This is a genomic window from Oleiagrimonas sp. MCCC 1A03011, assembly GCF_003267965.1.
Taxonomy (GTDB): Bacteria; Pseudomonadota; Gammaproteobacteria; order Xanthomonadales; family Rhodanobacteraceae; genus Oleiagrimonas; species Oleiagrimonas citrea.
This window is the reverse complement of sequence record NZ_MSPY01000001.1, coordinates 620,193-675,499: the sequence shown is the minus strand read 5'-3', so window position 1 is coordinate 675,499 and position 55,307 is coordinate 620,193. Positions and strand designations below refer to the sequence as shown.

Annotated in this window: 53 protein-coding genes and 1 other RNA gene (1 of these 54 only partly in view); 34 read left to right on the top strand and 20 right to left on the bottom strand. The window is 65.0% G+C overall.

The features are described from left to right. The first annotated feature begins 28 nt into the window (after positions 1-28). Entirely contained in the window at positions 29-1,648 is a 1,620-nt protein-coding gene (locus BTJ49_RS03100; protein WP_113063865.1) for an alpha-glucosidase family protein, read from the top strand. A gap of 10 nt (positions 1,649-1,658) precedes the next feature. Here the strand turns inward: BTJ49_RS03100 and rpiA are convergent, their stop codons facing one another. The 7 genes from rpiA to BTJ49_RS03065 form a co-directional block, all read right to left on the bottom strand. After that, a complete protein-coding gene (rpiA, locus tag BTJ49_RS03095; RefSeq protein WP_113063864.1) occupies positions 1,659-2,300 on the bottom strand; it encodes a ribose-5-phosphate isomerase RpiA in 642 nt (213 codons plus the stop codon). Positions 2,301-2,365: 65 nt separating this feature from the next. Next, on the bottom strand, positions 2,366-2,821 hold the full coding sequence (locus tag BTJ49_RS03090) for an EVE domain-containing protein (protein ID WP_113063863.1): 456 nt from the start codon (positions 2,819-2,821) through the stop codon (positions 2,366-2,368). Further along, complete coding sequence (locus BTJ49_RS03085; RefSeq protein WP_240601702.1) at positions 2,818-3,429, bottom strand: 5-formyltetrahydrofolate cyclo-ligase; 612 nt, start codon at positions 3,427-3,429, stop codon at positions 2,818-2,820. The genes BTJ49_RS03090 and BTJ49_RS03085 overlap by 4 nt, the downstream gene beginning before the upstream one ends. Positions 3,430-3,511: 82 nt before the next feature. Continuing rightward, positions 3,512-3,699, bottom strand: a non-coding RNA gene (ssrS, locus tag BTJ49_RS03080) — 6S RNA. 59 nt (positions 3,700-3,758) lie between these two features. Further along, entirely contained in the window at positions 3,759-4,064 is a 306-nt protein-coding gene (locus BTJ49_RS03075; protein WP_113063861.1) for a cell division protein ZapA, read from the bottom strand. Between the two features lie 30 nt (positions 4,065-4,094). Then, complete coding sequence (locus BTJ49_RS03070; RefSeq protein ID WP_113063860.1) at positions 4,095-4,319, bottom strand: TIGR02449 family protein; 225 nt, start codon at positions 4,317-4,319, stop codon at positions 4,095-4,097. 72 nt (positions 4,320-4,391) lie between these two features. After that, positions 4,392-9,017: an EAL domain-containing protein gene (locus BTJ49_RS03065; protein WP_168184644.1), complete on the bottom strand. Its 4,626-nt coding sequence runs from the start codon at positions 9,015-9,017 to the stop codon at positions 4,392-4,394. A gap of 186 nt (positions 9,018-9,203) precedes the next feature. Here BTJ49_RS03065 and BTJ49_RS03060 point away from each other — a divergent pair, with 186 nt between their 5' ends. Both BTJ49_RS03060 and BTJ49_RS03055 read left to right on the top strand, forming a co-directional pair. Further along, positions 9,204-9,767: a UPF0149 family protein gene (locus BTJ49_RS03060; RefSeq protein ID WP_113063858.1), complete on the top strand. Its 564-nt coding sequence runs from the start codon at positions 9,204-9,206 to the stop codon at positions 9,765-9,767. 1 nt (position 9,768) lies between these two features. Next, on the top strand, positions 9,769-11,121 hold the full coding sequence (locus tag BTJ49_RS03055) for an aminopeptidase P N-terminal domain-containing protein (protein WP_113063857.1): 1,353 nt from the start codon (positions 9,769-9,771) through the stop codon (positions 11,119-11,121). A 37-nt stretch (positions 11,122-11,158) separates the two neighbouring features. Here the strand turns inward: BTJ49_RS03055 and pepQ are convergent, their stop codons facing one another. The 4 genes from pepQ to hemW all read right to left on the bottom strand — a co-directional run bounded on the left by pepQ (position 11,159) and on the right by hemW (position 16,374). Then, positions 11,159-12,484: a Xaa-Pro dipeptidase gene (gene pepQ, locus BTJ49_RS03050; protein WP_113063856.1), complete on the bottom strand. Its 1,326-nt coding sequence runs from the start codon at positions 12,482-12,484 to the stop codon at positions 11,159-11,161. A gap of 75 nt (positions 12,485-12,559) precedes the next feature. After that, on the bottom strand, positions 12,560-12,913 hold the full coding sequence (locus BTJ49_RS03045) for a PilZ domain-containing protein (RefSeq protein ID WP_113063855.1): 354 nt from the start codon (positions 12,911-12,913) through the stop codon (positions 12,560-12,562). After that, on the bottom strand, positions 12,910-15,156 hold the full coding sequence (locus BTJ49_RS03040; RefSeq protein WP_168184643.1) for a DUF1631 family protein: 2,247 nt from the start codon (positions 15,154-15,156) through the stop codon (positions 12,910-12,912). The genes BTJ49_RS03045 and BTJ49_RS03040 overlap by 4 nt, the downstream gene beginning before the upstream one ends. 63 nt (positions 15,157-15,219) lie before the next feature. Continuing rightward, positions 15,220-16,374, bottom strand: coding sequence for a radical SAM family heme chaperone HemW (gene hemW / locus BTJ49_RS03035; protein WP_113063853.1), 1,155 nt, complete (start codon positions 16,372-16,374; stop codon positions 15,220-15,222). Between the two features lie 121 nt (positions 16,375-16,495). On the opposite strand from hemW, the gene BTJ49_RS03030 reads away from it, so the two are divergent. After that, on the top strand, positions 16,496-17,263 hold the full coding sequence (locus BTJ49_RS03030; RefSeq protein ID WP_113064029.1) for an MBL fold metallo-hydrolase: 768 nt from the start codon (positions 16,496-16,498) through the stop codon (positions 17,261-17,263). Here BTJ49_RS03030 and rdgB read toward each other — a convergent pair. Then, the gene (gene rdgB, locus BTJ49_RS03025) at positions 17,260-17,856 is read right to left on the bottom strand and encodes an RdgB/HAM1 family non-canonical purine NTP pyrophosphatase (protein ID WP_113063852.1); all 597 of its coding nucleotides are present in this window, start codon (positions 17,854-17,856) and stop codon (positions 17,260-17,262) included. The two genes, BTJ49_RS03030 and rdgB, sit on opposite strands and share 4 nt — an antisense overlap. A gap of 12 nt (positions 17,857-17,868) precedes the next feature. Beyond that, the gene (gene rph / locus BTJ49_RS03020) at positions 17,869-18,597 is read right to left on the bottom strand and encodes a ribonuclease PH (protein ID WP_113063851.1); all 729 of its coding nucleotides are present in this window, start codon (positions 18,595-18,597) and stop codon (positions 17,869-17,871) included. 134 nt (positions 18,598-18,731) lie between these two features. Between rph and BTJ49_RS03015 the strand changes: the two genes are divergently transcribed. From BTJ49_RS03015 to BTJ49_RS02980, 8 genes are all read left to right on the top strand, one after another. Then, complete coding sequence (locus BTJ49_RS03015) at positions 18,732-19,592, top strand: YicC/YloC family endoribonuclease (RefSeq protein ID WP_113063850.1); 861 nt, start codon at positions 18,732-18,734, stop codon at positions 19,590-19,592. Further along, positions 19,589-20,230, top strand: a complete 642-nt coding sequence (gene gmk / locus BTJ49_RS03010) for a guanylate kinase (RefSeq protein WP_113063849.1) — start codon at positions 19,589-19,591, stop codon at positions 20,228-20,230. Before BTJ49_RS03015 ends, gmk begins: the two co-directional genes overlap by 4 nt. A 134-nt stretch (positions 20,231-20,364) precedes the next feature. Beyond that, positions 20,365-21,207 carry an ABC transporter ATP-binding protein gene (locus tag BTJ49_RS03005; protein WP_113063848.1) on the top strand — a complete coding sequence of 281 codons (843 nt, stop codon included), beginning with the start codon at positions 20,365-20,367 and terminating at the stop codon, positions 21,205-21,207. Further along, the gene (gene mlaE / locus BTJ49_RS03000; protein WP_113063847.1) at positions 21,204-21,977 is read left to right on the top strand and encodes a lipid asymmetry maintenance ABC transporter permease subunit MlaE; all 774 of its coding nucleotides are present in this window, start codon (positions 21,204-21,206) and stop codon (positions 21,975-21,977) included. The genes BTJ49_RS03005 and mlaE overlap by 4 nt, the downstream gene beginning before the upstream one ends. Positions 21,978-22,047: 70 nt before the next feature. Then, complete coding sequence (mlaD, locus tag BTJ49_RS02995; RefSeq protein WP_113063846.1) at positions 22,048-22,530, top strand: outer membrane lipid asymmetry maintenance protein MlaD; 483 nt, start codon at positions 22,048-22,050, stop codon at positions 22,528-22,530. 48 nt (positions 22,531-22,578) lie between these two features. Further along, positions 22,579-23,247 carry an ABC transporter substrate-binding protein gene (locus BTJ49_RS02990; protein WP_240151720.1) on the top strand — a complete coding sequence of 223 codons (669 nt, stop codon included), beginning with the start codon at positions 22,579-22,581 and terminating at the stop codon, positions 23,245-23,247. Positions 23,248-23,252: 5 nt separating this feature from the next. Beyond that, positions 23,253-23,558 carry an STAS domain-containing protein gene (locus BTJ49_RS02985; RefSeq protein WP_113063845.1) on the top strand — a complete coding sequence of 102 codons (306 nt, stop codon included), beginning with the start codon at positions 23,253-23,255 and terminating at the stop codon, positions 23,556-23,558. Positions 23,559-23,580: 22 nt separating this feature from the next. Continuing rightward, positions 23,581-24,081: a GNAT family N-acetyltransferase gene (locus tag BTJ49_RS02980; protein WP_113063844.1), complete on the top strand. Its 501-nt coding sequence runs from the start codon at positions 23,581-23,583 to the stop codon at positions 24,079-24,081. Between the two features lie 48 nt (positions 24,082-24,129). On the opposite strand, the gene BTJ49_RS02975 is transcribed toward BTJ49_RS02980, so the two are convergent. Then, a complete protein-coding gene (locus BTJ49_RS02975; protein WP_113063843.1) occupies positions 24,130-25,014 on the bottom strand; it encodes a VacJ family lipoprotein in 885 nt (294 codons plus the stop codon). 185 nt (positions 25,015-25,199) lie between these two features. Here BTJ49_RS02975 and rpoZ point away from each other — a divergent pair, with 185 nt between their 5' ends. The 7 genes from rpoZ to BTJ49_RS02940 all read left to right on the top strand — a co-directional run bounded on the left by rpoZ (position 25,200) and on the right by BTJ49_RS02940 (position 33,366). Next, entirely contained in the window at positions 25,200-25,493 is a 294-nt protein-coding gene (gene rpoZ, locus BTJ49_RS02970) for a DNA-directed RNA polymerase subunit omega (RefSeq protein WP_113063842.1), read from the top strand. Positions 25,494-25,607: 114 nt separating this feature from the next. Beyond that, the gene (locus BTJ49_RS02965) at positions 25,608-27,770 is read left to right on the top strand and encodes a bifunctional (p)ppGpp synthetase/guanosine-3',5'-bis(diphosphate) 3'-pyrophosphohydrolase (RefSeq protein WP_113064027.1); all 2,163 of its coding nucleotides are present in this window, start codon (positions 25,608-25,610) and stop codon (positions 27,768-27,770) included. Between the two features lie 67 nt (positions 27,771-27,837). After that, entirely contained in the window at positions 27,838-28,221 is a 384-nt protein-coding gene (locus BTJ49_RS02960) for a RidA family protein (protein ID WP_113063841.1), read from the top strand. Positions 28,222-28,313: 92 nt separating this feature from the next. Continuing rightward, on the top strand, positions 28,314-30,410 hold the full coding sequence (recG, locus tag BTJ49_RS02955) for an ATP-dependent DNA helicase RecG (RefSeq protein WP_113063840.1): 2,097 nt from the start codon (positions 28,314-28,316) through the stop codon (positions 30,408-30,410). 82 nt (positions 30,411-30,492) lie between these two features. Continuing rightward, entirely contained in the window at positions 30,493-31,434 is a 942-nt protein-coding gene (locus BTJ49_RS02950) for a nucleoside hydrolase (protein WP_113063839.1), read from the top strand. 97 nt (positions 31,435-31,531) lie between these two features. Further along, entirely contained in the window at positions 31,532-31,774 is a 243-nt protein-coding gene (locus tag BTJ49_RS02945) for a type B 50S ribosomal protein L31 (RefSeq protein WP_113063838.1), read from the top strand. Between the two features lie 299 nt (positions 31,775-32,073). Further along, positions 32,074-33,366 (top strand): citrate synthase, encoded by a 1,293-nt coding sequence (locus BTJ49_RS02940; protein ID WP_113064026.1) that lies wholly within the window; start codon positions 32,074-32,076, stop codon positions 33,364-33,366. 111 nt (positions 33,367-33,477) lie between these two features. On the opposite strand, the gene BTJ49_RS02935 is transcribed toward BTJ49_RS02940, so the two are convergent. Together BTJ49_RS02935 and BTJ49_RS02930 are read right to left on the bottom strand one after the other, a co-directional pair. Then, positions 33,478-34,161, bottom strand: coding sequence for a hypothetical protein (locus BTJ49_RS02935; RefSeq protein WP_113063837.1), 684 nt, complete (start codon positions 34,159-34,161; stop codon positions 33,478-33,480). Positions 34,162-34,259: 98 nt separating this feature from the next. Next, positions 34,260-36,788: a penicillin-binding protein 1A gene (locus BTJ49_RS02930; RefSeq protein WP_113063836.1), complete on the bottom strand. Its 2,529-nt coding sequence runs from the start codon at positions 36,786-36,788 to the stop codon at positions 34,260-34,262. A 429-nt stretch (positions 36,789-37,217) separates the two neighbouring features. On the opposite strand from BTJ49_RS02930, the gene BTJ49_RS02925 reads away from it, so the two are divergent. From BTJ49_RS02925 to BTJ49_RS02870, 12 genes are all read left to right on the top strand, one after another. Then, positions 37,218-38,276, top strand: a complete 1,059-nt coding sequence (locus BTJ49_RS02925) for a pilus assembly protein PilM (protein ID WP_113063835.1) — start codon at positions 37,218-37,220, stop codon at positions 38,274-38,276. After that, a complete protein-coding gene (locus tag BTJ49_RS02920; protein ID WP_113063834.1) occupies positions 38,276-38,893 on the top strand; it encodes a PilN domain-containing protein in 618 nt (205 codons plus the stop codon). Before BTJ49_RS02925 ends, BTJ49_RS02920 begins: the two co-directional genes overlap by 1 nt. Beyond that, positions 38,890-39,543 carry a type 4a pilus biogenesis protein PilO gene (gene pilO, locus BTJ49_RS02915; protein WP_113063833.1) on the top strand — a complete coding sequence of 218 codons (654 nt, stop codon included), beginning with the start codon at positions 38,890-38,892 and terminating at the stop codon, positions 39,541-39,543. Before BTJ49_RS02920 ends, pilO begins: the two co-directional genes overlap by 4 nt. Beyond that, entirely contained in the window at positions 39,540-40,064 is a 525-nt protein-coding gene (locus BTJ49_RS02910) for a pilus assembly protein PilP (protein ID WP_240151721.1), read from the top strand. Before pilO ends, BTJ49_RS02910 begins: the two co-directional genes overlap by 4 nt. A gap of 22 nt (positions 40,065-40,086) precedes the next feature. Next, the gene (pilQ, locus tag BTJ49_RS02905) at positions 40,087-42,294 is read left to right on the top strand and encodes a type IV pilus secretin PilQ (RefSeq protein WP_240601701.1); all 2,208 of its coding nucleotides are present in this window, start codon (positions 40,087-40,089) and stop codon (positions 42,292-42,294) included. A 168-nt stretch (positions 42,295-42,462) separates the two neighbouring features. Continuing rightward, positions 42,463-43,458, top strand: a complete 996-nt coding sequence (locus tag BTJ49_RS02900; RefSeq protein WP_113063831.1) for a MoxR family ATPase — start codon at positions 42,463-42,465, stop codon at positions 43,456-43,458. Then, positions 43,455-44,411, top strand: a complete 957-nt coding sequence (locus BTJ49_RS02895) for a DUF58 domain-containing protein (RefSeq protein WP_240601700.1) — start codon at positions 43,455-43,457, stop codon at positions 44,409-44,411. Before BTJ49_RS02900 ends, BTJ49_RS02895 begins: the two co-directional genes overlap by 4 nt. After that, on the top strand, positions 44,408-44,878 hold the full coding sequence (locus BTJ49_RS02890; protein WP_168184642.1) for a DUF4381 domain-containing protein: 471 nt from the start codon (positions 44,408-44,410) through the stop codon (positions 44,876-44,878). The genes BTJ49_RS02895 and BTJ49_RS02890 overlap by 4 nt, the downstream gene beginning before the upstream one ends. Next, positions 44,875-45,861, top strand: coding sequence for a VWA domain-containing protein (locus BTJ49_RS02885; RefSeq protein WP_113063828.1), 987 nt, complete (start codon positions 44,875-44,877; stop codon positions 45,859-45,861). Before BTJ49_RS02890 ends, BTJ49_RS02885 begins: the two co-directional genes overlap by 4 nt. Beyond that, entirely contained in the window at positions 45,858-47,816 is a 1,959-nt protein-coding gene (locus BTJ49_RS02880) for a VWA domain-containing protein (RefSeq protein ID WP_113063827.1), read from the top strand. Before BTJ49_RS02885 ends, BTJ49_RS02880 begins: the two co-directional genes overlap by 4 nt. A 23-nt stretch (positions 47,817-47,839) precedes the next feature. Then, positions 47,840-49,564, top strand: a complete 1,725-nt coding sequence (locus tag BTJ49_RS02875; protein WP_113063826.1) for a BatD family protein — start codon at positions 47,840-47,842, stop codon at positions 49,562-49,564. Positions 49,565-49,624: 60 nt separating this feature from the next. Continuing rightward, positions 49,625-50,965, top strand: a complete 1,341-nt coding sequence (locus BTJ49_RS02870) for a dicarboxylate/amino acid:cation symporter (RefSeq protein ID WP_205300827.1) — start codon at positions 49,625-49,627, stop codon at positions 50,963-50,965. Here BTJ49_RS02870 and BTJ49_RS02865 read toward each other — a convergent pair. Beyond that, the gene (locus BTJ49_RS02865; protein ID WP_113063825.1) at positions 50,962-51,477 is read right to left on the bottom strand and encodes an O-acetyl-ADP-ribose deacetylase; all 516 of its coding nucleotides are present in this window, start codon (positions 51,475-51,477) and stop codon (positions 50,962-50,964) included. The two genes, BTJ49_RS02870 and BTJ49_RS02865, sit on opposite strands and share 4 nt — an antisense overlap. A 98-nt stretch (positions 51,478-51,575) precedes the next feature. Here BTJ49_RS02865 and BTJ49_RS02860 point away from each other — a divergent pair, with 98 nt between their 5' ends. Then, positions 51,576-52,043, top strand: a complete 468-nt coding sequence (locus BTJ49_RS02860; protein WP_240151722.1) for a MarR family transcriptional regulator — start codon at positions 51,576-51,578, stop codon at positions 52,041-52,043. Between the two features lie 35 nt (positions 52,044-52,078). Here the strand turns inward: BTJ49_RS02860 and mscL are convergent, their stop codons facing one another. Continuing rightward, positions 52,079-52,483 (bottom strand): large-conductance mechanosensitive channel protein MscL, encoded by a 405-nt coding sequence (mscL, locus tag BTJ49_RS02855; protein WP_113063823.1) that lies wholly within the window; start codon positions 52,481-52,483, stop codon positions 52,079-52,081. Between the two features lie 70 nt (positions 52,484-52,553). Next, entirely contained in the window at positions 52,554-53,240 is a 687-nt protein-coding gene (locus BTJ49_RS02850; RefSeq protein ID WP_113063822.1) for a fumarylacetoacetate hydrolase family protein, read from the bottom strand. A gap of 135 nt (positions 53,241-53,375) precedes the next feature. Here BTJ49_RS02850 and BTJ49_RS02845 point away from each other — a divergent pair, with 135 nt between their 5' ends. After that, complete coding sequence (locus BTJ49_RS02845) at positions 53,376-54,617, top strand: efflux RND transporter periplasmic adaptor subunit (protein WP_113063821.1); 1,242 nt, start codon at positions 53,376-53,378, stop codon at positions 54,615-54,617. Positions 54,618-54,643: 26 nt separating this feature from the next. Here the strand turns inward: BTJ49_RS02845 and BTJ49_RS15700 are convergent, their stop codons facing one another. Next, the gene (locus BTJ49_RS15700) at positions 54,644-54,811 is read right to left on the bottom strand and encodes a hypothetical protein (RefSeq protein ID WP_168184641.1); all 168 of its coding nucleotides are present in this window, start codon (positions 54,809-54,811) and stop codon (positions 54,644-54,646) included. Between BTJ49_RS15700 and BTJ49_RS02840 the strand changes: the two genes are divergently transcribed. Further along, positions 54,810-55,307 carry the 5' portion of an ABC transporter ATP-binding protein gene (locus BTJ49_RS02840; protein ID WP_113063820.1) on the top strand. Its footprint extends 189 nt past the window's final position, so only the first 498 of its 687 coding nucleotides appear in the window; the start codon lies at positions 54,810-54,812; the stop codon falls past the right edge of the window. The genes BTJ49_RS15700 and BTJ49_RS02840 overlap by 2 nt on opposite strands.

Below are 55,307 nucleotides of genomic sequence, written 5' to 3'. Positions count from 1 at the left end.
CGGGGGGAACAGCGTCCGGGGTTTTTCCATGAATGCACTTCCATGGTGGCGCGGAGCCGTCATCTATCAGATCTATCCACGCAGTTTTCTGGACACCAACGGCGATGGGGTCGGCGATCTGCCAGGCATCGTCGAGCGCCTGGATTACGTGGCGGGACTGGGTGTGGACGCGATCTGGATCGCGCCGTTCTTCACGTCTCCGATGGCCGATTTCGGCTATGACATCGCCGACTACCGCGATGTCGACCCGATGTTCGGCACGCTGGCCGATTTCGACTGCCTGCTGGCCGAGGCGCACAAGCGCGGCCTGAAGGTGATGATCGACCAGGTGCTCAGTCACACGTCGATCGAGCACGCCTGGTTCCGCGAGAGCCGGCAGAGCCGCGACAACGACAAGGCCGACTGGTACGTGTGGGCGGACGCCAAGCCCGACGGCACCGCGCCGAACAACTGGATGTCGATCTTCGGCGGGCCGGCCTGGCACTGGGAACCGCGTCGCGGGCAGTACTACCTGCACAATTTCCTGGCGGACCAGCCGGATCTGAATTTCCACAATCCGAAGGTGCGCGACGCGGTGCTCGACAACGTGCGCTTCTGGCTGGATCGCGGCGTCGACGGCTTCCGACTGGACTCCATCAACTTCTGCTATCACGACGCGCAACTGCGCGACAATCCGGCCAAGCCGCAGGATCAGCGCGTCGGTCGCGGATTCCGGCCGGACAATCCGTACGCTTTCCAGTACCACTACTACAACAACACACAGCCGGAGAATCTGGCGTTCCTGGACCGCCTGCGCGCGTTGCTGGACGAGTATCCGGATTCGACAGCCCTGGGCGAGATCTCCTCGGAGGATTCGCTGGCCACGCTGGGCGAGTACACCAACGGCAAGCGCCTGCACATGGGCTACAGCTTCGAGCTGCTGACCGAGGACTTCAACGCCGCGCACATCCGTGAGACGGTGCGCAATCTCGAATCGCACATGCCCGATGGCTGGCCGTGCTGGGCCATCTCCAACCACGACGTCGAGCGCGTGGTCACGCGCTGGGGCGGCGTCGATGCACCGCCGCATCTGGCCAACCAGCTGACCGCACTGGTGTGCTCGCTGCGCGGCTCGGTGTGCGTCTACCAGGGCGAGGAGCTGGGACTGAGCGAGGCCGACGTGCCCTACGAGCAGCTGCAGGACCCGTACGGCATCACTTTCTGGCCCAACTTCAAGGGGCGCGACGGCTGCCGCACGCCGATGCCTTGGGGCGAAGGTGAGCACGGTGACTTCAGCGCTGGCACGCCGTGGCTGCCGGTGCCGGATACGCACCGCGCGCTGGCGGTCTCCCGGCAGGAAGGCGATGCCGACTCCATGCTGCACGGCTTCCGCGCCTTCATGGCCTGGCGGCACACGCAACCGGCCTTGCGTTGGGGCGACATCCGCATGCTCGACAGCGCTGAGCCACTGCTTGCGTTCACGCGCAGTTTCGAGGGCGAGACGGTGCTGGCCTGCTTCAACCTGTCGGATCAGCCGTTGGACGTCGACGCGCCGGTGGATACGCCGCTCGAAGCGATGAACGCGGCGCGTCTGGTGCAGGGCGAGATCGCGGACGGCCGCCTGCGGCTGCCGTCCTACGGTGTGCTGTTCGCGCGCGTGAAGGGTTGATCCGCGCGGATCAGAGCTTGCGGTCGCCGACCAGCACCACGTCGGCGCCGCGCCGCGCGAACAGGCCTACGCTGACCACGCCGGCGATCTGGTTCAGCTCGGCTTCCAGCGCGACTGGATCGGTGATGCGCCAGCCGTGCACGTCGAGGATCCAGTTGCCGTTGTCGGTGACGGTGTCGTCGCGCCATACGGGATGGCCGTCGAGCTTGCTGATCTGGCGGGCAACATGGCTGCGCGCCATCGGGATCACCTCGATCGGCAGCGGGAAGTTGCCGAGCACGTCGACCTGCTTGCTGGAATCGATGATGCACACGAACTGACGCGAAGCTGCGGCGACGATCTTCTCGCGTGTCAGCGCCGCGCCGCCGCCCTTGATGAGGCGCTTGTGCGGATCGCATTCGTCGGCGCCGTCCACGTACAGGTCCAGCGGACCGACAGCATTCAGGTCGAATACCTCGATGCCGTGTTTCTTCAGTTGTTCGGTGGACTGTTCCGAACTGGACACGGCGCCGCGGATGCGGTCCTTGATGTCGGCCAGGGCGTCGATGAAGAAGGCCACGGTCGATCCGGTGCCGACGCCGACGACGCTGTCGTCTTCGACATAGGCAATGGCGGCTTCGCCGGCGAGACGTTTTTCGTTGGATGAAGTCATGGCGCGTCGTTCAGGTCAGGAGAATGCGGCGTGGCCGCGGAATGCCGGATCGGGATGGCCGGCGCTCATTTTTCCAGGCTCAGGATGTGCTTCCAGTGCGCGGCATCCACCGGCATCACCGACAGACGGTTGCCCTTGCGCACCAGCGGCATGCCTTCCAGTGCCGGATCGTCCTTCAGTTCGGCCAGCGAGATGGTGCGCTTGAGGCGTTTCACGAAGGCGATGTCGACCAGGATCCAGCGCGGGTTGTCGCGCGAGCTCTTGGCATCGAAGTAGTGGTTCTTGGGATCGAACTGGGTCGGATCCGGATACGGTTTGCTGGCGACCTTGGCGATGCCGACGATGCCCGGCACGTCGCAGTTGGAATGGTAGAAGAACACCTTGTCGCCGACGCGCATGTCATCGCGCATGAAGTTGCGCGCCTGGTAGTTGCGCACGCCGTCCCAGGGTTCGCTGCCCTTGCGCTCGAGATCGTCCAGCGAGAACGTCTCGGGTTCGGATTTCATCAGCCAGTAGTTCATGATGCTCCGTCGTGGTCGTTGCAGTCGATGAGTGCTTGATCGGTGGCGACGACGTCCAGACGCACGTCCCATTCGGCCGGCTTGATCGCCTCACACTGCTGGAAAGCGTAGCCGATCCCGATCAGCAGCGGGCGAGTCGGCCGCTTTTGATTGCGCAGGAAAGCGAAGTGGGTGTCGTAGAAGCCGCCGCCATAGCCGATGCGGTGGCCATGTCCGTCAAAGGCCAGCAGGGGCACCAGCACGGCGTCCAGTTCGCGTCCTTCGAGCAGGCCGTCCCGGTTTGTCGGCTCCGGGATACCGAAACGGTTGGGTTCGACATCGTCGCCCAGCTTCCAGGGGGCGAAGTCCATGTGCCGGCCGGCCTCGATCCGCGGCAGATACAGCTGCTGCCCACGCAGGGCCGCTGCGGCCAGCACAAGGTTGAGCGGCAGCTCGCCGTCACTCGCCCAGTAGCCAGCCACGCGTTGCGCGTTCAGGAACATGGGCAGGGCATCCAGTTGCCGCCGCAGACCCTGCGCGGCGCTCATCCGCGCTTGCGGGCCGAGGGCGCGGCGCTGCTCGGTCATCTTGCGGCGAAGCGATGTGCGCGTGTCGTCCAGGTCGGTCACGGAAAATCCTGCCAGGCGCGTGGTGCGATCGGATGGCCGCATACAGAAACGACCCCGACGGGGCCGTTCTGCGGAATGAGGGGTGTTCTCCACAATGCCGATGCGCTTCGAACGACCTTGATCCGAAAGGATCAGGTGGGAGGGCGCAGATGGCGTTTCAGGCTTTCCGTACGCGACGGACATGCTCACCGGCCACCTTGTTGCCGACCCAGGTCGAAAGTTAGGAACAAGGCAAATGTAACGAAACGCTGTCGTACACCGCAGGGAACACCTTGGCGCTTATTCTAGCGCGCCTGTGCGAAAGCGTCAGCGGTTCAGTGCGGAAAGATTCAGTTACGTGACCCGGAAGCCCGTTCCAATGCGCCTTCCAGTTTGCGACGCAGAGTCTCGATGCCCTCGCCGAACACGCGTTGCTCGGATTCTTGACGCTGGCGGGTTTCCAGCAGTTCATGCGTGACGCTGAGCGCGGTCAATACGGCCAGGCGGTCGAAGCCCGGGCTGCGCGCGTTGGCGCGGAATTCGCGCATCTTGCTATCCAGGTAGCTGGCTGCGGCCAGCAGTCCCGGACGTTCTTCCGGCTCGCAGGCGACCAGGAATTCGCGGTCGTTGAGACGGATCGTGATCGGCTCGGACATGTGGTTAGGATCTCATGGATGCAGCAGGTTTCAACCCGAGCTTTCCAGCGACTTCAGTCGCTGGATCATGGCTTCGACGCGACTTCGCGCCTGTTCGTTTCGTGCCAGCAGGCCGGCGCGCTCGGTGGCGAGCTGTTCCTGGCTGTGACGCAGGCTGCGGTTCTCCTCGTCCATGCGCTGGACGGTCTGGAGTAGCTGATCGAGTGTCTCGTTCAGCGCAGCGAGTTCGGCTTTGAGTGGATCGGTCTGGTTCATACGGATTCGCGTGAACGAGCGGTCTTAGATGCTTTTTCGCATCTCGCGGGGTGGGTGTGCAAGTGTGACGTGCTACGTAGTGCCCGAGGAAGTCGGACGCAAGGCCTGTCGGCGACGCTCGTGTTCTTCGCAGAATGTGAGGCAGGAAGTGGCTTCCAGAGGCGGCGAGAGCCAGTTGCCCTGCATCAGATCGCAGTCGTGCGCGCTCAGGTATTCGGCCTGTTCGGCGGTTTCCACGCCCTCGGCCACGACTTGTAGTCCCAGGGAGTGCGCCATGGTGATGATGGTGGCGGTGATGGCCTCGTCGTCCGGATCCGTGGTGATGTCGCCGACAAAGGCCTGATCGATCTTCAGCACAGTCAGTGGCAGGCGCTTGAGGTAGGCCAGCGAGGAATAGCCGGTGCCGAAGTCGTCGATGGCCAGGCTGACGCCGATGGCGCGCAGTTCGCCGAGTGTGCGCATGGACTGCTCGACGTTGGCCATGACGGTGCTCTCGGTCAGCTCCAGTTCCAGGCACTCCGGCGGCACGCCGTGTTCCTGCAGCGTGTGCTGCAGACGCTTGGCCAGTCCGCTGCGCTGCAGCTGAACCATCGACAGGTTCACCGCCATGGTCAGCTTGTCCTGCCCGGCGTCGCGCCAGGCGCGAAGATCCTGGCAGGCGCGTTCGAGGACAAACTGGCCGATCTTCATGATCATGCCGGTTTCCTCGGCCAGCGGAATGAAGATCCCGGGACCGACATCGCCGAGTTCGGCGCTGCGCCAGCGCACAAGGGCCTCGAAGCCGATCAGTTCGTGATCGTCCAGTGCCATCTTCGGCTGGTACACCACGCGCATCTCGTCGCGTTCCAGCGCGCGCCGCAGCGCGCCGGCCATGGTGGCGCGCAGGCGGGCGTCGGCGTCCATGGCGTCGTTGTAGATCATCCACGTGTTGCGGCCGTGTTCCTTGGCCTGGTACATCGCGGTGTCAGCGTGCTTGAGCAGTTCGTTGGGCACTTCGCCGTGATCGGGGTACAGCGAGATGCCGATGGAGGGCGAGATCAGCACTTCCTGGTGCGGGTCCAGCACCAGGGCCTCGTTGAAGGCGCTGATGATCTTGTGCGCCACGCCGATGACCTCACCGGAGCCGCCGACGTCCTCGAGCACCAGGGTGAATTCGTCGCCGCCGACGCGGGCCACGGTGTCCTGCTCGCGCACGCACTGACGCAGGCGTGCGCCGGCAGCTTTCAGCAGGCGGTCGCCGGTGGTGTGGCCCATCGAGTCGTTGATGTGCTTGAAACGGTCCAGGTCGACGTACAGCACCGCCAGGCGCTGGCCGCCGCGCCGGGCGCGCAGGATCGAGTCGCCCAGGCGCTCGCCCAGCAGCGTGCGGTTGGGCAGGCCGGTGAGCATGTCGTAGTTGGCCAGGTAGCGCAGTTCCTGCTCGGCGCGCTTGCGGTCGGTGATGTCGGTCATCACGCAGACATAGTGCGTGCGCGTACCGTGTGCGTTGCAGACTTCGCGCAGTTCGACCCAGCACAGGAAGTCGCTGCCGTTCTTGCGGCGTTGCCACAGCTCGCCGCGCCAGTGTCCGTGGCTCTGCAGCTCGCGGCGCATGTGCGTATAGACGCTGTCCGGCTGCTGGTTGCAGTTGAGCAGGGAAGTGTCGCGCCCGCGTACTTCGGCGTCGCTGTAGCCGCTCATGCGGGTGAAGGCGGCGTTCACGGAGCTGAACTTGAAGTCGAGGTCGGCCACGGTCACCGCTTCGCTCATGCTGCGGATGACCTCGGCGGCGATGCGCCGATCGCGATCCTCGCTGCGCATACGGGTGATGTTGCGAACGGTGCCGGATATGCGCGTGGGCTTGCCGTCGGTGTCCTGCTCGACGATCTTGCCGCGCCCCAGCACCCAGATCCATTCGCCCTGGGTGGTCTTAAGGCGGTATTCCGATTCGAAGTGGTCGGTTTCGCCGCCCAGGCAGGCCGCGATCTCCTTGCGGATGTGTCCCAGGTCCTGCGGGTGCAGCACATAGTTGCACCAGTCGTCGAAATCGATTTCGGTCGGCGTGCCTTTGCCGAGCAGTTGTTCGGCGCCGAGGCGATACATGCGGCCGTTGACGAGGTCCAGGTCCCAGAATTCGTCGCCGGAACCCCACAGGGCCATGCTCAGGCGGTCCTCGCGTTCCTGCAATTGGTTCTGGTGATGACGCTCGCGCATGCGACGTGCGCGGAAAGCCAGGTACACGGCCAGCAAAAGCATCACGCCGAGCGCGATGTACAGGGCGTACATGCCGCGCGAGGCCCACCACGGCGGGATCACGATCAGCGCGACGCTGTGCGACGTAGCGCTGAAGCGGCCATCGTGATTGCTGCCCCGGACCTCGAATCGGTAGCGGCCCGCGGGTAGATTGGTGTAGGTAGCGCTGTGCCGGGTGCCGTCGTCGATCCAGTCCTTGTCGAAGCCGAGCAGACGGTGCTGGAAGCGGTTCTGCTGCGGCGCGGCGAAGTCCATGGCCGCGAATTCGAAGCGGATGGCGCGCGCGGACTGCTGCATGCGCACGCGGCCGTCGATAGGCAGGACCGATTGGTTGTTGGCGCCGATCTGGATGCTGGTAAGGTTGACCGTCGGTTGGAAGGTGCCCGGTTTGACGCGCTCGGGCCGCACTTTGTCGAAGCCGTTGACGCCGCCGAAGACCAGTTCGCCGTCGCGCATCTTCAGACAGGCGCCCGAGTTGTATTCCATGCCCTGCAGGCCGTCCTGGATGCTGAAGGCGGTGATCTTGCCGCTGGACGGTTCCATCCGCACGACACCGCGGTTCGTACTCATCCACAGAGCATGCTCGTTGTCTTCGCGCAGGCAATAGATGGTGCTGTCCGGCAGACCGTCCCGGCTCGTGATGCGGTGGAAGTGCGCACCGTTGTCGTCGAGCGAGACCAGTCGATCGAGGCCCGACTGGGTGCCGACCCACAGCACGCCGCCGCTGTCGATGAACAGGCTCATCACCACGTGGCTGCTCAGACTTTCCTCGACGCCGGGCTCTTCCTGGAACGTGCGCATGCGGTCCTTGCGTGGATCGTAGACGCTGAGCCCGGTGCTGGTGCCGATCCAGATGCGCCCTTGGGCATCCTGCGCCAGGGCCAGGATGATGCCGGCGGCCAGGCTCTCCGGGTCGTCTTTGCGATGTACCAGATGCTGGACGCGCTGGCCGTCGCGATAGCGGTATACGCCGCTGCCGTCGTACATGCCGATCCAGAGCGACCCGCTGCGGTCCCGTAGCAGGCTGCGACTGGGCCTAGGGTCGCCTTTCGAGGTCAGTGTGGGGTCGAGCAGGTGCGCGGAACGCTGGGCCATGTCCAGGACCATCACGCCGCGGTTGCTCGAGATCCAGAAGCGCGAACCGCTTCGTGCCAGCGCGAAGACCGTGATCGAAGAGGGCTCGCTCTTGGGCAGGGCGCGGAGAAGAATCGGTGTCAGGCTGTCGAAGCTGTCCGATTTCGGGTCATAGATGCTGAGGCCCGCGCTGGCCAGTCCCAGCCAGATCTTGCCGTTCTCGTCCTCGTACAGCGCGCGTACGTTGTTGGAAACGAAATCGTGGCTTGTGGGCGAGCGTTCGTCGCGAATGTAGTGGAAGGGCGCGCCATCCGGGTCGAAATAGGCGGCGCCGTGGGTCACTCCACCGGTCCAGATCAGCCCGGAACGATCCACGTAGAACTGCTGCACGTTGTCGTCCGGAAGGCTTCCCTTGATGCCGGGGTGCGGACGCAGCAGTTCGGGATGCTTTTCATCGGCATCGAGACGCAGGAGCCCGACGGATTCGACGGCGGCCCAGATGCGGCCGGCGTGGTCCTCGGTCAATGCATTGACGGTTGTGTTGTCGGGCGCCTGCGATTCCGGTTGCGGCCAGATTCGCCGTGTTGCGCCGCTGTCGGGTTGCAGGAGATACACACCGCTGCCAGCGCCCAGCAGCAAGCGGCCATTGCGGCGGCACAGTACCGTGCGTGCGTCGCCGCGGTCGATGCGCACCACACGGGTATGTTCGGCGTCGCGGCCCAGCACGATCAGTTCACGGTCGTGCAAGCCGTAGAAAGGACCGTCGGGACCGCATTCGGTCAGCGTGGTCTTGCTGTTCAGCGTGCTCGATTGCAGCGTTTTCCAGAGCACGCGGGCGTGTTTCAGCGATGGATCGACGGAAACGATAGCGTCGCGTTCGGCGACCAGAAGACGCTTGCCGCCGCCTCCTGCAAGTGAGGTGATGCCGTTGAGTCGTTGCGACCAGTGTCCGGGAATGGGCAGCACACGGTTGTGGTCGGGATCGAACAGGACCAGTCCGCCGACCTTGCTGGCGACCCACAGGTGCCCGTCGCCATCACTGGCGAGTGCGCTGATGACGTTGTCGGGCAGGCTGTCTGTGCGATTGGCGTCGTGATGGAAGCGCTTCAGCTGGTAGCCGTCATAGCGGTGCAATCCGCCCTGCGTGCCCAGCCAGATGTACCCCTTGTCGCCCTGCAGGATCGCACCGACGGTATTTTGCGCCATGCCCTGGGCGGCGCCGATGTGGCCGAAATAGTAAGTGCGCACATGCGCGCTGGCGGAGGGAGCGTCCAGACTGGCCAGAAGCGCACCGAAACAGATGACGATCTGCAGTGCGGTACGCACAGCGCTGCGCGTAAGCGTGCCTGCCGCAGCATGACGATGCGCTGCGCGTTGGCGCAGAGCATGCATGCAGCGGCGCACTGCCGAGCGACCTGCCAAGCTTCCGGACATCGTGTCACCTGTGCAGATGGATTTCAGCGGGACGTGTATGCACCCGCCCCCGCAGGTGAGGTTCCCCCCGCAGCAGTGTAGGCAATCGCCGTTATGGGTGCCAGAATGAATTGGCACCAAATTTCAGCAACCGGCTCTACAGGCATGAATGTGACGCACGCCGAACTCGAAACCGAACTCGCGCGGGCCCGTGTTGGCGTCGACGCCAGCGAATTGCACGGCTCGCTCACGGGCTTTCTCTGTGGCGGCGGAACGATCGAGTCCGGTCGCGTACTGCAGGCGCTGGAGCTGGATGTCGAGGAGGAGGGTGCGCGCGGCCAGCTCGATGCGCATCTGCAGGCACTGTGCCGCGATTGCCGCGCCGCGCTGGACGATGCCCAGATGGGATTCGAACCGCTGCAGCCAGACGCCGAGCGGCCGCTCACCGAGCGGGCGCAGGCATTGGTGTCATGGTGTCGGGGGTTCCTCGGTGGGTTCGGACTGGCTTCGGCGCAGCGCAAACAGGATCTTTCCGACGACGGCAACGAGATTCTGCGCGATTTCGGCGTCATTGCCGGGTCCGAGCTGGCGGTCGATGGCGACGAAGACGATGAACGCTCGCTGATGGAAGTGAGCGAGTTCGTACGCGTGGGCGCACTGGTGCTGCACGCGGAAGTCGCCGGCAAGCGTGCATCGGGCGGCGCCCATCCGGGCAAGCGTGTGCACTGACATGGACGCACGGACCCAGCGCACGCCGCGCAAGGTGACCGCTGCAACCATCGCTGCCAAGGAATTCGCACGCCGGCGTCGTCAATTGATGCGCCTGGCTGGCGATGATGCGGCCCTGCTGATTGCCGCCGCTCCCGAGCGCATGCGCAGCGCCGATGCAGCCTGGCCCTATCGGCAGGATTCGGATTTCCACTATCTGACCGGTTTCCCCGAGCCGCACGCGGTGCTGGCGTTGCTGCCCGGTCGCGACGTGGCGGAAACCATCCTGTTCTGCCGCGAGCGCGATGCCGATCGCGAGCGTCTCGACGGTCCGCGACTGGGCACCGAGGGGGCGGTCGAGGCCTGCGGCGTCGACGACGCATTTCCCATCGACGATATCGACGACATCCTTCCGGGCATGCTGGAAGGGCGTGCCCGCGTGTACTGCCATTTCGGCCAGGAGCCGGAGTTCGATGCGCGCCTGCTTGCATGGATGCGGCGCTTGCGCGCGCTGCGCGGCGGTGGCGTCGTGCCGAAGGAATTCCTGGCGCTGGGCTATCTGCTGCATGACATGCGGCTGTACAAGTCGACGGCGGAGATCAAGCTGATGCGGCGCGCCGCGAAGGTGTCGGTCGCCGCGCACCTGGCCGCCATGCGCGGCGTGCAGGCGGGGATGGCCGAGTACGAGGTGGAAGCCGAGTTGCTGCGCACGATGCGCGCGCAGGGTGCGGTCTCGGCCTACATGCCGAGCGTGGCCGGCGGCGCCAACGCCTGCATCATGCACTACAACGCCAACCGCTCGCCGCTGCGCGACGGCGACCTGTTGCTGATCGATGCCGGTGCTGAGGTTGATTGCTATGCCGCCGATATCACCCGCACGTTCCCGGTTGGCGGCCGTTTCACGCGCGATCAGCGCGCGCTGTATGAAGTCGTGCTGGCGGCGCAGGAGGCCGCGATCGAGCAGGTGCGTCCGGGGCAGCCGTTCAGTGCGGCGCATGATGCCGCCGTGACGGTCATCGTCGAGGGGCTGCGTGCACTGAAGTTGCTGCGCGGAAGCGTGGCTTCGATTCTCGAGGAAGGCAGCTACCGACGCTATTTTCCGCACAAGACCGGTCACTGGCTCGGTCTCGACGTGCACGATGTCGGCGACTACCGCATCGACGGCGAACCGCGCATGCTGGAACCGGGCATGGTGGTGACGGTGGAACCGGGCCTGTACATCCCGCCCGACGCCGACGGTCCGGCTGCGCGCTGGGCCGGTACCGGCATCCGCATCGAGGACGATGTGCTGGTCGGCCGCGACGGGCCGCAGGTGCTCACCGAGGGCGTGCCCAAGCAGGTCGAGGCGATCGAGGCGCTGATGGCCGGCCGCTGATCGACGGCCGGCCCGTTCATCGATTCCGTTTCAGGACTCAGTCCAGGGCGGCGAAGGCGTCGCGCGTCATGTTTTCCGGATCGCCGCTGGTGCAAATGACGTCGTCCTCGATGCGGATGCCGCCGTAGGGGCGCAGGGCATCGATGCGGTTCCAGTTGACGTGCTTGCCCTCCGGGCGTTCCTTCAGGCGCGCCAGCAGCATGTCGATGAAGTACAGCCCCGGCTCGATGGTGACGACCATGTCGGTTTCCAGCGAGCGCGTCATGCGCAGGAACGGATGGCTGTCGGGCTGGGCGACGGTGTCGCCCTTGTCGTTCTTCATGAAGCCGCCGACGTCGTGCACCTGCAGGCCGATGCTGTGGCCCAGGCCATGCGGGAAGAAGGTCGCGCTGACGCCGCTCTCGACCATGGCCTCGGGACTCATGTCGACGATGTTCTGGTCCTTCAGCACGCCGGCCAGCAACTGGTGCGCTTCCAGGTGCAGTTCGCGGTAGTCGCGTCCGGCGCGCACGCCGTCGCACAGTTGTCGCTGCGCCTTGTCGACCGCGTCGATCAGCGCCTGGAAATCCTCGGCCTCGGGGGCGGCGTAGGTGCGGGTGATGTCGCTGGCGTACCCGCCGCTGCTGGCACCGGCATCGATCAGGAACGACAGGTTGCGCGCCGGCGGCGTCATGTCGAAGTGCATGTAGTGCAGCACCGCGCTGTGCTCGTTGAGGCCGACGATGCTGTGGTACGGCAGCTCGGCGTCGGTCTGGCCCACGGCATGCAGATAGGCCATGTGGATGCCGAACTCGCTCTCGCCGGCGCGGAAGGCGGCGGCGGCGGCGCGATGACCGCGTGCGCCGAGGGTACTGGCCTCGCGCATGCGGATCAGTTCGTACGGCGTCTTGTAGGCGCGGTGGTAGTCCAGATACTGGATCACCGCTTCGGGTGCGTCGGGAATGAAATCCTCGATACTATCGCGCGACTGGCCGAGGATGGCGCACTTCGCGGGGTCCTGCGGCAGGTGCTGGCGCGCGTCCTCCCATTTGCGGATCAGGCGGATGTCGAAGTGTTCCACCCAGTAACCGTTCGGGTCTTCGGGCGTCAGGTGCCAGAAATCCTGCGGCTGCAGGTAGATCAGCACCGGTTTCTCGCCCGGTGTGTAGACGATCCAGCTACCCGGCGCATTCAGTAGCGGCACCCACTGCTTGAATGCGGGGTGCACAGCGAACGGGTAGTCCATGTCGTCCAGGTGCTTGGGAATGGGGTGCCCGGCGGGGATGACCAGGTGCTCGCGGCCGACGGCCTCCAGCGCCGCGTCGGCGCGCTGGCGCAGGGTGGCGATGTGCAGCGGGTAGGCTTGGGCGAGTGCGTCGTTCATGGGTGTGCGTCCGTCTGAATCAGACGCCCATGGTGCCTTGGACGGCAGGGCAAAGCCAAACCGCGTGCGGGCCGGTCAGACGAATTCGCCGCCGGGCGCTTCGATCCATTTGCGCAGCTTGAGTGCGTCGGACTCGCTGATGGCGATGATGCGGAAGCCGGTCCAGTACTGGCCGGGTACATTGGCGGCTTCGCTCCACTGTTCGTGCACGCCGAATTCCAGTGTGTGCTCGCCCTGGCCGCGCGAAGGCAAGGTGAGACGAAGCTGGTAGATGGCGTCCGCGCGCAGGGGCTTGTTGCTGATCAGCATCAGGCCGCTGCTGGAGATGTTGCCGATATGACCCAGACGCTCGTCGCTGATCGCGTTGTCGACGGTGATGGAGGTGCCGACGCGGCGGCGCGGCGCGCGGCGTTGCTCGGATGCATTCATGCGCTCTGCTCCGCGGTGTTCCGGGCGAACTGGCGCAGTCCCTTGACGATGACGCTCCAGGCGCGATCCAGCAGGGACTCGTTGCGTTCGGTCGGAATCCGTACCTTGCCCGCGGCCATCATGGCCGCCAGTTCGCCGAGATTGCCGACGTCCTCGCGCACACCACGCTGGTTGACCACCAGGCAGTGCCCGGTGACCGGCGAGAACCAGGCCAGCTTGCGCCGCAGCACACTCTGGTCGGGGCGGATGAACTCGAGCCAGGCGCCATATTGTTGCTGACGCAGGGTGGCAAGCGCTTCCTGGGCAGCCGGGTCCTGCTGATCCTGCGCCGGTTCGCTCTCGGGTTTCTCGGTCTCGCCGCTGCCCAGCCGCTGACGCTGCTTCAGGCGCATCGCCAGTTCGGTTCGAGTCAGTTCCGGCGCCGGTTCGTCGGCAGACGGCTTGGTGACGACGTGGCGCGCGATCTGTTCGGCTTCCTCGCCGTGGATGCCGACCTGGCTGAGGCCCTCGGTGATTTCCTCGCGTAGCTCGGAGTCGTCCTGTTCGGTGCGCTGCCGCAGGAGCTTGTCGGTGACTTCCAGGCGCTGGCGGAAAGCCTTGCTGCGTTCGCCCCAGCGCAGCATGGACAGCGCCAGGACGTCGGTCCAGGCCTGTTCCATCATGGTGCGCAGCAAGCCGCTGGCGTTGCTGCTCTGCAAGCGTTCGGCGACCAGTTCGCTGGCGCGGTTTCGCGCCAGCAGCAGCCGCTCGCGGCCCTGCGCGGCTTCGAGGTGGCGGCGTTCGCTGATCTCGGCGCGGCGTCGCAGCACCGAAAGCTGGCTGTCGAGATCCTTGCGCAGGTCGTCCAGCAGTTGCACGTCGCCGTCGAATTCCTCGGCGGTGCGCTCGACCACATCCTGCAGCTTGCGCGCCAGCACCGGATCGGCGGATTCGCCGGCGCCGTCGAGCCACTGCGTGGCTGTATCCAGCACCGAGCCGAGCAATTGCCGCGCCGGATGGTCCTGCTTGGAGAAGAATTCCGGATCGGACAGCGCCACGCGCAGCATCGGTACCTGCATGCGCGTCATCAGCGTGGCGGCGTGGCCGTCGATGGGCATGTCGCGGCCGAGATGGTCGAACAGCATCGTCATCAGATCGATGGTGTCGGTCTGGTCGGCATCGAAGGCCAGTGGTTGTCCGTCGGGGCTGAGTGCGCGCAACTGCGCCTGCAGATCCTGGCGCAGATGCTTCATGCTGCGCACGTGGCGCGCACCGTTTTCCAGCACGGTGGTGTCGGACTGCTGCTGCAGTCGGGCCAGCGCGTCCTGAAGCTGCTCCGGCGTGCTGGCGGGGCCCGAAGGGGGCGTGCTCTCTGCGTTCAGCCCGAGCGCGTTGCGGCGTTGCGCGAGCAGATTGCGCAACACTGTGAAGGCGATGGTGGACTCGGTCTTCTCGTTTCGTCCGTGGTGATCCGGCGAGGCTTGCGGTGCCGCTGCATTCGGTGCCGAATCTTCATCGCGTACGGTGTCGTCGGGTTTGGCTGTCTTGTCGCTCTTGTTCTGCGCGCCGTGCATGCGACGTGCCAGCAGTGCGCTCAGGTCCGGCAACAGGCCCTGGGCAGCCATCAACGTGTTCAACGCCTCGAACAGTCGCGGTGCCTCGCGCAGCAGGTGGCGGCTGAAGAGCTTGTGCAGGTGCTGGCGATGCGCCGGCGGCAGGTCCAGTTCGTTGCTGGCGTACTGCCAGGCCGCGCAGATCGCGCGCGGACCGACCGGCAGTGCGTCGGATTCGATCACGGGCATGCCGACCAGAGCGGCGAAGCGGTAGCCCAGCTCCAGCAAGGGAATGCCCGAACGGATCTCCACGCGGGCTTCGGCGGTGCCGAGGATCGACTCCTCTTCCTGATCGTCGACGTCGACGAGAGAGAGTCCGAGCCCTGCGCGCGGATCGTGGTTTGGTTGGGCGTCATCCAGATGGAAGCGCTCGAAGCCACTGCGCAGGCGGCTCAGGAAGCGGGGGGCGAAATCGGCACGGCCACGTCGCACCTCACGCTGCGAGGCCAGGCAGATTTCCTGTTCGGTATTGTTGTTGGCCTGGTCGGCGAAGCGGAACATCTGCTCGTCGAATTCGTCCAGGATCTGGGTCAGCATCGGATGCAGCGCGGCTTCGCACAGATCGTGCACGCGCGCCAGAAGACGCCGGGCGCGCGGTGCCAGCGTCGTGCCGATGCCTGGTTCCTTTTGGTGGTCGCCTGGATGTTCCATGCTGCCCCCGGCCTCCGATGCCCGGATTGTACGCCATCCCGGCGGCGTGATGCCTGTCATGGATTACATGAACAGCGCCACCACGTCGTTGAGGAAGCGCTGGCCCTGTGCGGTGGTGCGCAATTGCGACAGGTCGTCCGTCAGCCACCCGCGCTGGATCGCCTCGTCGAGGGTGTCGCGGATGCGAGACAGCGGAAGTCCCGTGCGTGCGTTGAACGCTTGCATCGGTGTGCCGTCGATCAGGCGCAGCGCGTTGAGCATGTATTCGAAGGCGCGCTCGGATTCCGGGATCAGCCGATCGCCGCCGATGCGTGCGTGCTGGGTTTCGGCGGCGAGATAGGTCTTCGGCAGACGCTGTTTCCAGCGTCGCCGTACACCGCGCGCATCGCTGATTTTTCCGTGCGCGCCGGCGCCGATACCGAGGTAGTCGCCGAAGCTCCAGTAGTTGAGATTGTGTTGGCAGCGACGTCCCGTCTGCGCGTAGGCCGAGACTTCGTACTGGGCGAAACCGGCCTCGGCCAGGCGCGCCTGGCAGACCTCCTGCATGTCCCACGCCGTGTCGTCGTCGGGCAACGGCGGCGGATGGGCGGCGAAGGCGGTGTTCGGCTCCAGCGTCAGTTGATAGTGCGAGAGGTGGGTCGGCTGCAGCGCCAGTGCGCGCTCGAGATCGCGCAGCGCGCCGTCCACGGTCTGCTCGGGCAGGGCGTACATCAGATCGAGGTTGATGTTGTCGTAGCCCGCTTGCCGCGCCAGGCCGAAGGCATCTTCGGCTTCGCCGGAAGAGTGAATGCGTCCGAGGCGCCGCAGCAGCGCGTCATCGAAGCTCTGCACGCCGAAGGAGAGTCGGTTGACGCCGGCGGCGAGGTAATCCTCGAAGCGACCGTGCTCGACGGTGCCGGGATTGGTTTCCAGGGTGATTTCGGCGTCCGCTGCGAAGCGCAGGCGTTGACGCGCCGCGCGCAGCAAGCGCGCGATCTGTTCGGGTGGGAACAGGCTCGGCGTACCGCCGCCGAAGAACACGCTGACGATCGGGCGATCCGCGACCGCAGGCCCAAAATCGGCGAGGTCGCCGTCGAGGTCGGCGATCAGCGCATCCACGTAATCGGCGTACGGAGCGGCGGCGTCGCGCAGTCCGTGGGAATTGAAGTCGCAGTACGGGCATTTCTTCACGCACCAGGGCATGTGCACGTACAGGGACAGCGGCGGGAGGTCGATCATCGGTCTATGGTAGCCGTTTGCGCGGCAAACAGCGCCTCTGATGCGCGCGCTTGACCAGGATCAAGACGACCGCATCGAGTCCGCCGGACAATGGCGCGGTTACTTCTGCTGGACGCAATTCATGGCAATCGAACTCTATGCAAAGGACGGTCATACCGTTGTCGTCTTCCCCGACCTGGTGCGGGGCGATGACGGCGTGCAGGCCAACCAGTTTCTGGTTCGGCACGGTGATCGGACCGCGCTGATCGATCCGGGCGGCGCCTTGCTGTACACGCCGCTCTCGATGGCGATCTCGCCGTATGTGAAGCTGAGGGACCTGACCTACATCCTGGCGTCGCACCAGGACCCGGACATCATTGGCGCGGTCGACCGCTGGCTGATGTACACGCCGGCCACGGTGTGCTGCTCGCGGCTGTGGGGACGGTTCGTGCCGCACAGCGTGCCGCACTACCAGAAGAACACGGGGGCGGACCGTTTCATGCTGATTCCCGATCGCGGCGCGGAAATACCGATGGGCGACACGGTGATCCAGGCGGTACCGGCGCACTTCCTGCACAGCGTGGGCAACTTCCAGTTCTACGATCCGGTGTCGAAGATCCTTTTCAGCGGCGATCTGGGGGCGTCGATGGGCGACGGTCCGTTCGCGCCGGTCGAGGACTTCGATGCGCACATTCCCTCCATGCTCGGTTTCCATCAGCGCTACATGGTGTCCAACCGGGTCTGCCGCCTGTGGGCGCGCATGGCGCGCAACATGGATATCGACATGATCGTGCCGCAGCATGGCCGTCCGTTCGCGGGTGCGGCCATGGTCAAGCGGTTCATCGACTGGGTCGAGCAGCTCGAGTGCGGGGTGGATCGTCTGACGCAGGAGGACTACATCGCCGCCTAAAATGTTCCCAGAGCATCGCGCAGGTGCGTCAGCGCCTGGCCACGATGACTGAGGCGGTTCTTCAGGGCGTTGTCCAGTTCGGCAGCGCTCTGCGTCTGGCCGTCTGGCTGGAACAACGGGTCGTAGCCGAAGCCGTGTTCGCCGCGTGGCGCATCCAGGATACGGCCACGCCAGCGGCCCTCGGCGATCAGCGGCGCCGGGTCGTCTGCGTGGCGCAGCAGCGCCAGCACGCAGATGAAGAAGGCGCCGCGCGCGTTCTCGGGCGTGCCGTCGAGCATGCGCAGCAGTTTCGCGTTGTTGGCGGCATGGTCGCCGTGCACGCCTGCGAAGCGCGCCGAGTACAGACCCGGCGCGCCTTCCAGGGCGTCCACGCACAGACCGGAATCGTCGGCCAGCGCCGGCAGGCCGGTGATGCGCGCCGCGTGCCGGGCCTTGAGCAAGGCGTTCTCGACGAACGTGGTCCCGGTTTCCTCGGCGTCGTCGACGCCGAGCTCGCCCTGGGCGACCAGTTCGATGTCCAGCCCTACCAGCAAATGGCGCAGTTCGCGCAACTTGCCGGCGTTGCCGCTGGCCAGGACCATGCGTTGCGTCATCGTCGGGCTTCCTTATCCGGCCAGGGCCGCGCGCTGCGCGGCGACCAGTTCGCCGACGCCCTTCTCGGCCAGACCCAGCAGGGCGTCCATCTCGTCGCGGCGGAAAGCGTGACCCTCAGCGGTGCCCTGTACTTCGATGAAACCGCCGCCGTCGTTCATCACGACATTCATGTCGGTGTCGCAGCTGGAGTCCTCGGCGTAGTCCAGGTCCAGCACCGGCGAGCCCTGGTAGATGCCGACGGAGACCGCGGCGACCGCGCCGACGATCGGGTTGCGTTTGAGCTTCTCGCGTTTCATCAGCACGTTGACCGCGTCGACCAGCGCCACGTAGGCGCCGGTGATGGCCGCCGTGCGGGTGCCGCCGTCGGCCTGTAGCACGTCGCAGTCCAGGGTGACGACGCGTTCGCCCAATGCCTGACGATTGACGCAGGCACGCAGACTGCGGCCGATCAGCCGCTGGATCTCCTGCGTGCGGCCGCTCTGCTTGCCGCGTGCGGCCTCGCGCGCCATGCGACTGCCGGTCGAACGCGGCAGCATGCCGTATTCGGCGGTGATCCAGCCCTCGCCCTTGCCGCGCAGCCACGCCGGCACGCGCTCCTCGATGCTGGCGGTGCACAGCACGCGGGTGTCGCCGAATGCGACCAGCACGGAACCTTCGGCGTGCTTGGTGTAGTGGCGCTGGATCTCGACCTGGCGCAGCTGATCGGGCTGGCGGCCGCTGGGGCGATGGGTTTCGCTCATGGCTTGGGGTGTTTCCGTTGGGTACGACAAAGGCGGAATGATACCCGCATGATCCGTGTCTCGCCGGGCGCGGATTGGGCAAGCCTCGTCGCGAGCGTTTACCATGGCGCCCTTCGACTTCCGGAAATCGCCGAATGATCCGCAGCATGACCGCGTACGCATCCGCCGAGTCCAGCGGCCCGCTGGGCACGCTGGCCTGCGAGGTGCGCACGGTGAACCATCGCTATCTCGAACAGAGTCCGCGTCTGCCCGACGAGCTGCGCGCGTTCGAGCCGCTGCTGCGCGAGATCGTGTCCCGGCGCCTGTCGCGCGGCAAGGTCGACGTGACCGTGCGCCTGCGCGGCGAAGATCGCAGCGATGCGCTGGAGGTCAATCACACCTTGCTCGCACGTCTGGCCGAATTGCATCTGGACATGGCAGCGCGGTTCCCGGGTCTGCAGGCACAGAGCACCGAACTGCTGCGTTTTCCCGGCGTGCTGAAACAGCCCGAGGTGGATCGCGATGCGCTGCAGAAGGCGTTCTCCGACGCGCTGGAAGAGGCGCTGGACGCACTGACCGCGACCCGCGAGCGCGAGGGTGCCAAGCTGGCCGCACTGATCGCCGAGCGTCTGGACGGTATCGAGAAGATCGTCGCCGAGGTGCGCACGATGATGCCCGACATCCGCACCGGTCTGCGCACGCGTCTGGAAACGCGCCTGGCCGACATCAAGCAGCCGGCCGATCCGGGGCGTCTGGAGCAGGAGCTGGTGCTGCAGATCACCCGTGCCGATGTCGACGAGGAGCTTGATCGTCTGGACGCGCACATCGCCGAGGCGCGCCGCGTGCTCGGTCTGGACGAGCCGGTCGGTCGCCGCCTCGACTTCCTGATGCAGGAGTTCAACCGCGAGGCCAACACGCTCGGCTCCAAGGCGGTGGATACGCGCAGCACCAATGCCGCGGTCGAACTGAAGGTGCTGATCGAGCAGATGCGCGAACAAGTGCAGAACATCGAATGAACGCGTCGCATCCGAACCCGCAAGGCACGCTGTTCGTGGTCGCCGCGCCGTCCGGTGCGGGCAAGTCGACGCTGGTCAACGCGCTGCTCGAGCACGAGCCGGCGATCTCGCTGTCGATCTCGCACACCACGCGTCCGCCGCGGCCGGGCGAGGCTTACGGCGAACACTACTATTTCGTCGATCGCGAGGCATTCGAGCAGGAGGTCGCCGACGGCATCTTTCTCGAGCATGCCGAAGTGCACGGCAATCTGTACGGCACTTCGCGCAAGACCGTGCAGGATCTGATGGAGCAGGGGCGCGACGTGCTGCTGGAGATCGACTGGCAGGGCGCGCAGCAGATTCGCGCGGCGATGCCCGATTGCGTCGGCGTGTTCATTCTGCCGCCTTCGCGCGTCGAACTGGAACGTCGTCTGCGCGGACGTGCTTCGGACAGCGCGGAGGTCATCGAGCGCCGCCTGCGCAATTCGCGTGAGGAGATCGCGCATGCGCACGAATTCGACTACATCATCGTCAACGACCGTTTCGAGGATGCCCTGGACGACTTGCAGGCCATCGTGCGTGCCGTGCGACTGCGTGCGCCGCTGCAACGCGGACGGCATGAGGCGCTGATCGAGGAATTGCTCGCGCCCGGTGTGTGAAAGGCTCCACGTTCGTTACGTGGTGCGCAGTTTTCGTATCCGTGGATCCGTTGCGCTTGGGTTCAGCGGATGTGCCCCCATAGTTGCGCCGGTATCTAGCCGCTGCGCCCGTGCTCGGCTATCTTGGAAGACCTATGACTGACGCCATCGCTTCCCCCGATTCCGCGCCGACCGGCGACGCGCTGGTGCGCGTGCGCGGTCTGACCACGCGTTTCAGCGGCCGAACCGTCTTCGACGGACTGGATCTGGATATCCCGCGCGGCAAGATCACCGCCATCATGGGGCCCAGCGGTACCGGCAAGACCACGCTGCTCAAGCACATCACCGGACAGACGCCGGCCGATGCCGGCGAATTGCTGGTCGACGGCGAGGATGTGGCGAAGCTGTCTCGCGAGGGCTTGTTCAAGCTGCGCGAGCGTGTCGGCTACCTGTTCCAGAATTCCGCATTGCTGACTGATTTCGACGTGTTCGAGAACGTCGCCTTTCCACTGCGCCAGCACACCCGGCTGCCGGAAGAGCTGATTCGCGACATCGTGCTGAACAAGCTGCAGGCCGTCGGTCTGCGTGGCGCGTCGCGGCTGATGCCGAGCGAACTGTCGGGCGGCATGGCGCGGCGCGTGGCGCTGGCGCGCGCCATCGTGTTCGATCCGATGCTGATTCTGTACGACGAACCATTCGTGGGGCTGGACCCGATCGCGCTGAATCAGGTCCTGAAGCTGATCCGCACGCTCAACGAGACGCTCGGCATCACCAGTGTGCTGGTGGCGCACGAACTGGCCGCGATCCAGCAGATCGCCGATCGGGTGGTGCTGATCGCCAACGGCAAGGTGGTCGCGTCGGGCGATCCCAAGGAGATCGCCAACGACGGTTCGCCCTGGACGCGACAGTTCTTTGGCGGCGAACCCGACGGGCCGGTGCCGTTCCATTATCCGGCTGGCGACTACGCCGCCGAACTGGGCCTGGGAGAGACCGCATGAATGCGCGGGTGAAACGTCGCAACCTCGTCGTCGAAGGTCTGGCGCAGATCGGCGATGCCGGCCTGTTCCTGCCCACGCTGCTGGCCGCTATGCCACGCAGCCTGCGCTATTTCCGCGAAATCGTGCGCCAGATCTGGTTCACCGGCGCGATGAGCCTGATCATCATCATGACCTGCGGCCTGTTCGTGGGCATGGTGCTGGCGCTGCAGCTCTATCACGTGCTGGAGATTTTCGGTGGCACGGCTTCCACCGGCACGGTGGTGGCGCTGTCGGTCTATCGCGAACTCGGCCCGGTGGTGACCGCGCTGCTGTTCGCAGGTCGCGCGGGCACCTCGATCACCGCCGAGATCGGCCTGATGCGCGCCACCGATCAGCTTTCGGCGATGGAGATGATGGCGGTCGATCCGGTCGCCTACGTGGTCACGCCGCGATTCATTGCCGGGATCATCGCCATGCCGCTGCTGTGCTGCGTGTTCTCGGCGATGGCGATCTTCGGCGGCCATCTGGTCGGGGTGACCTGGCTGGGCATCGACAACGGCACCTTCTGGTCGAACATGACCTCCAATGTCGAGGTCTGGAAAGACGTCATCGACGGCGTGATCTGGAAGGGACTGGCCTTCGGTACCGTGGTCACGCTGATCTCGGTGCACCAGGGCTACACGACGCCGCCCACCAGCGAGGGCGTGGCTTACGCCACCACCCGCACCGTGGTCGCCTCGTCCATTGCCATTTTGGCGCTCGACTTCGTGCTCACCGCATTCATGATGTGAGGAACGCGAACATGCGCCCGCACTACTTTTTCATCGATTCGAATCTACAGAGTTCATTGAGGATGTTGCCGTGACCCAGAGACGTTCCTATGCCGTCGGCACTGGCCTGTTCATCGTGCTGGGGTTCGCCGCGCTGGCTTACCTGGCGACCCAGACCACGTCGCTGGTCAACGTGCGCCATGGCGATTCGTACACGCTTAAGGCGCGCTTCACCAACATCGGTCAGCTCAAGGACCGCGCGCCGGTGAAGCTGGCGGGCGTGCGCATCGGCTCGGTGCAGTCGATCCAGCTCGAGCCGCAGAAGCTCGACGCGCTGGTGACGCTGTCCATCGACAAGCGCTTCAACCAGATTCCCGAGGATTCCTCCGCGTCGGTGTTAACCAGCGGTTTATTGGGCGATCAATACATTGGCATCCAGCCGGGTGGATCGCCGGACTCGTTCAAGAACGGCGACGAAGTGATCCTGACCCAGTCGGCGGTGCAGCTGGAAGATCTGATCGGCAAGTTCCTGGTCAACGGCTCGCCGGGCGACAAGGACAAGAAAAAGCCATAACCACCGGGCGCTGCGCGACCCGCTGTTCCCAAACGGAGACGATGTCCCATGAAACTACGTAACCTGGTGTTCGCCTGCGCGATGCTCGTTCCGGGCGCGATGCTGGCGTTGCCCGCCTCGGCCCAGGCCGCCACGCGCGTGCCGGCCACGGCCTCGCCGCAGCAGGTGGTCAAGACCATTACCGCCGAATTGTCCAATGCCATCGACGGTCATCGTGCCGAGCTGAAGCAGGACAAGAACAAGCTGATCGGCGTCATTGACGGTATCTTCCTGCCGCACTTCGACATCGACTATGCCTCGATTCTGGTGCTGGGCCGTCATGCACGTGAAGCTACGCCGGAGCAGCGCGAGCGCTTTGCCAAGGCGTTCTACGATTCGATCACGCACCGTTACGCCGAAGGGCTGCTGAACTACACCAAGGGCAGCGTGAAGGTGCTGCCGTACCGTGGCGAGCTGAATGACCGCCGCACCATGGTGCGCACCCAGGTGATGCTGGACGACGGCAAGACCATCTCGGTGGACTACGCGTTCCGCAAGACCTCCAGTGGTCAGTGGAAGGCCTACGATGTGGTGATCGAGGGCATTTCCTACATCACCAACTACCGCGCGCAGGTCGACGCGGAGATCCGCAAGATGGGCATCGAGGGTCTGATCGAGCGTCTGGAGAAGAACGGCGCCGAGACCCTGGACAAGATGCAGAAGGACACCGCGAGCTGAGCGCGATGAGCGACGCCAACGTGCATTTCGACCAGACGCAACCGGACACGCTCGCCGTGTCCGGTCCGTTGACCTTCGCGACGGCCGCACGTGCCTACGGGCAGGGCATCGAGCGCATGTCGCGCGGCGAGACCCGCGTGCTCGATCTTGCCGGCGTGCCCGCGGCCGACAGCGCCGGGCTGGCCTGCGTGCTGGCGTGGATGGCGCACGCGCGTCGACGTGGCGCGACGTTGCAGGTCGAGAATCTGCCCAGGAGCATGTACCTGCTGGCCGAGATCAGCGACGCCGAACCGCTTCTCGGCATCGGCTGAGCCGGTCGTTCGAAGGGGCGGCATGCAGGATTCGGTACGCCCTCTCCGCGAAGACGACATCGGTGCGGTCTGCCGCATCTACAACCACTACGTCCTGAATAGCACGATCACCTTCGAGGAGGTGTCGGTCTCCGTGGTGGAGATGGCGCGCCGCGCCTGTGTGGATGATCCGGCGCACCCCTGGCGGGTGCTGGAAACACCGCGCGACGGTGTCTGCGGCTACGCCTGCGCAACGCCCTGGAAGGCGCGCGCCGCCTATCGTTTCAGCGTCGAATGTTCCGTGTATGTGGACCCTGCGCATCGGCGGATGGGGTACGCGCGGTGTCTCTACGAGCGATTGTTTTCCGATCTGCGTGCCGCCGGCATGCATACGGCGATCGCCGGGATTGCACAGCCAAATCCCGCCAGCGTTGCGTTGCACGAGGCGTTCGGCTTCCGCAAGGTTGCGCATTTCGAGCAGGTCGGCCGCAAGTTCGATCGCTGGATCGACGTGGGCTACTGGCAGCTCGATCTCGAAGCCTGATCCTTCTTCCGCCACGCCGTGCGGCGCGGCGGAAAAAGGCTTGTGGGGTTACGCGCCGGAGGGGGTGCCCGGTGCCGAGGAGGACGATGCCGGCGCGGCCGGTTGCGTCGTCGGGGCGGCGCCCGTTGCGTCCTTCTCTTTCTGCTTCTTCTCCCAGGATTGCTGCTGCTTGAGCAGTTCGTCGGGATCGAAGCCCTGTTCGTTCAGGCCCTGCATCTGGTCGATGACGCTGGCCGGCGGGTTGCCGTCGTAGAGCTTGTACGTGCGCTGCTGGAGATAGGCATCGCGCAGGAAGACGTACGGGTCGTAGGCCGATTCCAGAAAACCTTCCGCGTCGATCGCGCGGGCGCGCAGCGTGACCAGGTAGAGCATCGAGGGCAGATACTGCTGGCCGTGGTCGAAGCGTCCCTGATTGCGCGAGTAGATCGACATCGGGTCGAAGAAATAGCTGTCGACGGGCAGGTGCCATACGTCGCGGCCCGTGGTCGGTCCGATCAACGGCAGCACCAGGTACGGTCCGTCGGGGACGCCCCAACGAGCAAGGGTGATGCCGAAATCGGTGTCGTCGAGTGGCAGGCCCATGCGGCTGGCAGGGTCGAAGAAGCCGCCCAGACCCAGCGTGATATTGACCAGGAAGCGTGCCGAGGCGCTCAGCGCCTTCTTCGGGCGTGCCTGCAGCAGGTCGTTGGCGACCGTGATCGGCATGCGGATATTGGTGAAGAAGTCGCTGATCGAGCGGCGTACGGGCGGATTCGTGATCTTGCGATAGCCAACGGCGACCGGACGGATCGCCACCTTGTCGACGGCGTTATTGAACGCATACACCTTGCGGTTGTACTTCTCCAGCGGGTCATCGGTGCGCGGTTTGGCGATGGCGCAGCCGGCAAGCGCGATGACCGCAGCGACGAGGGCGGCGCGTCGGAATGTCTGCATCAGGGATGGGCGCATAGGAAAGCAGCGGGTCCTTATATGAACCGTAGAGTTTAATTATATTCGCGTACGCTGACCAGTCATTCCCGCAACCGGCATGGTATGCCGATGTGCCGTTGCCAGCCAACTACGCCCGAAGCTACACTGTTCACCCTGAATAAGTACCTTTTTTTTCTTAGGAATTCCGCATGGCCCGCATTACCGTGGAGGACTGCCTGAAGGTGGTCGACAACCGTTTCGAGCTGGTGCTGATGGCGACCCGCCGCGCACGCCAGCTGGCCAAGGGTGCAGAGTCCCTGGTCGAACCCGAGCACGACAAGCCGTCGGTGCTGGCGTTGCGCGAGATCGCAGAGCAGCGCATCGATGAGGCCACCATTGATGAAATCGACCGCGCCGAGCGCGAGCGTGCCGAGCGCGAAGCGCTGGAGTGGGCCGCGGCCGAGGTCGAGGAAGAGGTGGCTACCAAGAGCGCCGAAGAGTAATTCCATGCACGAGCGCCGTTGCCACGCCCCTTGTCAGCATGTGTCCCGCGTGGCGCGACGGACGGCAGCCTGCCGTGTCTGGAGGGTGGCGGCCTGAGCGGTCGTCGCGACCGCATGGCGACGGCCACGCCCACGGGCAGCAAAGCGAACGGCGCGATTCCCGAAGACGTGCTCGAGCTTGAGCGCCGGCTTTCGGAATATCTTTCGCCCGAAGATGTCGCGCGGGTGCGTCGCGCCTACCTGATCGGAGCCGACGCGCACGCCGGGCAGAAACGCAAGAGCGGCGAGCCCTACATCACGCATCCGGTTGCCGTCGCCACGTTGCTGGCCGATCTGCGCCTGGACGCGGAAACCATCATCGCCGCGATCCTGCACGACACGCTCGAAGACACGCAGCTCGACCGCGAGCAGATCGTCGAGGAGTTCGGCGATGTGGTGGTCGAACTGGTCGACGGCGTCACCAAGCTGGATAGCGTGCGGTTCCGCAGCCGTCAGGAAGCGGCGGCGGAGAGTTTCCGCAAGATGCTGCTGGCAATGGCGCGCGACTTGCGCGTGATCCTCATCAAGCTGGCCGACCGTCTGCACAACATGCGTACGCTGGGCGCCAAGGAGTCGTCCTCGCGCCGGCGCATTGCGCGCGAGACGCTGGAGATCTACGCACCCATCGCGCAGCGACTCGGCATGAACCGCATCAAGGCCGAGCTGCAGGATCTCGGTTTCCGTGCGCTCTACCCGGACCGTCACCGCGTCATCAGCGCGCGCATCCGCAGCGCGCTGGGCAATCGACGCGAGGTGATGAGCCGGATCGAGGCCGCGCTGGAAAAGCGCTTGAGCGAGGAGGACATCCGCGCCAAGGTCGTCAGCCGGGTCAAGGCGCCCTACAGCATCTACATGAAGATGCGTCGCGAGCACAAATCGTTCGACGACGTGATGGATGTGTACGGTTTCCGCGTGGTGACCGACAACGTGATGCGCTGCTACCAGGCACTCGGCGCGATCCACATGCTGTACAAGCCGGTGGACAAGCGCTTCAAGGATTTCATCGCGATTCCCAAGGCCAATGGCTACCAGTCGCTGCATACGGTTCTCTTCGGGCCGTTCGGCGCACCCATCGAAATCCAGATCCGCACTGAAGAGATGGATTCGGTGGCCGAGCGCGGCGTGGCAGCGCACTGGAGCTACAAGGCCCAGAGCGGTCCGGCCAACAGCGCGCAGTCGCGGGCCCGCGAGTGGCTGGCCGGTCTGGCCGAGCGGCAGGCCGTCACCGATTCGTCTTCCGAGTTCATCGAGAACGTGAAGGTCGATCTGTTCCCGGACGAGGTCTACCTGTTCACGCCGAAGGGCGAGATCATGTCGCTGCCGCGCAACGCCACGGCCATCGACTTCGCCTACGCCGTGCACACCGATGTCGGCGATCATGCGGTGTCGGCCCGCGTCAACGACAAGTTGGTACCGTTGCGCACGCGGCTGGATTCGGGGCAGCGCGTGGAGATCATCACGGCACCGTCGTCGATGCCGCGGCTGGACTGGCTCGATGTGGTGGTGACCGGCAAGGCACGCACCGCCATCCGCCAGTTCATCAAGCATCTGCAGCACGAGGACGCGGTGCAGTTCGGACACCGCATGCTGGATCGCGCGCTCGATGCGCGTGGCGCCAGCCTGGACGGCATCCGTCCGAAGACGCTGGAACGCTATCTGGCTGACAACAAGCTCAAGCGGTTCGAGGAATTGCTGGCCGATATCGCGCTGGGTCATCGCATGCCGGACCAGGTCGCCGCGCAGCTGGTCGGTAAGACCGGCGAAGCGCGCCATGCTGCCGGCGACGCGTCGCGCGACAAGATTCTCATCACCGGCGACGAGCGCGGCGTCATCAGTTTCGGCAATTGCTGCCATCCGGTGCCGGGCGACGACATCATCGGCTATCTGTCGGCGGGCAAGGGCATCGTGGTGCACCGCACCGAGTGCCCGAACATGGTCGAGTTCCGCAAGTCGCCAGAGCGCTGCATCGGCATCGACTGGGATCGCAAGGTGCACGGCGACTTCAAGGTCGAGCTGCGCATCGAGGTCATCAATCGCACCGGCGTGCTGGCCACCGTGGCCGCGGCGATCGCCGATGCCGAGTCCAACATCGAGAATGTCGAGTACATCGAGCGCGATCTCACTGCCGCCACGCTGCTGTTCATGATCGAAGTGAAGAATCGCAAGCATCTGGCCGACGTGATGCGCGGTGTGCGCCGTGCCGGTGTGGTCAACGGCGTCTACCGGTATCCAGTCTGAGTGCGGCCCGCGGCGGCGGGACCTTGCTATGCTCTGCGGCCTTGTTTCCGATCCTTCCGAGGTGACTATGTCCCGCAGCATCATCGCCACCGACAACGCTCCATCCGCCATCGGCCCGTACTCGCAGGCCGTGCGTGCGGGGCAGACCGTCTACCTGTCTGGCCAGATCCCACTGGACCCGGCTTCTGGCGTGATGGTGCAGGGCGATATCACGGTGCAGGCCCGCCGTGTGTTCGAGAATCTGAAGGCGGTCTGCGAGGCGGCTGGCGGCAGTTTGTCGGATCTGGTGCGCATCGGCATCTACATGACCGATCTGGCGCACTTCGCCGCCGTCAACGCGGTCATGGAGTCGTATTTCGAGCAGCCGTACCCGTCACGCGCCACCGTGCAGGTGGCGGCGCTGCCCAAGGGGTCGCAGATCGAAGTCGACGGCATCCTGGTCCTGGAATGACGCAATGCGTCGATGCTCCGCGGCATGGCCCTGCACGCAATGGAGGCCTTCGCTGGTGAACTCGCGGGTGATTCTGGGCTAGTCTCGCGACGATGAAGGGAGCTGACGCCGCCACTGCCGCGAATGCCGGTCGCGAGCCGGTCACTGTACTTAACGGGATCGGTCCCGCGCTGGCTCGCGCGCTGGAGAAGCTCGGCGTCGCCTGCGTGCAGGACCTCTGGTTCCATCTTCCACTGCGCTATGAGGATCGCACCCGGATCACGCCGATACGCGAGCTGGCGATCGGTCAGCCGGCCCAGGTCGAGGGCGAGGTCGAGGCGGTCGAGAGCGGTTTCCGCTATCGCGCGCAGCTGAAGGTGGCGATCGGCGACGACTCGACATCGACACTGCTGCTGCGCTTCTTCCATTTCCGCAAGGCGCAGGCCGATCAGTTGCGTATCGGTACGCGTCTGCGCTGCTACGGCGACGTGCGCATGGGCACACGCGGCCCGGAAATGATCCACCCGCAGTATCAGCGCGTGCAGAAGGGGATGCCGCTGGATGCCCGTCTGACGCCGGTGTATCCGACGACGGAGGGATTGGGGCAGAAGCGGCTGCGCAGCGTGATCGAGAAAGCGCTCGAACGGTTGCCCGACGAAGACGCGCTGGAGCTGATTCCCGCGCCGTTGCGCGAGGGATTGGGCTTGGGCTCGCTTCGCGAGGCGCTGCTGACCGTGCATCGTCCGCCACCGGAAGCCGATCTCGCGGCGCTGGCGCGCGGCGTGCATCCGGCGCAGCAGCGGCTGGCCTTCGAGGAACTGCTGACTCAGCACCTGAGTCTGCAACGGCTGCGCGCGCAGGTGCGCAGTCGCCGCGCGCCCGCGTTGCACGGGGACGGAAGTCTGCGTGCGCGCATGCTGCAGCAGTTGCCGTTTGCCCTGACTGGCGCGCAGACGCGCGTCGACGCCGAGGTGCTGGAGGATCTGCGTCAGGGCAGGCCGATGCTGCGCTTGGTGCAGGGCGATGTCGGCAGCGGCAAGACCGTGGTCGCTGCGCTGGCCGCGCTGGCCGCCGTGGAGTGCGGCTGGCAGGCCGCGTTGATGGCACCGACCGAGCTGCTCGCCGAGCAGCACCTGGCCAATCTGCGTGCCTGGCTGGAGCCGCTGGGCATCGAAGTGGCGTGGCTGGCCGGCAAAGTGCAGGGCCGGGCGCGCAAGAAAGCCTTGGAAGCCGTGGCCGGCGGCGCGCAGGTGGTGGTCGGCACGCACGCCCTGATGCAGGAGGGCGTGGCGTTCCAGCGGCTGGGGCTGGTCATCATCGACGAGCAGCATCGCTTCGGCGTTCACCAGCGTCTGGCGTTGCGTGACAAGGGTGCGGAGGGCGATCTGGTGCCGCACCAGTTGGTACTCACCGCCACACCGATTCCACGCACGCTGGCGATGAGCGCTTACGCCGACCTGGATGTGTCCTCGATCGACGAGCTGCCGCCCGGGCGCACGCCGGTGCAGACCGTCGCCATTGCCGGCTCGCGTCGTGGCGAGGTGGTCGAGCGTCTGCGTGCGGCCTGCGGTGAGGGCAGGCAGGCGTACTGGGTCTGCACCCTCATCGAGGAGTCCGAGCAGCTCACGGCACAGGCGGCCGAGGTGGTGCATGCGGAGCTGGCCGCGGCGCTTCCCGGCCTGCGTGTGGAGCTGGTGCACGGGCGCATGAAGGCGCGCGAGAAGTTGGCCGTGATGCAGGCGTTCAAGAGCGGCGAGGTGGCGGTGCTGGTCGCGACGACCGTGATCGAGGTCGGCGTGGATGTGCCCAATGCCAGTCTTATGGTCATCGAGAATGCCGAGCGGCTGGGGCTGGCGCAGCTACATCAGCTGCGCGGACGGGTAGGGCGCGGCAGCGTCGCCTCCAGCTGCGTCCTGCTCTATCACACGCCGCTGTCTGCGCTGGCACGCGAACGTCTGCAGGTGATGCGCGAGACTAGCGACGGCTTCCGGATCGCCGAGAAGGATCTGGAACTGCGCGGTCCGGGTGAAGTGCTGGGTACGCGGCAGACCGGGCGCCTCGAATTCCGTGTCGCCGATTTGGCGCGCGATGCGCATCTGCTGCCGGCCGTGCAGCGCGTGGGTGCGGCCATGCTGCGCGATCATCCGCAGCGTGCCGAGCGCCTCGTGCGCCGCTGGATCGGCACTGCGGCCCGCTACGCCGACGCCTGAATACGGCACGGATTCACGTGAACGGGGCTGCTGTCGAGAGTCGGCTCGCGTTATGCTGTGCGTTTTCCTTGCGGATACACGCATGAGCAAGCCGCACCTCATCATTGATACCGATCCCGGCGTCGACGACGCCTTGGCCCTGCTGATGGCCCACGCGCACGGTCACGTGCATGCGCTGACCATCGCCGCCGGCAACGTCGGTCTGGACCACACCGTTCGCAACGCGCTGACCCTGATGGACCTGATCGGGGCGGATACGCCGGTGCATCCGGGTTGCCCGGTTCCGCTGGTGCAGGCGCCGTCGGAGGACGCCGCGCTGGTGCACGGCGCGGACGGTTTCGGCGACGTCGGCTTTCCGGAGCCGAAGCGGACCGCCGAGTCCGAATCGGCGGCGCTGGCGCTGATCCGTCTCAGTCATGCGCATCCCGGCGCCACCCTGGTCGCGCTCGGTCCCCTGACCAACGTGGCGCTGGCCGTGCGCCTCGATCCGACGCTGCCTTCGCGCGTTGGACGCTTCGTGATCATGGGGGGGGCGGTCAATGGCCACGGCAACACCTTGAGTACGCCTGCTGAATTCAATATCGGTTTCGACCCGGAAGCCGCGCACGTGGTGTTCGAGGCGTTTCCCGCCTTCGAGCTGGTGGACTGGGAGGCGACCGTGCGTCACGCGTTCGAGGGCGTGCAGTTCGACCGCTGGCTGGAAAACGGCGATGCGCGTGCGGAGTTCTATGCCCGCATCGGTGCCACCTCACGCGCCTGGAATGCCCGTCGCGGACGCACCGGTGTGATTGCCGCCGACGCCCTGGCCATGGCGGTGGCGCTGGATCCCGAGCTGGTGCAGCGGGCCGAGGCGCATCCTGTCATGGTCGAGATGGTCGGTGCACGCACTCGCGGCATGACCGTGGTCGATTGGGAGGCGCGCCTGGATCGCCCGGCGAACGCACGTGTCGTGTTCGACGTGGACATGCGGCGTTTCGAAGCCCTGGTGGCGCGTGCGCTCGGCGTGCCCGACACAGCGATCTGAACCCATTTCCCGGGCAGGGTGCGGCAAGGCTTGCGGCAAGGCAGGCCTGCTCGCTACAATGCCCGTCTTTTCCCCGCGCTTTAGCCCGGAGCGAGCCATGAAGCCCGACATCCATCCGAACTACCAGCCGGTGGTGTTCCAGGACCAGTCCTCTGATTTCGCCTTTCTGACGAAGTCGACGATGTCCAGCAAGGAAACCATCAAGTGGGAGGATGGCAACGAGTATCCGCTGATCAAGGTGGAAATCTCCAGCCATTCTCACCCGTTCTACACCGGCAAGCAGAAGACCATCGACGCCGGCGGCCGCGTGGACAAGTTCCGCCGTCGCTACGGCAAGTAAGTCGTCGCGCGATGCCCTGTCGGCCTGGCCGCAGCGGTATCCACCCGGTTGTCTCGAAAGGCCGCGGTTTCCTCGGAAACTGCGGCTTTTCGTGTGCCTGAAGCCGGCGTTTTCCCGCCGCCGGTCCAGCCTCACCGCCTCCGTACGGGGGCGTGTTGTGCCATAATGGGAAGATTGATGGGCGCGCAAACGCCCGTCCGGCAGGGCCGATATGCAGACCTGCCGTGCTTGTAGATCTCATGTCCCCCCACCGGCGCCGCCCCCGCGATCGCGCCGGAACGCATGCCAAGGAGTACGCCGTGTCTGACAAGACCGTGAAGCTGACCGACGACAGCACCCAAACCAGCACCGACCTTCCGCTGATCGAGCCTACCCTGGGGCCGTCCTGCGTCGATATCTCGTCGCTGTACAAGAGCACCGGCCACTTCACCTTCGATCCTGGCTTCGCTGCCACCGCCAGCACCAAGAGTGCGATCACCTACATCGACGGCGACAAGGGCGTGCTGCTCTATCGCGGCTACCCGATCGAGCAGCTGGCCGAGAACTCCAGTTTCCTGGAAGTGGCCTACCTGCTGCTCAACGGCGAGCTGCCGAACGAAGGCGAGTTCAAGAACTTCGAACATCACGTCACGCACCATTCGATGATGCACGAGTCGCAGAAGCACTTCTTCCGCGGCTTCCATCACGATGCGCATCCCATGGCGATGCTGTGCAGCGCGATCGCCTCGTTGTCGGCGTTCTATCACGACGACCTGGACATCGACGATCCCGAGCAGCGCAAGATGGCGGCGATCCGCCTGATCGCGAAGATGCCGACCATCGCCGCCGCCTGCTACCGCTATTCCATCGGCTGGCCGTTCCGCTACCCGCGTAACAACCTGGAATACTGCGATCGCTTCCTGCATCAGATGTTCGAGGTGCCGAGCGAGCCGCTGGAGATGAACCCGGTCGCAGCCAAGGCGCTGGATCTGTTGTTCATCCTGCACGCCGACCACGAGCAGAACGCCTCGACCTCGACCGTGCGTCTGGTCGGTTCGACGGGCGCCAATCCGTACGCCTCCGTGGCCGCCGGCATCGCCGCGCTGTGGGGACCGGCGCACGGCGGTGCCAACGAAGCCGTGCTGAAGATGCTCGAGGAGATCGGTACGCCGGACAACGTCGAGAGCGCCGTCAAGCGCGCCAAGGACAAGAACGACAGCTTCCGCCTGATGGGCTTCGGCCACCGCGTGTACAAGAACTTCGATCCGCGCGCCAAGATCATCCGCAAGACCTGTCATGAGGTGCTGGACGCGCTGGGCGTGTCTGATCCGCTGCTGGACGTGGCGATGAAGCTGGAAGAGGCGGCGCTGAAGGACGAGTACTTCGTCGAGCGCAAGCTGTATCCGAACGTCGACTTCTACTCCGGCATCATCTACAAGGCGCTGGGCATCCCGACCGAGATGTTCACGGTCATGTTCGCCATTGCCCGCACCGCCGGCTGGATTTCGCACTGGATCGAGCAGCACGAGACCCCGGGCTCGCGTATCGGCCGCCCGCGTCAGGTCTACACCGGTGCCACGCCGCGCGACTACATGGCGATGGACAAGCGCTGAGCGCTTCGTCCTCGTGCAGTAACGAAAAACGCCCCGCTTGTCGGGGCGTTTTTCGTTCACGGAAGCCGTGGTGTTCGACGTGGTGACAAACGCGGCTGCACGGTAGACGCTTCAGCGCCCGAGTGCGTTGGTCAGCATGTCCTCGAAGTTCTGGTCGTTGCTGCTGTCGGGCAGGGCCAGCAACTCGTCCACGGCGTTAAGTGAGGCGCGTTCCATCGGTCGTTCGTCAATGCGTCCCAGCGGCGCTTGTCGCAGCGCGACGCGGGGGAACACGGTCAGGTCGAACGGCAGCTCGTCGGCGCGGAACAAGTAGACCGGATACTCGCTGCTGCGGTCGCGGGTTTCTCGCAATCTGCGGGTCTGCACTTCGAACGGGATGCCCCGTTCGTCGAGGAAGCGCGGCACGGCTTCGGGTTCGTCGCAGAACAGATGCAGGCAGACTGCGGAGTGGCTGTCGGCGGTGCCGTCGAGCACGGCGCCGACCAATCGCGGTTCGAAGCGGGCCAGAAAACCCATGGCTTCGCGCGCGGCTTCGCGTCGGCGACGCAGCGCCTGTGGCTGTTCGTGTCCGTGGAAAATGCGCTGGCGTTCGCGCAGCGCCTGTTCGATCTCGCGGTTTCGCGGCAGTGCCTGCTCGTCGTCGACCCCCATGCGTTCGGCGGCCTTGAGTTTGGCGTGGTGAAAGTCGCGGATGCCGTGCTCGCTCATCAGGCGGGCCGCTTCCTGGGCGACGCGCTGACGGTTGCGGTGCAGGCGATCCTGGGCGTGTATGCGGTGATGCCGACCTCGGGCCATGGCGTGCACTCCGTACGTCCGGCTACAGCCTAACCGAGCTTTCCGTTTTGCGATAGCCGTGCGCGGCGCGCCGCCGAGATGGCGGCGCGCCGGTCCGATCAGAAGATGTCGTAGGCGTGTTTCTGGTTCTTGTCCTGCTTGGCCTTGCGGGCCATTTCCTGCAGGTGCGGCACGTCTTCGACCTTGAAGATCTCGGACATGGCGTCCGGATCGTCGCTGGTGGTCGGCAGGCCGGTATTGCGATTGATCAGCAGGCTGGTGATGCCTGGTGGCCGCGGCAGTGCCGATTCCGGCGTGCCCTTCAGCACAGCGCCCATGTAGTGCATCCAGATCGGCAGTGCGGCGCTGGCGCCGAACTCGTAGCCCAGCGACGAGAAGTTGTCGAAGCCGACCCATACCGTGGTCACGACCTTGTCGTTGAAGCCGCAGAACCAGGCATCGCGATGCTCGTTGGTGGTGCCGGTCTTGCCGGCCAGGTCCGGACGCTTCAGCGCGCGGGCGGCGATGCCGGTGCCGTGCAGAATCACGTCCTTCATCAGCGAGGTGGTGAGGTAGTCATTGCGGATGCCGATGACGCGCGGCGCCAGGCGGGGTGCCTCCGTGCTGGCCGCTTCAGCCGGCTGCGGGGAGCTGGCCGAGGCGATCGGCTGCAGTGGCAGCAGGCCGTCGGTACCGGCATATTGCGCAGCAGCGGCGACCGAGCTGGACGGAGCGGGCGGCAGGCTGTCGCTCTCGTCGCTGTTTTGCAGAATACGCGCCTGGCAGTCGCGGCAGGCGCGCAGCGGATTGGCCTTGTAGATGGCCTTGCCGTCGCGGTTGTCGATTTCCGCGATGAAGTACGGGTCGATCAGGAAGCCGCCGTTGGCGAACACAGCGTAGGCACGGGCCATGCTCATGGGCGAAACCGAGGCGGTGCCGAGCGCCATCGACAGGTTGTTGGGCACGGCGTCAGGGTCGAATCCGAAGCGAAGCGCATACTGACGCGCAAACTGAAGTCCGAGCGTGTCGAGCAGGCGCACGGACACCAGGTTCTTGGATTTGATCAGCGCGGTGCGCAGGCGGATCGGGCCGTCGAACTTGCCGTCATCGTTGGAGGGTGTCCACTGGCCGTTGGGCTTGGACGGGTCCGGCAGCACCACGGGGGCGTCGTTGATGATGGTGGCGGGGGTGAACCCGTGCTCGAACGCCGCCGAGTAGATGAACGGTTTGAAGCTGGAGCCGGGCTGGCGGCCGCTGCCGCTCATCAGTGCGCGATTGAACTTGCTGCGCTGGAAGCTGAAGCCGCCGACCAGTGCGAGCACCGCGCCGTCGTCGGGGTTGAGCGATACCAGGCCGCTCTGCGCGGCCGGAATCTGCGCCAGTTGCCACTGATCCTTGTCATCCTTGCGCAGGCGTACGATGTCGCCAGCCTTGAGCACGTCATCGACGTGCTGCGGCTTGGGCCCGCGCGCGCGCGGACGGAGGTACTTGCGCGCCCAGGACACTGCGGAGAGCTTGAGTTGCACGGAGCGGCCATCGGCCAGCACCAGATTGGCGTCGTCAGCGTTGCTGGCCGTGACCAGCGCCGGCTCCAGCCCCGCCACCTCGTGATAATGCGAGAGGATCTTCTGGTAGTCGGACGGCTGTGCCTGCGGCGGCAGCTGCACGTGCGCTTCCGGGCCGCGATAGCCGTGGCGGCGATCGTATTCCATCAGGCCCTTGCGCACGGCGGCGTCGGCATCGGCCTGGTCCTTCGCCTTCACGGTCGTGCGAATCACGTAGCCGTCGGTCAGGGCGGCATTGCCGAGCTTGTCCAGCGCGGCCTGGCGCACCATTTCCGCCAGATACGGCGCATGCACGGCGATCGGCAGCTGGTGCGGTGCGGCGTGCAGCGGCGTGGCCTTAGCCTGCTGGTACTGCGCCTTGGTGATGAAGTTGTTGGCCAGCATGCGGCCGAGCACGTAGTCGCGACGCGCGCGACCCAGTCGCTGGTGGTCAGTCGGGTTGACCACGGACGGGCGCTGGAAGGTCGAGGCGATCATCGCGCATTCGGCGATGGTCAGCTGGTCGAGCGTCTTGCCGTAGTAGTACTGCGCCGCAGCGCCCACGCCATAGGTGCGGTGGCCGAGGAACATCTTGTTGAGGTAGAGCTGCAGGATCTCGTCCTTGGTCAGCTCGTGCTCGATGCGGAAGGCGGTGAAGATCTCGGTGATCTTTCGGGTGTAGGTCTTCTGCGAGCTGAGGAAGAAGTTGCGCGCGACCTGCTGGGTGATGGTCGAACCGCCCTGGGTCTTCTTGCCGCCGCTCAGCACCACGTGAATGGCGGCGCGCAGCGTACCGCTCCAGTCCACGCCGCCGTGATGATAGAAGTCGTCGTCTTCGGCGGCCAGCACGGCATGCTTGAGGCGCGCGGGCACATTCTCGATCTTCACCGGAAGCCGGCGCATCTCGCCGAACTCGGCGATCAGCTTGCCGTCGGCGCTCAGCACGCGCAGCGGAACCTGCATCTGCACGTCCTTGAGCGAGTCGACCGAGGGCAGACGCGGAGAAATGATCCAGTAGGCGACGCCGACGGCGATGGCCCCCAGCAGTGCGCCCGCCAGCGCGAGGATCAGTGCGTAGCGGAGCAGACGCTTGATTGTTGGCATGGATACGGAACTTGTCTGGAAGGAATGCAGGAACACACAAGACTCCGAGTATAGAGCGCCGGGCGCTTGCGTGTTCAAGCGGCGCCCCGGGCTGCGCGTTCGTGCACGTTTGCCGGCGATGCCGTCTCGCGGGTGGGCGTGGGTCACGGAATGCCTGCCGCGACGTGCGATGCGTCACGACTTTACGTCGCCATTCGCATGGATACGGCACAAAGTTGTCGACTTACCTGAGTTTGCCGCTAGGATGTTTCCCCGGCGCAAGGAAAAGGGCGGCCTCGTAGTGGTGAAGCGAGTGCGCCAGGCACCGGAAAACGTGCATCGGGAGGGCAGGCTGGAAAGAATTAATGCCCTGTTGCCAAGCTGTTAAAATTCATATTTAATGCCGTTGCGCACATTTCGCTCCTAAGGGCGCATGGGGAAGGGGGAAACGTGAGTCTGTTCACTCCCAAGAAGCCGCCGCTGATCGGCGTCGACATCAGTTCCACTGCGGTCAAGCTGTTGCAGCTGAGCCGGTCGGGTGGTCGTTATCGCGTGGAACATTACGCGGTCGAGCCCTTGCCGCCGAATGCAGTGGTGGAAAAGAACATCGTCGAGGTCGAGGCCGTCGGCGACGCGGTGCGTCGTGCGCTGGCACGATCGGGCTCGAAAACGCGCTTCGCCGCGGCAGCCGTGGCCGGATCGGCGGTGATCACCAAGGTGATTCCGATGGCGTCGGATCTCTCGGAAGAGGATCTAGAAGGCCAGGTCCAGGTCGAGGCGAATCAATACATTCCGTATCCGATCGAGGAAGTCAGCCTCGACTTCGAGAAGATCGGGCCGGTGCGCGACAACCCGGAGATGAGCAACATTCTGCTCGCCGCGTCGCGCACCGAGAACGTCGACATGCGCGTGGCCGCACTCGATCTGGGCGGATTGACCGCCAAGGTGATCGACGTCGAGGCCTTCGCCATGGAGAACGCCTTCACGCTGATTGCCGACCAGCTTTCGGTCGCCCGTGATGCGCTGGTCGCCGTGGTCGATGTCGGCGCCACCATGACCACGCTGGCGGTGATGAAGAACCAGCGCACCATCTATTCGCGTGAACAGGTCTTCGGTGGCAAGCAGCTGACCGACGAGATCATGCGTCGCTACGGCCTGTCCTACGAGGAAGCCGGTCGCGCCAAGCGTCAGGGCGGTCTGCCGGATACCTACGAACAGGAAGCGCTGGAGCCATTCAAGGAATCCATGGTTCAGCAGATCAGCCGTCTGCTGCAATTCTTCTTCGCCGGCAGCGAATACAGCAAGGTCGACCAGGTGGTCCTGGCCGGCGGTTCGGGCGGCATCGCCGGCGTCAGCGAAATGGTGGAGGACCAGCTCGGCGTGCCGTGCATGGTGGCCAATCCGTTGGCGCAGATGTCGATTGCTTCCCGCTCCCAGGCTCAGCAGCTGGCCGCAGATGCGCCTTCGCTGATGATCGCCGCGGGCCTCGCCATGAGGAGTTTCGACTGATGGCGCGTATCAATCTGCTTCCCTGGCGTGCCGAACGGCGCAAGCAACGCGAGCGCGAGTTCTACACGCATCTCGGCCTGGCGTTCGCCGCCGGCATTGCCATTGTGATTGTCTGGGGCATGTGGATGAACATGCGCATCAGCAATCAGAACGAGCGCAACACCTACCTGACGGGCCAGATTCACCAGCTCGATCAGCGCATTGCGCAGATCAAGAATCTGGAGAAGGTGCGCGACCATCTGCTGGCGCGCAAGCGCATCATCGAGAAACTGCAGGCGGACCGCTCGAAGATGGTCCATCTGTTCGACGAACTGGTGAAGACCATTCCGTCCAGCGTGCGACTGACCAGCCTGCAGCAGCAAGGCGATCAGCTGAAGCTGAAAGGCGTTGCACAGTCCAACGCCAGCGTCGCCGAGTACATGCGCAACCTCGAGAAATCGCCGTGGATGAGTCAGGTCGAACTGGGCCGCACCGACAACACCGGCGCTGACACCCGCATGCCGTATGTGTTCAATCTGAGCATGAAGATGGTCAAGCCGAAGTCCGAGGACAGCAGCGACAGCCAGGCGGATGCATCGCCGAAGGGTGGGGCGATGAAGGGAGGGGCGAAGAAATGAGTTTCTTCGACGAACTTCGCAATCTCGATACCAACAATGTCGGTGGCTGGCCGAAATCGGTCAAGACCTTCTTCATCGTCATCCTGCTTGTCGTGATCGTGGCGGTGGGGTGGTACTTCTACACCAGCAATCAGCAGGATGAACTGGCAAGTTTGCAACGCAAGGAACATACCTTGCGTAGCGAATTCATGAGCAAGCAGTCCAAGGCCGTCAATCTCGAGGCATTGCGCAAGCAGCTCAGCGACATGCAGGACATGCTGCGACAGATGCTGCGCCAGTTGCCGAGCAAGACCGAAATGCCGGCCTTGCTGGTCGACATCTCGCAGACGGCGCTCGCGTCCGGCCTGCAGACCGAAACCTTTGCCCCCGGGCCGGAATCCAAAAAGGATTTCTACGCCGAGAAGCCGATCCAGCTGAAGATGACCGGCACCTATCACCAGTTCGGTACGTTCATCAGCGGTGTGGCTTCATTGCCGCGCGTGGTGATCCTGACCATGCACAACGTTTCCCTCAAGGCCGAGAAAGCAGGGCCGGGCGGCGTCGCCACCAACGGACGTCTGACGCTGGAAGGCACGGTCAAGACCTATCGCTACCTGGATGACGAGGACGACCAGACCGGCGCCGGCCATCCGGGCGGGAGGGGCAAATGAGCATGCGGAAGAACACCATGCGTCTGTTGCTGCTGCTGACCTCGTTGCTGGTGCTCGGTGGTTGTACGCGCGGCACCTCGGACCTGCATCGCTGGGTTGCGCAGGAAAAGGCCAAGAAGGGCGCGCCGTTGCCGCCGCTTCCGGTAATCAAGACGTTCGAGAGCTTCGTCTACAAGGATCAGGCCAAACGCGATCCGTTTGCGCCGAGTCCGAATGACAGCGCGAAGAATGCGAAGTCCGGGCCGCGTCCGGATGAGAATCGTCCGCGCCAGCCGCTCGAATCCTTTGCGCTGGACAGTCTGAAGATGGTCGGCACGATCGGTCAGGGCGGCAAGATGGAGGCGCTGATCAAGGATCCCGGTGGGGTCATTCATCCAGTACACGTAAATGACTACATGGGGCAGAACTATGGCCGTATCACGGACATTGCCGAGGATCACGTCGATCTTGTCGAGCTGGTACCGAACGGGTCCGGCGGCTGGATGGAACGCAAGGCGAGCATCGCGCTCGACGTGCAATGAAGACCCATCGGGGGTGATGTACATGATGACCACAACTATGCATCGTCGAGGCCAGGCCATGGTTGCCTTCCGAAACAGCGTTTTCGCTCTGTTGTCGCTGCTTGCGTTGAGCTTTGCCGGCTCCGCCTGGGCCACCAGCACGCTGAAGGACGTCACTTACCAGACGCTGCCGGGTGGCCGCGTGCAGTTGAACATGCAGTTCGACGGCGCTCCGCCGCAGCCGAAGATCTTCACCACCAGCACGCCGCCGCGCATCGCGGTGGATCTCGACGGCATCAGCAACGGGGTCAGCAAACGTCATTTCGACGTCGGCACCGGTGCGACGTCGGGCTACTCGGTCGTGTCGGCAGGCAATCGTACGCGAGTGGTCGTGGAGCTGTTCCGTGCCGCGAGCTATCACGCCGATGTGGACGGCAATGATCTGGTATTGACCGTGAGTAACGGTGGTACGGACAGTTCGTCCAGCAGTGCGGTGGATGCCGATCCGACAAAACAGGTGCAATCGGCGAATGCTGTCCAGGTCTCGAATGTGGACTTTCGTCGAGCGGCAAATGGCGGAGGTAAGGTGCTGATCAGTTTCACTGGCAGCGGTGCCGATGTGAATCTGCAGCAGGAAGACGATCGCGTCACGGTGCAGATGAACAACGTCGTTGTTCCGGACAAGTTTGCGAAGACGCTGGATGTGACGGATTTCGCCACGCCGGTGCAGAGCATGAGTACCCATGCGACGGCCAGCGGCGGACAGATGGTGTTGCAGGTGCATGGCGATGTCGATACGTCGGCCTATCAGAGCAACAATCAATACGTGGTCGACATCACGCCAAAGAAGGCTTCGAAATCAGATAAGCCGAAACCTGGCGAGGCCCCGGTATACAGCGGTAAGCGTGTGACGTTCAACTTCCAGAACATTCCGGTGCGCTCGGCCTTGAATCTTCTGGCTCAGGTGTCCGGTCTCAACATCGTCGCGGCGGACAGCGTGAGCGGAAGCGTGACCGTGCGCCTGGTCAACGTGCCGTGGGATCAGGCGCTGGACGTGATCATGCGCGCGAAGGGGCTGGACAAGCGTCGCAACGGTAATGTCATCTGGATTGCGCCGCAGGAACAGATCGCCAAATACGAGCAGAATCTGGCCGAGGCACGACTGAAGTCCGAAGCGCAAGCGGAACTGGTGACGGCGTATATACCCATCAGTTACGGCAAGGCTTCGGATATTGCTCAACTGCTGACGCAAAAGAGCTTGCAGAGCAGGGGTGGTGGAGCTGGTGCGGGTGGCGAAAGTGGTAGTCGCGGTTTCCTTTCTCCCCGCGGAAGCGTTTCCTACGACGAGCGCACCAATACACTACTGATCAACGATACGCCGGAGAAGATCAAACAGATCCGCAATCTGGTGAGTATTCTTGATCGTCCAGTCAAGCAGGTGCTGATCGAGTCCCGCATCGTTGCGGCAACCGATTCCTTCACGCGTGATCTTGGTGTGAAGTGGGGCGCTTTCGGGGTCAAGAACAACAATGGCAATACACTTTCGCTGGGTGCGGATGGTTCTAATGCCGTGGATACAGGGCTCCAAAATCGTGCAACCAACGTCTCGGTTCCGACGCTGAGCACCAGCGGGACCAATGGTTTCAATGTGAACTTGCCTCTCAGTTCGTCGCCAACCGGCAGTCTTGGCCTGGCGGTGTTGGGTTCCAACTATCTGCTTGATCTTGAACTGTCGGCGGCGCAGTCCGAAGGGCAGACGGAAATCATCTCCAGCCCGCGGGTGATCACGGCCAACCAGCAGGAAGCGCTGATCCGTCAGGGTCAGGAAATTGGTTACGTCACCTTCCAGAACTCGGGTGCCGGCGGTGGTACCGGTAATGCCACTGTGCAGTTCAAGGACGCAGTGCTGGAGTTGAAGGTCACGCCGACGATCACCGCGGACAAGCGCGTGTACCTGAAGATCAACGTCAAGAAGGATGCTCTGGCCGGTTTCGTGGCCAGCCCGGGTGGTGGTCAGGTTCCGCAGATCGATACGCGAGAGATCAACACCTCCGTCCTGGTCGACAATGGGCAGACGGTCGTGCTGGGCGGTATCTACGAGATCACCAAGAACAATAATGTGGCCAAGGTTCCCGGCTTGGGAGATATTCCCATTCTTGGCTATCTGTTCCGCTCGCATAACCACACCAACAACAAGGCCGAGCTGCTGATCTTCGTGACACCGAAGATTCTCAGCGAGACCGGACGCTGAGGCGTCTCGAAGGAACAGGAAAAGGCGGCCGCAAGGCCGCCTTTTCGTTTGTGGCGAAGCGCGGCGCTAAACTTTCCGGGTCGATCGCTGTCCCAAGGCCGTGCCTGGCGATGCATACGCAATGCCCATCCACGCATATCCGACATACGCAGGAGGTTCGCGCCCGTCATGAGTCAGACTGAAACTGGTCCGGAAATCGATCTTCAGCAGTCTTTCGCGGAGCTTCGGGAGGAGCTTGCGAGTGCGATCATCGGGCAGCCGGAACTGGTCGAAAGCCTGCTCATCGCGCTACTGGCGGATGGCCATCTTCTGGTCGAGGGTGCGCCGGGGCTGGCGAAGACTACAGCCATCAAGGCATTGGCAGCACGCATCGAGGCGGACTTCCATCGTGTGCAGTTCACGCCGGATCTGTTGCCGGCGGACCTGACCGGCACCGACATTTTCCGTCCGCAGAGCGGCAGCTTCGAGTTCGAGCGCGGTCCGTTGTTCCACAACATCGTACTGGCCGATGAGGTAAACCGAGCGCCGGCCAAGGTGCAGTCCGCGCTTCTCGAGGCGATGGCGGAGAGGCAGATCACCATCGGCCAGCGCAGTTGGCCATTGCCCGACCTGTTCCTGGTCATGGCCACGCAGAATCCGATCGAACACGAAGGTACCTTCGCGTTGCCCGAGGCGCAGCTGGATCGCTTCCTGATGCACGTCACCATCGGATATCCGGATGCGGAGGCCGAGCTGGCGATTCTCGAACTGGCACGTGCACAGAGCCGGGAAGCCCTGTCCGTACCGAAGCCGGTTCGGCGGCTGCTTCATCAGAATGACGTGTTCGCGGCGCGGCGTGCTGCGCTGGATGTGCACATGGCTCCGGCTCTGCAGCGCTATTTGACCGAACTGATCCTGGCCACGCGCGATGCCGCTCGCTATGACCCGGAATTGGCGAGCTGGATCGAATGGGGCGCCAGTCCGCGCGGCACGATTGCATTGGATCGTTGCGCCCGGGTGCACGCCTGGTTGCAGCGGCGTGACTATGTTCTGCCGGAAGACGTGCATGCCGTGGCGCCCAACGTGCTTCGGCATCGGGTGTTGATCAGCTATGAGGCTGAGGCAGCCGGCGTGAATCCCGATAACGTGATCGCGCGTGTGCTGGAGCGCGTGCCGCTGCCGTGAGCGCTGCGATGAACTCGGTGCGGAAAGCCGACGCGGCGGACGGGATCACCCGGATCTCGCTCGATGAATTGCTGGCGCTGCGACGACAATTGCCGCGCCGTCTCGCGCCGCCTATCGATCGGGTACATGCATCGCGGGCAGGTTCTCACGCAGCTTCGCTGCGCGGACGCGGCATGGATTACCGGGAATCGCGGGCGTATCAGCCTGGCGATGACGTGAGGCGGTTGGACTGGCGTCTTACGGCACGCAGCGGAGAACTGCATACCAAACTCTTTCAGGAAGAGCGCGAACGCAGTCTGGTCGTGCTGCTGGACACACACACGGTCATGCGATTCGGGACCCGGCGCCGCTACAAATCGGTGCAGGCGGCCCGCGCCTGCGCGCTCGCGGCCTGGCTCGGTGTGGCGACGAGTATGCGCGTCGGACTGGCCATGTTCGGCGAGGAGCAAAAGCTTCTTCGGCCACAGGGCGGAACACGCGGAGCGCTCACCCTGTTGCGAGGACTGTGCGGGCCCGAGAATCCGGAGCCGGAAGAGACACGTGTGGAGCCGCTCTCGCAAGCGCTGCATCGCGTGAGGCGCCTGGCGCGCCATGGCAGTCAAGTCTTGCTGATCAGCGATGGAGAAAGCGTCGATGATGACGCGCGTGCAGCCATGGCAGCGCTGCGCCGGCAGGCCAGCATCCGAGTGCTGGTGATCGCCGATGTGCTGGAGAGCACCTTGCCGCCGGCGGGTCGTTATCCGGTGGCCTGGCAGGAAACCGTTCGTACGCTCGATTTGCAGAGTCGTGCCGCACGAGCGCAATTCCGCGAGGCTCTGGGTCGCGCGCCGCGGGCATTGCAGAACCTGGCGCGTGAGTTGCAGATCCCATGCCGCCGCATCGACACGGTGGACGAGCCCATCACGGCGGTTGCGCAACTGCTTGGTATCACGCTGAAGGGGCGGGGAGCATGATGACACCCGGTCCGACGCTGCGTGATATTCACCCCGCACCGCCGCCTTCGTGGTGGCCTCCGGCCTATGGCTGGTGGCTGTTGGCGGTCGTCGTGTTGATATTGATCGCAGGCGCAGTGCTGTATATGAGCCGAAGGGTGCGCCGGCGCCGCCGCTGGCGGATGATCCACGATGAACTGCTGGCGCTGCGGGAGCAGTATCCGCGGGAAGGCCGTGCCTGGCTGGCGGCGGGCCTCTCGGCGTGGCTGCGCCGAGCGGCGCGTCTGCACGACCCGCGTGCGGCGTCGCTGCAGGGCGAGGCATGGGATGCACATATCGGCGCGTGCGCGCCGCGTGGCCTGGATACAGCGCCGTTGCGGGTTTTGCGCACGGCACTGTACGAGCGTGAACCGAGCTTCGACGCGGAGGCCTCGCTGGCGGCCGCGGAGCGGTGGCTGCGACATGTCGTGTCGAGGCGAGTGAAATGATCGGTTTCGTCTGGCCGTGGCTGTTCGTGCTGTTGCCGTTGCCGTGGGTGCTGCGCCGTTGGCTGCCGGCGCAGGCGCCCGTTCGTGCCTTGCGGCTTCCGCATCGTGCATTGCCGCCGTCTCTGGCGCAGACGAACGACGCCCGAGCAAGTTTGCGTGGGCGCGGACTGCTTTGGACGCTGGTCTGGTGCCTCTTGCTGATCGCGGCCGCGCAGCCGCAATGGATCGGGCCGCCACAGCCGCTGGAGCGGTCCGGGCGGGGCGTCATGCTGGCGGTGGACATGTCCGGCAGCATGAGCCTGCGCGATATGCGGCTCGGCGGCGTGCCGGTCAGTCGATTCGGTGCCGTGCGCGCGATCGCAGGCGACTTCATCGATCGGCGTGAGGGTGATCAGGTGGGTTTGATCCTGTTCGGCACGCGTGCCTATCTGGTGACTCCGCTGACCTACGACCTGGATGCGGTTCGCGCGCAGTTGCGCAATGTGGCGGTGGGATTGGCCGGGCGTAATACTGCCATCGGCGACGCCATCGCCGTGGCCGTGCGCCGTCTGCGCAAGCTGCCCGGTGACGAGCGCGTGCTGGTGCTGCTCACGGATGGCGTCAACACGGCTGGAAGCATCTCGCCGACGGACGCGGCCAAGATCGCCAAGGCCGCCGATGTTCGCATCTACACCATCGGCATCGGTGCGGCGCAGACCAGCCCGCTCGATTTGTTCGGCAACGCCCTGGGCGGCGATCAGAGTCTGGATGTGGGGATGCTGCGCCGCATCGCGTCGATGACCGGTGGGCACTTCTTCAGGGCCACGGACACGCACGAACTCGCACAGGCGTACCGTGCGATCGACGCGCTGGAGCCGACGCTGAAAGGCAATGTCATGCGCCGACCGCGGCAGCCCTTGTACCCGTGGCCCTTGGGCGCGGCCATGGCGCTGGCGCTGCTGGCCTGGCTGGGTTCCATCCGCCGCGAGGAGGCCACAGCATGAATGCGCTGCATGCCCTGCATTTTCTTCGCCCGTGGTGGTTGCTGACCCTGGCCGCTCTTCCCGTGCTGCCATGGCTGGTGCAGCGGAGCGGGCAGAGCGCCGCGCTGCGCCGCCTGGTGGATGCCGCGTTGCTGCCTCATCTTGTCGAAGGCGGAGCACATCGGCGTTGGGTGCTGCTGGCGGCCGTGCTGGCCGCATGGACCCTGGCGGCGTTGGCCCTGGCCGGCCCCACCTGGGAACGCATGCCACAGCCGGTCTTCATGAATCAGCGCGCGCAAGTGGTGGCCGTGTCGCTGTCGCAGCGCATGCTGGCGACGGACGTGAGCCCCGATCGCATGACCCGCGTGCGCTACAAGGTCCATGCGCTGCTGCAGGCCAACAAGGGTGGACAGAATGCGCTGATCGCCTATGCCGGCGAGTCGTTCACCGTGGCGCCGCTAACGGCCGATGCCGGCGCACTCGGAGAGCTGCTGAACGCATTGGCACCGGACGTGATGCCGGTCCAGGGCGACGACATGAGTAGCGCCATTCACCGTGCCACCCGTCTTCTGAAGGGCGCGGGCGTGCATGATGGCTCCATCGTGGTGGTCGACGATCATGCCAATGTGCAGGCGATTTCCGCGGCCCGCGCAGCGCATGCAGCGGGCATGCGTGTATCGGTACTGGGGGTGGGCACCGTCAAGGGGGCGCCGGTGCCGCAGGCGCGCGGCGGATTCGAACGGACCGGCAACGGGCAGACATTGATGGCCAAGCGCGATGATGCTTCGCTGCGCGCAGTGGCCCAGGCCGGCGGAGGACGATACGTGCCCATGCAGGCCGACAACGCCGACATCCAGGCGCTGGCGTCGCAGTTGCGCACCCAATCGGGACCGCGTGACACACGCCAGCATGCACAGACGTGGCGGGATCGCGGTCCCTGGCTGCTGCTTCCGGTGCTGTTGCTGGCGGCCTTCGGTTTCCGGCGCGGCGTACTGCTGATGTTGCCGTTGCTGTTGCTCTCGGGCTGGTCGTTGCCGGTGCGGGCGCAGGCAACGACTTGGCAGAACGCCTGGCACACGCGGGACCAGCAGGCTGCGAAAGCACTGGCCGAGGGGCATGCCCGCGAAGCGCAGAAGCTGGCGCAGGACCCCGCATTGCGCGGTACAGCCGCCTATCGCGCGGGGGATTACCGTACGGCAGCGAAGTCGTTCGCGCAGGCGAAAGGTGCGCAGAACGAGTACAACCGCGGCAACGCCCTGGTGCACATGCACCGCTATCAAGAGGCGATCAAGGCCTACGACCAGGCGCTGGCCGCGGATCCCGGTCTGAACGATGCGCGCACCAACCGGAAGAGCGTGCAGGACTGGCTGCGCAAACAGCGCAAGTCGCAGGGAAACGGTCAGGGCGAACAGCGCGATCAGGGCGGAAAAGGGGGCGGTGCCTCACCGCAGAACGGTCAAAGCGGGCAGGCCAAGAACGGTTCCGGTTCCTCGCATCGCGCGCAGGATCAGAGCAAGTCGCCGAACGATCATGCGCCGTCGCATGGGGCCAAAGACAATCCATCCGGCAAGGGGCAGCAGAAGGGCAGCGCCTCCGACGCACAGCGTGCGAGGGATGCTGCACAGGGCAAGGGCAAGGGCAAGTCGGGGCAGGATGCTTCGAAAGAACAGCCGTCCAGGGCTTCGCAGTCACAGGACAAACAGGCCGAGCGCCGCGCACAGCAGGCTTTGAAGAAGCGCATGGACGCCCAACTGGGCAAGACCCGGAGCGGGGCGCAGAAGGCGTACGCGCTGGGCACGCGGCCGAAGGATGCATCCGGGCAGGGCAAGTCGCTGCCGCAGGCCATGCAACAGGCTTTGCAGCGCGTGCCGGATGATCCCGGTGGCCTGCTTCGACGCAAGTTTCAGCTGGAATACCAGCGTCGTCAGCAACGCGGCGACGGTGCCGCGCAGACCGATACGGGCGGGAGTGACTGAGCGTGAACAGACCGTTGCGACGAATGATCGGAGCGATTGCATTGACGTGGCTGGTGATGGTGGCGGCAGCGATGGCCAGCGGCGTCACGGCGACACTGGACCGCGATCAGGTGGCGCTGGGCGACACGGTCACGCTGACGTTGCATTCCAGCAATGGGTCGATTTCGTCGCCGGACTTGTCACCGCTGCACAAGGATTTCCAGATGCTCGGGCAGACCCGTGGCGCCACCGAGAGCTGGATCAACGGCAAAGCGCAGTCGCAGTACACGCTTTCGATCACATTGCGTCCGCTGCATGCCGGCGCGTTGCGGATCCCGGCGCTGGATGTGGGCGGGCAGCGCACTTCACCGCTGACTTTGCATGTCAGCGATGCGCCTGCACAGGGCGTCGGTCATGCCGGCGATCCCGCCTTTCTCGAGGTCACGCCCAGCACGACGAACCCGTATGTCGGCCAGCAGATTGCGCTCGATGTGAAGCTCTACTACGCCGCGTCGATGCTGGACGGCAATCTCACGCCGCCGAACGTGGATCACGCGCAGGTGCAGACACTGGGCCGCGATCAGCGCTACCAGACACAGCGCGGCGGGCGCACGTACGGTGTGATCGAGCGTCATTACGCGATCATTCCGCAGAAGGCCGGCACGCTGAATGTGACCCCGATCGTGTTCCGCGGGCGCACGGTGGACAGTTCGGGCATGGGTGATTTCTTCGGTACGGCGCGCACCATCGGCGCCCAGTCGAAGGTGATCGAACTGCATGTGCGGCCGCGTCCAGCGGGAGCCGGCAACGGTCCCTGGCTGCCTGCGCGTCAGGTGGAGTTGAATCTCAGTGGTTTGCCCGCGAGTGGGAAGGTACAGGTGGGCGAGCCGGTCACGGTCACGCTGCAGGAAGGAGCGACCGGGTTGCCCGCTGAATTGCTGCCCGAGCCGACGCTGCCGGATATTCCCGGCGCCGATGTCTATCCGGATCAGACGCAGGATGTCAGTCGCAACAACGGGCAGTGGATCACCGGTTCGCGCTCGCGCGGTTTTGCCATCGTGCCGAATCGCGCCGGAATACTGAAACTTCCGCCGATCACATTGCGCTGGTGGAACACGCAGACTGATCGCGAGGAAACCGCGAAGATTCCTGCACATATCCTGACCGTGGTCGCCGCGGCGGCGACGAGCTCGTCCACAGGAACTGCTTCGCCGGCGCCTGCATCCAGTGCCGCCGCATCGACGCCGGCCCCGGCCGGGACCACGTCGAAGACACCGTCGGTGGCCGTGCAAAAAGTACCGGCAGCGCGTGATACGACGTGGCGCTGGGTCGCGCTCGCTAGCGGGGTACTGTGGCTGCTCAGCGCGCTGGCGGTCGCGGCATGGTGGTGGTGGCGTCGCGGCAATGCGCAACGCAAGCGTACTGTCGATGCGGATGAGCGAGGCGGTCGTGCCAGGACTTTGCGCAATGCTTTTCTCGTCGCGGCGCGCAGCGACGACCTGGATGCGGCTGCGCATGCGTTGCTGCGTTGGGCGCGGGCCGAGCGGCCGGCGATCCGTCATCTGCAGGACCTGGGCGCGCAGCTGGACGATGCGGCGCAGGTCGAGGCCATCGCGCGACTGCAACGCAGCCGTTACGCCGTCGATGGGGAAGCATCCGTGGCCCGTGGCAGCCTGGCGCAGGCTTTCCGGGCCGGTTTCGCCTGGCGCAAGGCTTCCGGCGGCAAGACGACGAGCGTGCTGCCGCCTTTGTATCCGCCTTCGCGCTGACGCCCACGCTGCCGTCGCAACGGGTAGACTCGGTCAGGGAAATCCTGACGGAGTGATTTGATGTCGAGTCCCGGAAACGCAGCGGGCGCGTCCCGTCGCGGCCTGCCGCTGCACACGCAGATGCTGATCGGTTTCCTGATCGGCGCGCTGGCCGGTCTGGCCTGTTATGCCCTGGCGCACGACGCGCCCTGGCTGGAAGTCGTGATCGGTTACGTTACCCAGCCGGTCGGCGATCTGTTTCTGCGCTTGCTCTTCATGCTGGTCGTGCCGCTGGTGTTCTCGGCACTGGTGCTCGGCGTGGTGGAGATCGGCGATCCGCGCTCCCTGGGGCGTGTCGGCCTGAAAACGCTGGTGTGGATTCTGGGCGTGACCGCCGTGGCGGTGACCATCGGTCTGATCCTGGTCAACGTGTTCCGGCCCGGTCAGGGCGTGCCGCATGAAGTGGGCGAGCAGCTGCTGGCGGAGGCCGGTCATCGCGCCAGCGAGATCGCCTCCAAGCGCGAGGCGATTTCCGCGCGCGAAATGCTGCTCGGCATCGTGCCCCTGAATCCGGTGCGCGCGGCGGCCGACGGCAATCTGCTCGGGTTGATGTTCTTCGCCCTGATGTTCGGCATCGCCGCAGCCGTGGTGCGCAGTGAGGGCACGCGCACGTTCGTCGGCACCATGCAGGGCGTGTACGACATCAGTCTGCGGCTGATCGAGTGGGTGATTCGCGTCGCGCCGTACGCGGTCGCTGCGCTGCTGTTCACGCTCACTGCCCGGCTGGGCTGGGATGTGCTGCTGCAACTGGCGCGATACGTGGGTGTGGTCCTGCTGGCGCTGGTGCTGCAGTGCTTCGTGGTGCTGCCATTGCTGGTGCGCTATCTCGGCGGGATGCGGATCGGACGCTTCTTCCGTGGCGCGGAAACGGCGATGGTGACGGCGTTCTCGACTTCGTCCAGCAGCGCCACGCTGCCGACGACGCTGCAGGCGGCCGAGCGCCGTCTTGGCGTTCCGCGTCGCATCAGCCGCTTCGTGTGCACACTGGGGGCGACCGCGAACATGAACGGCACGGCGCTGTACGAGGGCGTCACGGTGCTGTTCCTGGCGCAGTTCTTCGGTGTCGACCTGTCGTTCGCGCAGCAGTTGCTGGTGCTGCTGATCTGCGTGCTCGGCGGTGTGGGCGCGGCCGGTGTGCCGGGTGGCTCGCTGCCGGTGATCGCGATGATCCTGGGCATGTTCGGCATTCCGCCGGAGGGCATCGGCCTGGTGCTCGGCATCGACCGGCTGCTGGACATGTCGCGCACGGCACTCAACGTGACCGGCGATCTGGCGGCCGCCGTGGTCATCGCACGGGGTGAGGATGTCGAACCGCTGGACGACAGCATTCCGTCCGCGCTCGAGTCGGTCGAGGGCGATTAGGCGTTCAGGGCCCGCTGCCAGGCCGCATCGACGGCGTTGTCGAAGCTGCACAGCACGATGCGGATGGCGTGCCCGGTACCGGTTTCGCGCAGCGTATCGACCGCGATCCGCGCAGCGTCGTCCAGCGGGTAGCCGTACGCGCCGCAGCTGATCGCCGGGAAGGCGAGATGGCGGCATCCGTGTTCGATCGCCAGGCGCAGGCTGTTGCGATAACTGGCGGCCAGCAGCGCAGACTCCTGTTGGTCGCCTCCGCGCCAGACTGGCCCGACCGTATGGATCACATGGTGCGCAGGCAGGTCGAAGCCGGGGGTGATGCGAGCTTCTCCGGTCGGGCAACGTACACCGGGGCGAATTTCCTCGATATCCCGGCAGGCTGCCAGCAAGCGCGGTCCGGCTGCACGGTGGATGGCGCCGTCCACGCCACCGCCGCCGAGCAGGGTCGGATTGGCGGCATTGACGATGGCGTCGAGTTCCAGCGTGGTGATGTCGGCGCGTTGGCGGATGAGCTCCATCGATTCCTGTCCTGCTGAAAACGAGAGGGCCGGCAATGTCGTAGACTTGGCTTCAGCATCGTACATCTACTTTTTCGACTATGACGACCATCCGGGACATGTCCATCGGCTACCTGCTCAACGACGTCACGCTGCTTTTTCGCAAGCATTTCGATCGTCGAGCGACACGCTTCAACCTCACGCGTGCGCAGTGGCGTGCGCTGAAATGCCTGCACATGCGGCAGGGCATCCGGCAGAGCGAGCTGGCTGAATTCCTGGAGATGGAGGCGATCGCCGTGGGCCGTGTCATCGACCGCCTGCAGGCGGCCGGATTCGTCGAGCGACGCGCGGATCCCAACGACCGCCGCTGCTGGCGCCTGTATCCGACCGAGCGTGCGAACGCGGTGGCCGAGGACATGGAAGAGATCGCGCACGGTCTGCGCGAGGATGCGACCCGCGACATCGACATGGCGGATCTGCAGCACATGATCGACGTGTTGACGCGGATCAAGGAGAACCTGCAGGCCCTCGACGGTGGCGCCGAGGCGGATGCGGCGATCCTGCCGAGCAGCGCGCAGAACCGCTAGCCCGCCGACGCTTCGACGCCGACGGGCCTTTGGGGTCAGGATTTTTTCAGCAGATCGCGGATTTCGGTCAGCAATTGCACATCCGCCGGCGGCGCGGCGGGTTCGGCCGGCTTTTCCTCTTCCTTGCGCTTGAGACGGTTCATGACGCGGATGACCAGGAAGATGCTGAAGGCGACGATCAGGAAGCTGATGACGTTGTTGATGAACGTGCCGTAGTGGATTGCGACCTCGCCCTTGCCGTCCGCGCCCGCGGCGTGCAGCACCCATTTCAGTTTGGAAAAGTCGATGCCGCCGGTGATCAGTCCGACGGGCGGCATGATCACATCGCTAACCAGCGACTTGACGATGGTGCCGAACGCGCCGCCGATGACGATGCCCACGGCCATGTCCACGACATTGCCCTTTACGGCAAATTCCTTGAACTCGCTCATCATGCCCATGTGCTTCCCCTCCGCTGTGATGAAACCCCTGTAGTCGACAATGTACCGCAGACGTGCGCGGCTGCGTGCGTCAAACGATGCGGGTATCCAGCTCGGCGATGCCCGTCAGTTCGGCGTGCAGACAGTCGCTGCGATGCAGGGCGGCGACGCCTGCCGGCGTGCCGGTGAAAATCAGGTCACCGGCTTTCAGTTCGAACAGACGCGACAGCTCGACGATGATCTCCGGCGTCGACCAGATCATGGAGGCGAGCGTGGTCTCCTGACGTGTTTCGCCGTTGACCTGCAGGCGCAGCACCGTATCGGCGTCCGGTACACCCTGCGCAATCGGGCGCAGGGTCGAGACCGGCGCGGAGTGATCGAAGGCCTTGGCCACGTCCCAGGGCAGCCCTTTTTCCTTGGCGCGAGCCTGCAGGTCGCGGCGAGTCAGGTCCAGACCGACGCCGTATCCGAAGATGGCGGCCTGCGCGGCATCCGGGTCCAGGTCGCGTCCGCCGCGCGCCAGCGCCACGACCATTTCCACTTCGTGGTGCAGATCCTCGGTGGCGGGGGGGTATGGCGTGTTGGCGCCGTCGGTGACGATGGCGTCGGCCGGCTTGGTGAAGAACACGGGCTGTTTGCGATCCACGCTGGCGCCCATTTCCTTGGCGTGATCGGCATAGTTGCGGCCGATGCAGAAGATGCGGCGGACGGGGAAGCGCCGGTCGCTGCCGAGCACCGGGATGCTGGCGGGTTCGGGAGCGGGGATGACATGGGCCATGGTGGATCTCCGGGCAAAGCGACAGCGTAACGAATGACAGCTGTCATGAAAGCCCTCTGATGGATCGCGCTTCCGCTGAGGGGGCGGGTGCGGCATGCTGGACGTGTTCGCGAATCGGGCGACGGGGAGCGCAACGTGGACAACGACGACCTGCTCAAGCAACTACACATCGACCGCTCGCAGCGTGACGATCACGACACGGGGCCGAGACGCTGGCCCTGGATCGTCGGCGCAGCGGTCGTGTTGGCGAGCATGCTCGCCGTCGGTGGCTGGGTGCTGCTCGGACGTGCTGCGGTCGCTGTGACGACGGTCACGGCTTCGGCGCCTGCCGCATCCGGGGAAGGGCAGGCCGTTCTGCAAGCTACCGGCTATGTCACCGCGCGTCGGCAGGCGACCGTCTCCGCGCAGATCGTCGGTACCTTGACCGAGGTGCTGATCGAGGAAGGCGATCACGTGAAGAAGGGGCAGGTGCTGGCGCGCCTGGAGGACAGTGCGCAGGCGGCGCAGCTGCATGCGGCCGAGGCCAGTGCGCAGGCTGCGCAGGCGCAGACCCTGCAGACCCTGGCTGAGCTGCGCCAGGCGCGCAACGACATGGCGCGCCAGGACGATCTGGTCGCACGCGGCCTGGTCTCGACGCAGCAGGCGGAACAGGCGCGGACTCGTGTCGCGTCGCTGCAGGCGCAACTCAATGCCCAGCGCAAGCAAGCGAAGGCCGCGCAGGCGCAGGTGCGCGTGGCCCGGGTCAACTACAACTACACCGTGGTGCGTGCGCCGTTTTCCGGCGTGGTCACACAGAAGACGGCGCAAGTGGGCGAAATCATCGCCCCGGCGGCTGCGGGTGGCGGCTTCACCCGCACCGGCGTGGGCACCATCGTCGACATGGACTCGCTGGAAGTCGATGTCGACGTCAACGAGGCCTATATCGGCCGCGTGAAACCGGGCATGCCGGCCGAGGCCGTGCTGGACGCCTACCCGGACTGGACGATTCCCGCGCATGTCGTCGCCATCGTGCCGGCTGCCGACCGCGGCAAAGCCACAGTGAAGGTGCGGGTGGCGCTGGAAAGCAAGGACGCGCGCATCATTCCGGACATGGGCGTGCGCGTGTCCTTCCTGGAGAAGCAGCCCGAGCGCATCGGCGATACACCGAAGGGCGTGCTGGTGCCGGCCACCGCCATCGTGCAGCGCGATGGACGTTCGGTGCTCTTCCGCATCGAAGATGGACACGCACGTCTGCAGGCCGTGTCGCCGGCCAAGCAGACCTACGGCGACCTGCGTCTGCTGCCCGCCGGTCTTGCGGTGGGCACGCGTGTCATAGACCGTCCGCCGGCTTCGCTGCGTGACGGCGACAAGGTCAAGAGCGCGTCCGATACGCGCTGAGCCACGTCGTGCGCGGGTGACACCTGTCATCCGCAATGCTTGATGCTCGGCCCTTTGTCGGACTGCGGCCGCCGGGCAAGCTGTGCAAGACTGCCGTGGGGCAGGGCGGCATCGATTCGACGACGGCGCGCGCGATCATCGCGCAGCGCGACGGAATGATCTTCAGCGACATCAGTGGCGGGGAGCTTCATCATGGGAACGTTGATCGACATTCAAGACGTCAGCAAGACCTATGCGCGCGGCAAGCAGAAGGTCGAGGTGCTGCACCACATCGATCTGCAGGTGGCCGAGGGCGATTTCCTGGCCCTGATGGGGCCGTCGGGTTCGGGCAAGACCACGCTGCTGAATCTGATCGGCGGCCTGGACGTGCCGACCGGAGGCAGCATCACGGTCGGCGACAAACGCATCGACCAGCTCGGCGCCAATGCGCTGGCCCGCTGGCGCGCCTCGAACGTGGGCTTCATCTTCCAGTTCTACAACCTGATGCCGATGCTCACCGCGCAGCGCAACGTCGAGCTGCCGCTGCTGCTGACCAAGCTGTCGGCCGCGCAGCGCAGGAACAACGCAGGTATCGCCCTGAAGCTGGTCGGCCTGGAGGAGCGCGTCACGCACAAGCCGTCCGAGCTGTCGGGCGGTCAGCAGCAGCGTGTGGCGATCGCGCGGGCCATCGTTTCGGACCCGACCCTGCTG

What these genes read in the sequence shown, in the direction of transcription:
- BTJ49_RS03100 (WP_113063865.1), top strand. Translation starts at nt 29, where the DNA reads ATGAATGCACTTCCATGGTGGCGCGGAGCCGTCATCTATCAGATCTAT.
- rpiA (WP_113063864.1), bottom strand. Translation starts at nt 2,300, where the DNA reads ATGACTTCATCCAACGAAAAACGTCTCGCCGGCGAAGCCGCCATTGCC.
- BTJ49_RS03090 (WP_113063863.1), bottom strand. Translation starts at nt 2,821, where the DNA reads ATGAACTACTGGCTGATGAAATCCGAACCCGAGACGTTCTCGCTGGAC.
- BTJ49_RS03075 (WP_113063861.1), bottom strand. Translation starts at nt 4,064, where the DNA reads ATGTCCGAGCCGATCACGATCCGTCTCAACGACCGCGAATTCCTGGTC.
- BTJ49_RS03070 (WP_113063860.1), bottom strand. Translation starts at nt 4,319, where the DNA reads ATGAACCAGACCGATCCACTCAAAGCCGAACTCGCTGCGCTGAACGAG.
- BTJ49_RS03065 (WP_168184644.1), bottom strand. Translation starts at nt 9,017, where the DNA reads ATGCATGCTCTGCGCCAACGCGCAGCGCATCGTCATGCTGCGGCAGGC.
- BTJ49_RS03060 (WP_113063858.1), top strand. Translation starts at nt 9,204, where the DNA reads ATGAATGTGACGCACGCCGAACTCGAAACCGAACTCGCGCGGGCCCGT.
- BTJ49_RS03055 (WP_113063857.1), top strand. Translation starts at nt 9,769, where the DNA reads ATGGACGCACGGACCCAGCGCACGCCGCGCAAGGTGACCGCTGCAACC.
- pepQ (WP_113063856.1), bottom strand. Translation starts at nt 12,484, where the DNA reads ATGAACGACGCACTCGCCCAAGCCTACCCGCTGCACATCGCCACCCTG.
- BTJ49_RS03045 (WP_113063855.1), bottom strand. Translation starts at nt 12,913, where the DNA reads ATGAATGCATCCGAGCAACGCCGCGCGCCGCGCCGCCGCGTCGGCACC.
- BTJ49_RS03040 (WP_168184643.1), bottom strand. Translation starts at nt 15,156, where the DNA reads ATGGAACATCCAGGCGACCACCAAAAGGAACCAGGCATCGGCACGACG.
- hemW (WP_113063853.1), bottom strand. Translation starts at nt 16,374, where the DNA reads ATGATCGACCTCCCGCCGCTGTCCCTGTACGTGCACATGCCCTGGTGC.
- BTJ49_RS03030 (WP_113064029.1), top strand. Translation starts at nt 16,496, where the DNA reads ATGGCAATCGAACTCTATGCAAAGGACGGTCATACCGTTGTCGTCTTC.
- rdgB (WP_113063852.1), bottom strand. Translation starts at nt 17,856, where the DNA reads ATGACGCAACGCATGGTCCTGGCCAGCGGCAACGCCGGCAAGTTGCGC.
- rph (WP_113063851.1), bottom strand. Translation starts at nt 18,597, where the DNA reads ATGAGCGAAACCCATCGCCCCAGCGGCCGCCAGCCCGATCAGCTGCGC.
- BTJ49_RS03015 (WP_113063850.1), top strand. Translation starts at nt 18,732, where the DNA reads ATGATCCGCAGCATGACCGCGTACGCATCCGCCGAGTCCAGCGGCCCG.
- gmk (WP_113063849.1), top strand. Translation starts at nt 19,589, where the DNA reads ATGAACGCGTCGCATCCGAACCCGCAAGGCACGCTGTTCGTGGTCGCC.
- BTJ49_RS03005 (WP_113063848.1), top strand. Translation starts at nt 20,365, where the DNA reads ATGACTGACGCCATCGCTTCCCCCGATTCCGCGCCGACCGGCGACGCG.
- mlaE (WP_113063847.1), top strand. Translation starts at nt 21,204, where the DNA reads ATGAATGCGCGGGTGAAACGTCGCAACCTCGTCGTCGAAGGTCTGGCG.
- BTJ49_RS02990 (WP_240151720.1), top strand. Translation starts at nt 22,579, where the DNA reads ATGAAACTACGTAACCTGGTGTTCGCCTGCGCGATGCTCGTTCCGGGC.
- BTJ49_RS02985 (WP_113063845.1), top strand. Translation starts at nt 23,253, where the DNA reads ATGAGCGACGCCAACGTGCATTTCGACCAGACGCAACCGGACACGCTC.
- BTJ49_RS02980 (WP_113063844.1), top strand. Translation starts at nt 23,581, where the DNA reads ATGCAGGATTCGGTACGCCCTCTCCGCGAAGACGACATCGGTGCGGTC.
- BTJ49_RS02975 (WP_113063843.1), bottom strand. Translation starts at nt 25,014, where the DNA reads ATGCAGACATTCCGACGCGCCGCCCTCGTCGCTGCGGTCATCGCGCTT.
- rpoZ (WP_113063842.1), top strand. Translation starts at nt 25,200, where the DNA reads ATGGCCCGCATTACCGTGGAGGACTGCCTGAAGGTGGTCGACAACCGT.
- BTJ49_RS02965 (WP_113064027.1), top strand. Translation starts at nt 25,608, where the DNA reads ATGGCGACGGCCACGCCCACGGGCAGCAAAGCGAACGGCGCGATTCCC.
- BTJ49_RS02960 (WP_113063841.1), top strand. Translation starts at nt 27,838, where the DNA reads ATGTCCCGCAGCATCATCGCCACCGACAACGCTCCATCCGCCATCGGC.
- recG (WP_113063840.1), top strand. Translation starts at nt 28,314, where the DNA reads ATGAAGGGAGCTGACGCCGCCACTGCCGCGAATGCCGGTCGCGAGCCG.
- BTJ49_RS02950 (WP_113063839.1), top strand. Translation starts at nt 30,493, where the DNA reads ATGAGCAAGCCGCACCTCATCATTGATACCGATCCCGGCGTCGACGAC.
- BTJ49_RS02945 (WP_113063838.1), top strand. Translation starts at nt 31,532, where the DNA reads ATGAAGCCCGACATCCATCCGAACTACCAGCCGGTGGTGTTCCAGGAC.
- BTJ49_RS02935 (WP_113063837.1), bottom strand. Translation starts at nt 34,161, where the DNA reads ATGGCCCGAGGTCGGCATCACCGCATACACGCCCAGGATCGCCTGCAC.
- BTJ49_RS02930 (WP_113063836.1), bottom strand. Translation starts at nt 36,788, where the DNA reads ATGCCAACAATCAAGCGTCTGCTCCGCTACGCACTGATCCTCGCGCTG.
- BTJ49_RS02920 (WP_113063834.1), top strand. Translation starts at nt 38,276, where the DNA reads ATGGCGCGTATCAATCTGCTTCCCTGGCGTGCCGAACGGCGCAAGCAA.
- pilO (WP_113063833.1), top strand. Translation starts at nt 38,890, where the DNA reads ATGAGTTTCTTCGACGAACTTCGCAATCTCGATACCAACAATGTCGGT.
- BTJ49_RS02910 (WP_240151721.1), top strand. Translation starts at nt 39,540, where the DNA reads ATGAGCATGCGGAAGAACACCATGCGTCTGTTGCTGCTGCTGACCTCG.
- pilQ (WP_240601701.1), top strand. Translation starts at nt 40,087, where the DNA reads ATGATGACCACAACTATGCATCGTCGAGGCCAGGCCATGGTTGCCTTC.
- BTJ49_RS02900 (WP_113063831.1), top strand. Translation starts at nt 42,463, where the DNA reads ATGAGTCAGACTGAAACTGGTCCGGAAATCGATCTTCAGCAGTCTTTC.
- BTJ49_RS02890 (WP_168184642.1), top strand. Translation starts at nt 44,408, where the DNA reads ATGATGACACCCGGTCCGACGCTGCGTGATATTCACCCCGCACCGCCG.
- BTJ49_RS02885 (WP_113063828.1), top strand. Translation starts at nt 44,875, where the DNA reads ATGATCGGTTTCGTCTGGCCGTGGCTGTTCGTGCTGTTGCCGTTGCCG.
- BTJ49_RS02880 (WP_113063827.1), top strand. Translation starts at nt 45,858, where the DNA reads ATGAATGCGCTGCATGCCCTGCATTTTCTTCGCCCGTGGTGGTTGCTG.
- BTJ49_RS02875 (WP_113063826.1), top strand. Translation starts at nt 47,840, where the DNA reads ATGATCGGAGCGATTGCATTGACGTGGCTGGTGATGGTGGCGGCAGCG.
- BTJ49_RS02870 (WP_205300827.1), top strand. Translation starts at nt 49,625, where the DNA reads ATGTCGAGTCCCGGAAACGCAGCGGGCGCGTCCCGTCGCGGCCTGCCG.
- BTJ49_RS02865 (WP_113063825.1), bottom strand. Translation starts at nt 51,477, where the DNA reads ATGGAGCTCATCCGCCAACGCGCCGACATCACCACGCTGGAACTCGAC.
- BTJ49_RS02860 (WP_240151722.1), top strand. Translation starts at nt 51,576, where the DNA reads ATGTCCATCGGCTACCTGCTCAACGACGTCACGCTGCTTTTTCGCAAG.
- mscL (WP_113063823.1), bottom strand. Translation starts at nt 52,483, where the DNA reads ATGGGCATGATGAGCGAGTTCAAGGAATTTGCCGTAAAGGGCAATGTC.
- BTJ49_RS02850 (WP_113063822.1), bottom strand. Translation starts at nt 53,240, where the DNA reads ATGGCCCATGTCATCCCCGCTCCCGAACCCGCCAGCATCCCGGTGCTC.
- BTJ49_RS15700 (WP_168184641.1), bottom strand. Translation starts at nt 54,811, where the DNA reads ATGATGAAGCTCCCCGCCACTGATGTCGCTGAAGATCATTCCGTCGCG.